The organism is Halomonas sp. GXIMD04776 (assembly GCF_049808615.1).
Lineage (GTDB): Bacteria > Pseudomonadota > Gammaproteobacteria > Pseudomonadales > Halomonadaceae > Modicisalibacter.
In genome coordinates this window covers 57,672-100,481 of the sequence record NZ_JBNCAN010000019.1, presented here as the reverse complement: position 1 = coordinate 100,481, position 42,810 = coordinate 57,672, and the positions used below count along the sequence as shown (strand labels likewise).

Annotated in this window: 33 protein-coding genes and 1 other RNA gene (1 of these 34 cut by a window edge); 18 read left to right on the top strand and 16 right to left on the bottom strand. The window is 58.8% G+C overall.

What is annotated here, in order from left to right:
* The 4 genes from ACPF7Z_RS13720 to brxL all read left to right on the top strand — a co-directional run.
* On the top strand, window positions 1-815 hold an 815-nt coding region (locus ACPF7Z_RS13720), incomplete at its 5' end, for a hypothetical protein (protein WP_425193810.1).
* A complete protein-coding gene (locus ACPF7Z_RS13715) occupies window positions 812-2,659 on the top strand; it encodes a GmrSD restriction endonuclease domain-containing protein (RefSeq protein WP_425193809.1) in 1,848 nt (615 codons plus the stop codon). The genes ACPF7Z_RS13720 and ACPF7Z_RS13715, both read left to right, overlap by 4 nt.
* A gap of 237 nt (window positions 2,660-2,896) precedes the next feature.
* Window positions 2,897-5,422 (top strand): PglZ domain-containing protein, encoded by a 2,526-nt coding sequence (locus tag ACPF7Z_RS13710; RefSeq protein ID WP_425193808.1) that lies wholly within the window; start codon window positions 2,897-2,899, stop codon window positions 5,420-5,422.
* Window positions 5,423-5,425: 3 nt separating this feature from the next.
* The gene (brxL, locus tag ACPF7Z_RS13705) at window positions 5,426-7,519 is read left to right on the top strand and encodes a BREX system Lon protease-like protein BrxL (protein WP_425193807.1); all 2,094 of its coding nucleotides are present in this window, start codon (window positions 5,426-5,428) and stop codon (window positions 7,517-7,519) included.
* Window positions 7,520-7,698: 179 nt separating this feature from the next.
* On the opposite strand, the gene ACPF7Z_RS13700 is transcribed toward brxL, so the two are convergent.
* Window positions 7,699-8,046: a hypothetical protein gene (locus ACPF7Z_RS13700; protein WP_425193806.1), complete on the bottom strand. Its 348-nt coding sequence runs from the start codon at window positions 8,044-8,046 to the stop codon at window positions 7,699-7,701.
* A gap of 76 nt (window positions 8,047-8,122) precedes the next feature.
* Entirely contained in the window at window positions 8,123-9,319 is a 1,197-nt protein-coding gene (locus ACPF7Z_RS13695; protein WP_425193805.1) for a tyrosine-type recombinase/integrase, read from the bottom strand.
* Between the two features lie 467 nt (window positions 9,320-9,786).
* Here ACPF7Z_RS13695 and ACPF7Z_RS13690 point away from each other — a divergent pair, with 467 nt between their 5' ends.
* The 5 genes from ACPF7Z_RS13690 to ACPF7Z_RS13670 all read left to right on the top strand — a co-directional run bounded on the left by ACPF7Z_RS13690 (window position 9,787) and on the right by ACPF7Z_RS13670 (window position 16,888).
* Window positions 9,787-10,068, top strand: a complete 282-nt coding sequence (locus ACPF7Z_RS13690; RefSeq protein WP_425193804.1) for a hypothetical protein — start codon at window positions 9,787-9,789, stop codon at window positions 10,066-10,068.
* 264 nt (window positions 10,069-10,332) lie between these two features.
* Entirely contained in the window at window positions 10,333-12,057 is a 1,725-nt protein-coding gene (locus ACPF7Z_RS13685) for a chloride channel protein (protein WP_425193803.1), read from the top strand.
* Complete coding sequence (locus ACPF7Z_RS13680) at window positions 12,047-13,219, top strand: extracellular solute-binding protein (RefSeq protein WP_425193802.1); 1,173 nt, start codon at window positions 12,047-12,049, stop codon at window positions 13,217-13,219. The genes ACPF7Z_RS13685 and ACPF7Z_RS13680 overlap by 11 nt, the downstream gene beginning before the upstream one ends.
* A gap of 84 nt (window positions 13,220-13,303) precedes the next feature.
* Window positions 13,304-13,873, top strand: a complete 570-nt coding sequence (locus ACPF7Z_RS13675) for a histidine phosphatase family protein (RefSeq protein WP_425193801.1) — start codon at window positions 13,304-13,306, stop codon at window positions 13,871-13,873.
* A 270-nt stretch (window positions 13,874-14,143) separates the two neighbouring features.
* Window positions 14,144-16,888, top strand: a complete 2,745-nt coding sequence (locus ACPF7Z_RS13670) for a cation-transporting P-type ATPase (RefSeq protein WP_425193800.1) — start codon at window positions 14,144-14,146, stop codon at window positions 16,886-16,888.
* A gap of 31 nt (window positions 16,889-16,919) precedes the next feature.
* On the opposite strand, the gene ACPF7Z_RS13665 is transcribed toward ACPF7Z_RS13670, so the two are convergent.
* Entirely contained in the window at window positions 16,920-17,339 is a 420-nt protein-coding gene (locus ACPF7Z_RS13665; RefSeq protein ID WP_425193799.1) for an STAS/SEC14 domain-containing protein, read from the bottom strand.
* A 110-nt stretch (window positions 17,340-17,449) separates the two neighbouring features.
* Here ACPF7Z_RS13665 and ACPF7Z_RS13660 point away from each other — a divergent pair, with 110 nt between their 5' ends.
* Window positions 17,450-18,631 carry an NAD(P)/FAD-dependent oxidoreductase gene (locus ACPF7Z_RS13660; RefSeq protein WP_425193798.1) on the top strand — a complete coding sequence of 394 codons (1,182 nt, stop codon included), beginning with the start codon at window positions 17,450-17,452 and terminating at the stop codon, window positions 18,629-18,631.
* A gap of 106 nt (window positions 18,632-18,737) precedes the next feature.
* On the opposite strand, the gene ACPF7Z_RS13655 is transcribed toward ACPF7Z_RS13660, so the two are convergent.
* The 4 genes from ACPF7Z_RS13655 to ACPF7Z_RS13640 are packed head-to-tail and all read right to left on the bottom strand — an operon-like array spanning window position 18,738 to window position 20,767.
* A complete protein-coding gene (locus tag ACPF7Z_RS13655; protein ID WP_425193797.1) occupies window positions 18,738-19,037 on the bottom strand; it encodes a YqjK-like family protein in 300 nt (99 codons plus the stop codon).
* Window positions 19,024-19,419, bottom strand: coding sequence for a phage holin family protein (locus tag ACPF7Z_RS13650; protein WP_425193796.1), 396 nt, complete (start codon window positions 19,417-19,419; stop codon window positions 19,024-19,026). Before ACPF7Z_RS13650 ends, ACPF7Z_RS13655 begins: the two co-directional genes overlap by 14 nt.
* Window positions 19,419-19,760 carry a DUF883 family protein gene (locus ACPF7Z_RS13645; protein WP_425193795.1) on the bottom strand — a complete coding sequence of 114 codons (342 nt, stop codon included), beginning with the start codon at window positions 19,758-19,760 and terminating at the stop codon, window positions 19,419-19,421. The genes ACPF7Z_RS13650 and ACPF7Z_RS13645 overlap by 1 nt, the downstream gene beginning before the upstream one ends.
* A 59-nt stretch (window positions 19,761-19,819) precedes the next feature.
* Window positions 19,820-20,767 (bottom strand): phospholipase A, encoded by a 948-nt coding sequence (locus ACPF7Z_RS13640; RefSeq protein WP_425193794.1) that lies wholly within the window; start codon window positions 20,765-20,767, stop codon window positions 19,820-19,822.
* A gap of 157 nt (window positions 20,768-20,924) precedes the next feature.
* Here ACPF7Z_RS13640 and mscK point away from each other — a divergent pair, with 157 nt between their 5' ends.
* Window positions 20,925-24,236, top strand: coding sequence for a mechanosensitive channel MscK (gene mscK / locus ACPF7Z_RS13635; protein ID WP_425193793.1), 3,312 nt, complete (start codon window positions 20,925-20,927; stop codon window positions 24,234-24,236).
* A 5-nt stretch (window positions 24,237-24,241) separates the two neighbouring features.
* On the opposite strand, the gene ACPF7Z_RS13630 is transcribed toward mscK, so the two are convergent.
* Genes ACPF7Z_RS13630 through ACPF7Z_RS13610 form a run of 5 tightly spaced genes read right to left on the bottom strand, consistent with a single transcriptional unit; the run spans window position 24,242 to window position 28,797 of the window.
* Entirely contained in the window at window positions 24,242-25,009 is a 768-nt protein-coding gene (locus ACPF7Z_RS13630; RefSeq protein ID WP_425193792.1) for a TlyA family RNA methyltransferase, read from the bottom strand.
* On the bottom strand, window positions 25,006-26,121 hold the full coding sequence (locus tag ACPF7Z_RS13625; RefSeq protein ID WP_425193791.1) for an ABC transporter substrate-binding protein: 1,116 nt from the start codon (window positions 26,119-26,121) through the stop codon (window positions 25,006-25,008). Before ACPF7Z_RS13625 ends, ACPF7Z_RS13630 begins: the two co-directional genes overlap by 4 nt.
* Window positions 26,118-27,515 (bottom strand): sensor histidine kinase, encoded by a 1,398-nt coding sequence (locus ACPF7Z_RS13620; protein WP_425193790.1) that lies wholly within the window; start codon window positions 27,513-27,515, stop codon window positions 26,118-26,120. The genes ACPF7Z_RS13625 and ACPF7Z_RS13620 overlap by 4 nt, the downstream gene beginning before the upstream one ends.
* Window positions 27,512-28,174 (bottom strand): response regulator transcription factor, encoded by a 663-nt coding sequence (locus ACPF7Z_RS13615; RefSeq protein WP_425193789.1) that lies wholly within the window; start codon window positions 28,172-28,174, stop codon window positions 27,512-27,514. Before ACPF7Z_RS13615 ends, ACPF7Z_RS13620 begins: the two co-directional genes overlap by 4 nt.
* Before the next feature lie 11 nt (window positions 28,175-28,185).
* Entirely contained in the window at window positions 28,186-28,797 is a 612-nt protein-coding gene (locus ACPF7Z_RS13610) for a helix-turn-helix domain-containing protein (protein WP_425193788.1), read from the bottom strand.
* Between the two features lie 234 nt (window positions 28,798-29,031).
* On the opposite strand from ACPF7Z_RS13610, the gene ACPF7Z_RS13605 reads away from it, so the two are divergent.
* Genes ACPF7Z_RS13605 through ACPF7Z_RS13595 form a run of 3 tightly spaced genes read left to right on the top strand, consistent with a single transcriptional unit; the run spans window position 29,032 to window position 31,984 of the window.
* A complete protein-coding gene (locus ACPF7Z_RS13605; protein WP_425193787.1) occupies window positions 29,032-30,018 on the top strand; it encodes a Bug family tripartite tricarboxylate transporter substrate binding protein in 987 nt (328 codons plus the stop codon).
* On the top strand, window positions 30,018-30,470 hold the full coding sequence (locus ACPF7Z_RS13600; protein WP_425193786.1) for a tripartite tricarboxylate transporter TctB family protein: 453 nt from the start codon (window positions 30,018-30,020) through the stop codon (window positions 30,468-30,470). The genes ACPF7Z_RS13605 and ACPF7Z_RS13600 overlap by 1 nt, the downstream gene beginning before the upstream one ends.
* Entirely contained in the window at window positions 30,470-31,984 is a 1,515-nt protein-coding gene (locus tag ACPF7Z_RS13595; RefSeq protein ID WP_425193785.1) for a tripartite tricarboxylate transporter permease, read from the top strand. Before ACPF7Z_RS13600 ends, ACPF7Z_RS13595 begins: the two co-directional genes overlap by 1 nt.
* Window positions 31,985-32,092: 108 nt before the next feature.
* Here ACPF7Z_RS13595 and ACPF7Z_RS13590 read toward each other — a convergent pair whose 3' ends face one another.
* Together ACPF7Z_RS13590 and ACPF7Z_RS13585 are read right to left on the bottom strand one after the other, a co-directional pair.
* The gene (locus tag ACPF7Z_RS13590) at window positions 32,093-34,105 is read right to left on the bottom strand and encodes a hypothetical protein (RefSeq protein ID WP_425193784.1); all 2,013 of its coding nucleotides are present in this window, start codon (window positions 34,103-34,105) and stop codon (window positions 32,093-32,095) included.
* Window positions 34,106-34,134: 29 nt separating this feature from the next.
* Window positions 34,135-35,358: an ATP-grasp domain-containing protein gene (locus tag ACPF7Z_RS13585; RefSeq protein WP_425193783.1), complete on the bottom strand. Its 1,224-nt coding sequence runs from the start codon at window positions 35,356-35,358 to the stop codon at window positions 34,135-34,137.
* Between the two features lie 290 nt (window positions 35,359-35,648).
* On the opposite strand from ACPF7Z_RS13585, the gene ffs reads away from it, so the two are divergent.
* From ffs to ACPF7Z_RS13570, 3 genes are all read left to right on the top strand, one after another.
* An RNA gene (gene ffs, locus ACPF7Z_RS13580) (signal recognition particle sRNA small type) lies at window positions 35,649-35,745 on the top strand.
* Between the two features lie 119 nt (window positions 35,746-35,864).
* Window positions 35,865-37,769 carry a DUF294 nucleotidyltransferase-like domain-containing protein gene (locus tag ACPF7Z_RS13575; protein WP_425193782.1) on the top strand — a complete coding sequence of 635 codons (1,905 nt, stop codon included), beginning with the start codon at window positions 35,865-35,867 and terminating at the stop codon, window positions 37,767-37,769.
* 62 nt (window positions 37,770-37,831) lie between these two features.
* Complete coding sequence (locus tag ACPF7Z_RS13570) at window positions 37,832-38,503, top strand: 3'-5' exonuclease (RefSeq protein ID WP_425193781.1); 672 nt, start codon at window positions 37,832-37,834, stop codon at window positions 38,501-38,503.
* A gap of 64 nt (window positions 38,504-38,567) precedes the next feature.
* On the opposite strand, the gene ACPF7Z_RS13565 is transcribed toward ACPF7Z_RS13570, so the two are convergent.
* Both ACPF7Z_RS13565 and ACPF7Z_RS13560 read right to left on the bottom strand, forming a co-directional pair.
* A complete protein-coding gene (locus ACPF7Z_RS13565; RefSeq protein WP_425193780.1) occupies window positions 38,568-40,229 on the bottom strand; it encodes a BCCT family transporter in 1,662 nt (553 codons plus the stop codon).
* Between the two features lie 100 nt (window positions 40,230-40,329).
* A complete protein-coding gene (locus tag ACPF7Z_RS13560) occupies window positions 40,330-41,970 on the bottom strand; it encodes a BCCT family transporter (protein WP_425193779.1) in 1,641 nt (546 codons plus the stop codon).
* A 375-nt stretch (window positions 41,971-42,345) separates the two neighbouring features.
* Here ACPF7Z_RS13560 and dnaX point away from each other — a divergent pair, with 375 nt between their 5' ends.
* Window positions 42,346-42,810 carry the beginning of a DNA polymerase III subunit gamma/tau gene (dnaX, locus tag ACPF7Z_RS13555; RefSeq protein ID WP_425193778.1) on the top strand. 1,581 nt of this gene lie beyond the right edge of the window, so 465 of the gene's 2,046 nt are visible here — the first part of the coding sequence; the start codon lies at window positions 42,346-42,348; the stop codon falls past the right edge of the window.

Sequence of the window (42,810 nt, the reverse complement as noted above, 5' to 3'; positions counted from 1 at the left end):
CTGGCGCGGAACTTGACGTTGGGCATGGCACTGTCTGGGTGAATGGCGATATTCGCTATATTGCCATGCAGTTCAGTAGGTTAGAAGCATTCCTGGGGGCCGGTCTCACGGATTCAGGGGGTCATGAGCATGATCTGCCGCGGCTGATGGTCGATGTGCTGGAGACGGTGAATGCCCAAGTCGATGAAGACTTGCGCCGCTGGCTGCGCCGCGACTTCTTCAAGTACCACCTGCAGCAGTACTCCAAGAGCCGCCGCAAGGCGCCGATCTACTGGCCGCTGGCGACGGCCTCAGGCAGCTACACCCTTTGGGTCTACTACCCGGCCCTGACCGACCAGACCCTCTTCACCGCGGTCAACGACTTCGTCGAGCCCAAGCTCAAGCAGGTCGACGGCGAGCTGGGCAACCTCCGCCTGGCGGGTGCCAGCCGAAGCCGCAAGGATGAGAAGCGCCTCGAGGAGTTGAGTGACTTCCGCGACGAGCTGGCGGACCTGTGCGATACGCTGCTCAGGATCGCCCCCGACTATAAGCCCAACCACGACGACGGCGTTCAGATCTCCGCCGCGCCGCTCTGGCCGCTGTTCCGCCATCGTCCCTGGCAGAACGTGCTGCGCGATACCTGGGAGAGGTTGGAGCAGGGCGACTACGACTGGGCCCACCTGGCCATGGCCTACTGGCCGGAGCGAGTGCGCGAAAAGTGCATCAGCGACAAGTCGCTGGCTATCGCCCACGACCTGGAGCACCTCTACGTCGAACCCGAGCCGGCACCCAAGAAGACGCGTGGCCGGAAGAAGAGCACAGGGAGCGGTGAATGAGCATCATGGTGCAGTCCAGCAAGGCGCACGATCGTAGCCTTGGCGAGTGGTTTTACGATATCCAGCGTGGCTCGATCAAGCTGCCGCGCTTCCAACGCATGGAGGCCTGGGACAGGAATCGGATCGCCAGCTTCCTGGATACCGTGATCAGCAACCTGCCGATGGGGGTGGTACTGATCCTTCAGGTCGATGGTAACGAGAACGAGAAGTTTGTATCTCGGCACATCAGCACTGCCGCGCCGGAAAAGGAAGGCACGGTGACCCAGCACTTGCTGGATGGCCAGCAGCGGCTGACGGCCTTCTGGCGCGCGATGTATAACAACTACGACTACGAAACTTTCTTCGTCTATCACCCGGAGTTTGATCCCCGCGCAGAGAAGGCCGGCGAGGAGGTGCAGGTCTTCATGAAGCCCAGGTGGTACGACAAGCACGGCAGGCGGATGCCGCTCTGGGCGGATGATCCCAGATCCACACTGGAACGAGGCCTGTTTCCCATGTCTCTTTTGCGACCTGGGGATTTGAGCTCGGAAGTAGACCATTGGCTTGAAAAGGCGACGCATCACCTGGAACCTGAAGATGGTGAAGAAGATGCGATGACCAAGTTCAAGGCCTATATGGTCCTTAAGGACAAGCTGAGAGCCCAGGTCAACCTGCTTAGAGAGCGGGTGACCCATTTCAATCTTCCTTATCTGGCGCTGCCGTCTTCAACCCCCAAAGAGGTGGCACTTCAGGTGTTCATCAATATGAACACCAACAGCAAGCCACTATCGCTCTACGACATCATCGTGGCGGAGGTCGAGAGCGTCGCCGGCAGCTCGTTGCATGACCTCGAGGCGCGACTTGATTCCCACTGCCCCTATTCCAAGCGCTACGCGGAACTCCGGGACCTGATCCTCTCAACCTCCGCGCTTCTGCAGGACAAGGTGCCGAACAACCGCGGCATGATCGAGATGAACAAGCAGGTGCTCGTCGATAACTGGCACCACCTGGAGCGTGGGCTGGAACGCATGGCGGCCTTCCTGGCCAGCCAGGGTATCCACGATGCTGCCAGGCTGCCCACCAATGCCGTGCTCCCGGTGATCGCGGCCTGCTACGAGCTGATTCCTGACGACGGCGACTATCGCGGCAAGGCCGAGACCCTGCTGCAGCGCTACCTCTGGTCGGCCTTCTTCACCGACCGCTATGAGAATTCCTCCTCGTCGCGGGCCTATGGAGACTTCAAGGCGCTGAAGACGGTGCTGAAGAACCAGCAGTTCGACGACACCCACATCGCGCAGATTCCGGTGATGGATCGCTCTCAGTACCCGTTGGCCACCATGGACGAGCTCAAGGCAGCTAAATGGCCGAAGGCCATGGGTATCGAAGCCCGGGGCATCATGGCAGTGACGACCTACCTGGAAGCCAGGGACTTCGCTGACAACCAACCGGCCAGCTATGACAACCTGCAGAAGCGGGAGTACCACCATGTGTTCCCCGATGCGCTGCTCCAGGAGGCCGAGATATCGAGCTTCCTGGCGCTCAACTGCGCCCTGATCACCTGGAAGACCAATCGGGTCATCGGCCGCAAGGATCCGGTCGCCTACCTGAAGGAGCGTGTGGACTGGGCCGGCGAGGACACGGTTCGCCAGCGCATGAAGACCCACCTGATCGATTACGACCTTCTGGCCAAGGGGGATTACGGCGACCTTCAACAGCCGGAAGCTCGCGAGAGGCTCAAGAAGGACTTCGAGCGCTTCCTCGACGACCGTGCGAGCCGGGTTGCCCAGGTGGTCGAGTGTCTCGCCGCGGGGCAGCAGCCTGACCTGCATCAGCTGTGGCAGGCGCCGGCAACCGCGGAGAGCTGATGGCCATGGCCATTAACTTTGCCTGTGTCCTTGACCAGCTCAGCAGTTTAATGGGCTTCTGCTCACCAGACTTTGGTAATAATGAGAGCTCAAGAGTGAGCCACAGCGACTCTAGATGTGCATTCGTGAACCATAAACTGCTGGTTGGTCTTTACTGATGGACATTAGCAGGCTTGAGAATTCAGCCGGACATGAGACTCGGCAGGCGATACGCCAGGGAACAGGAGTGTGATCTAGATGAGTATTGAGGCCTATATCCAGGAGCAGGTGCTGGCGGAGAGGCTACGCAAGAGTTCGGTCGTGGTGGTCTACGATGCCGAGCTCCGCTACCGCCGGCTCTGCCAGGGGTTGGCCAGTGATGGCACCGCGGTGGTAGACGCTACCGAGAGCAGCATTGAGAGTCGGGAGCATGCCATGCGTGCTTTGCAGCGTCTCGGCCGCAATGAGCTCCAAGAATTGCTGGTGTATGTGCCTTCTGAGGCACCCTTGGATGATGAGCACAAGCAGGTCGATCCCTTCTCTCCCTTTGCAGCCTGCGGCGCCGTGTTCCCGGCCGGCGACGGTGATAGCTTCCAATCGCTGTGTCTGAAGGCCAAGCCGGAGCATGCCGACGAGATCCGTCGGCTCTTCGTCGACGACGCTACCCCCGACTTTGCCGTGATCGACGCTGTAGGCGGCGGCGTGGGTTGGCCAAATCTGCGAGCGCAACTTGGGGCAGAGTCCAGCCGCGATATCCTATCGGGATTGATGGCGCCAGATACCCGCCAACAGCAAGCCCTGCAGGCCAATGACGCCTGGGTCAGCGAGGCCCGAGACCTATTCAAGAGAACATTGGGGATGAAGCTGCGGACCCGCGGCAAGACTTGGTCCTCCATCAGCGACGAGCTTTGGCGCTTCGTGCTGTTCAGCGAATTCGTCTTCGACCTGCCCGAGACATTGCCTGAAGCCTTGGCCGATATTCCCAGGGCGGAGGAGGGCGCACGGCCGATCATCGAGGGGCTATGCGATGCCCTGCGCAATGACCGACGTAGCCAGGATATCTATATCGAGAAGGCCGAGGAGATCGAGCACGAGCTGAACCTGCCCGGCTACTGTGAGGCGCTGACCGATCTGGGCATCCGCGATACCTTCCCCTTCGAGGAGCGTACCTTCCTGATCCAGGCGATGACGGCCTTCGACCAGGGGGATATCGAGCGCGTCCGAACCATCCTGGTTAGGCATGACCACTCGGTTTGGACGTCCCAGGGCGAGAGCCGGGAAAAGTGGTACTTGGTCGAGGCAGCGGCTTCACTGGCTCAGGTCTGTGAAGATCTCGAGCAGCATCTGGCGGAGCATACCGAGAGCCTGGAAGGCCTCGTCCAGTTCTATGTGGGCAGCCTGCGCGAAATTGATCGCCTGCATCGTGAGTTCGAGCAGGCAGTGAGCGACTATGAGTGGCAGGACACTCGGGGCGAGATGTCGTCGCTGATTCAGCGCGCCCGCAAGCGCTACGCTAAGGTGGCGGAGTCGGTCCAGCAGGGCTTCATGCGGTTGGTCAAGAAGACGGGCTGGCCGCTGCCCAGCATGCTGGCCAATACTCAGGTCTTCGACCGGCTCGTGGCGCCTCAGCTCAAGCAGAACGGTCACCGGGTGGCCTACTTCATGGTGGATGCCCTGCGCTATGAGTTGGGAGTAGCCCTCGAGAAGCAGTTGGCAGAAGACGGGGCAATCGAGATGCAGCCGGCGTTGGCTCAGCTGCCAAGCGTAACGCCGGTGGGTATGGCAAGTCTTCTGCCCGGGGCCAACGACCTGCTGGAGCTGGAGAAGGGCGAGGATGGGATGGTGCCGGTGCTGGATGGTAAGCCTGTGGCGACCGTCACTCAGCGCATGGACGCCTTCCGGCGCCGCTACGGGCAGCGCTTCGCCGAGATGCGCCTTGAGGACTTCGTTCGCAACAAGGGGCCCGAGATCGATACCGAGACGGACCTGCTGGTGCTTCGCTCCGTCGAGATCGACAGCTACTTCGAGAACCACCCCGAGACGGCGCCTGCGGAGATCACCAATGCCCTGAAGCGGATCCGTATGGCGGTGCATCGCTTGGTGGAGCACGGCTTCCATGAGGTAGTGATCGCCACCGACCACGGGTTCTTCATGAATAGCCACGCCGGGGCCGGAGACGTGGCGACCAAGCCGCATGGTGATTGGCTGATCGTCCATGATCGCTGTGCGCTCGGCGATGGCTCCGCGGATGATCACCATCTGTTGATGGAGGCCGAGCGTCTAGGGATACGCAGCAACGCGACCAGGCTGGCGGCCCCGCTAACCATGGCACCCTATCGGAGTGGACTAGAGTACTTCCATGGTGGCCTGTCGTTACAGGAGTGCGTGGTGCCGGTGATTTGCATGCAGCTCAAGAGCCATGAGCAGCCCAGTGTCCAGCGGGCCAGCGTCAGCATCGGCTACAAGCAGGGTGCGACCCGTATCACTACCCGAGTGCCGGTGATCGATGTGGCCGTTGAAGCGGCCGATATGTTCTCCAGCGAGGGTAGCTATGAGATCTTGCTGGAGGCGCATGACAAGAAGGGGGAGGTGGTCGGCGAGGCCAGAGCTACCGGTCCGGTGAACCCGGCAACCGGCACCCTTAGTCTGCAGCCAGGGGAGTCAGTGAAGGTGAACCTGAAGATGCAGATGGAGTTTGAGGGCAAGTTCAAGGTGAAGGCTCTTGATCCCCGGACGCATGCCATATACAGCCAGATCGATCTAGAAACGGATTATGCGGTGTAAGCCATGGATCAGTTTGACCAGGATGAACTCGACCAGCAGTTGACCTCGCTCTTCGATGGCAAGGTGGTGCGCAAGGACCTCCTGCACCGCATCAAGAAGGGTACCAACGTGCCCACCTTCGTGCTGGAGTTCCTGCTGGCGCGCTACTGCGCCAGTGATGAGCCGGAGGAGATTCAGGCTGGCATGGAAGCCGTGCTGGACACCCTCAACGACAACTACGTGCGGCCCAATGAGGCGAACGCCGCCCAGTCCCGGGTGGCGACTAAGGGAAAGCACCGCTTCATCGACAAGGTGCACGTCAACTATGTCGAGAAGGATCGGCGGCACTGGGCGGCCCTGGAGAACTTCGATTCCCGGCGCGTGGCGATCAGCGAAAAGTTCTATCGCGACAATGAGCGGCTGCTTCAGGGCGGGCTGTGGGCCGAGGTGACTATCGGCTACAACGAGATAGAGGATGACGACTACGCATTCTTCGTCGAGGACCTGCGCCCGATCCAGCTGAGCCGTTTCGATTTCGATCGCTACTGCGAGGGACGCAATGCCTTCAGCCGTGATGACTGGATGGATGTGATCCTGCGCTCCGTAGGCTTGGAGCCGACCAAGCTGTCGAAACGGGTGAAGTTTCATTTCATCGCCCGCCTGGCGCCGCTGATCGAACCCAACTTCAATTTCATCGAGCTGGGGCCCCGTGGCACCGGCAAGTCCTACTTCTACAGCGAGTTTTCTCCCTACTCGACGCTGATCAGTGGGGGGCAGGCCACCAAGGCGACGCTGTTCTACAACGTGCAGCGTCGCAAGATCGGCCTGGTGGGGTATTGGGACACGGTCGCTTTCGATGAGGTTGGGGGGATCAAGATCAAGGATCCCGATACCATCCAGATCATGAAGGACTTCATGGCCAACGGTCGCTTCTCCCGCGGCGTCGAGGTTATCGCCCAGGCCTCCATGACCTTCGTTGGCAACCTGGACCTATCCGTGGAGCAGATCGTCAACTCCGAGGTGTACGACCTCTTCCAGCCGTTACCCAAGGAATTCGACCTGGCTATTCAGGACCGCTTTGCCTGCTACCTGCCAGGCTGGGAGATGCCCAAGAATGGCAGCGAGTTCCTGACCGGCAACTACGGCTTCATCACCGACTACCTGGCAGAAGCGTTCCACTACCAGTTCAAGCAGACCAACCGCTATGAGGAGGTCTCTAGCCGAGTGAAGCTGGGTGATGCCGTGGAGGGCCGGGACGAGAAGGGCATCAAGAAGACGCTTTGCGCCTTCCTGAAGATCCTGCACCCCAATGGCAAGCCGACCGATGAAGAGTTCGAGGAGTATGTGGCCTATGCGGTGGAGACTCGCCGTAGAATCAAGGAGCAGATGAACAAGCGCAAGACCGACGACGAGTTCTCGCGCATCAATCTCTCCTACTTCACCGCCTCGGGTGAAGAGGTGGTGGTCTACTGCCCGGAATCGCAGAATGCCATGGCAACTCAGGAGCCGAGCCGACGCAACATTCATGTTGGTGATGAGGAGGGTCAGTCCACGCCTGTCCTTTCGGCCGTTCCCAGTGCTGAAGCAGAGCTGCAGCCAGAGGCGGCGGCTCCTGTGGCTGAGGGCATGCCTGATGCGGTGGTAGCCGAACCCCAGGAGCAGCACTTCACCATCCATTATGGGGATACGGGCCATAGCTACGAGTCGCTGTTGCTCCCGTACCTTCCGAGAGCCAAGCGGGTGGAGATTGATGACCCATACATCAGGGCTAACCATCAGGTGCACAACTTCGTTCGTTTCTGTGAGGCAGTGATCAAGTCGCCAACGGTACGCAAGATCGTGCTGACCACCAGCTATGACCAGGATACTGACCTCAAGGCTCTCAATGAGCGGTTCGAGGAGCTCAAGCAGAGCTTGTTGGAGCTGGACATCGAGCTCAAGATCCTGATCAACGAGAACCTGCATGATCGTGAGATCCGGATCGATAACGGTTGGGTGATCAAGATCGGCCGTGGCCTCGACTTCTACCAGAAGCCTGATCTGTGGTTCGGAGTAGGCGCGCATGATCTTAGCATGCGGCGTTGCCTTGAAACGAAGGTGGATATTTACCAAGTATAATTTCAGCTATGACGTTTTTGATTTTATGTGTTTTTCTTTGTAGCCATTTGGGGTTTGGTGTATGACTTTTTGAGAGTTTTTGTTTATTGGTGATAAAGCTTTTGGTAAATTCTCTTAGTTTGGATTGGGTGATAGACAACAACCCTAGGTTAGTCTTCTGGGTTGTTGTCCAGGAGAGGTTAAGTAATCTCTATGTTGTCTAGGTTGAAGTTTGAGTTGTGTGCGCAAAACATTATTTGATTTATGTATTTTTCGACGCTGTTTCTGATTGCGTAGATCTTGTCGGGATACTCCTCTAGTGGTACTTGAGCAACCATTTCTGTGCTAATTGGGACGTCATCTCTCAGTTTTTGATGGTCTAAATGAGCGCGTCCGAGAAGCACGATGGAAAGCAGCGCTTTCTGTTTTTCTATGGGATGGCGATTTAAAAACTCTTCAGCATGCTGTTTAGATTTGATGCTGGTATCCCTGAGCTCGATCATCGAATCATAAATTGACATTTGAGTCTCCGTTTCGACTTGTAGCATGCTGCTCCTTTGAGCAACTATTTCCACTCGAAATGGATGATTTGAGGGGTGAGGCCTTGATTTTCAACCCTAGCGCTCAAAAATCATAGATGAAATCGGCCCACTCCTGCATCATCGCTCGCCGCTTCTCGAACAGGTCGCCGCGCCGGTAGGCTGCCTCTACCTTATTCTCGATGGTGTGAGCAAGAGCCATCTCCGCGACGTCGCGGGGATAACTGGTGACTTCGCCCGTCCAGTCGCGAAAGCTCGAACGGAAGCCGTGGGGTACGTAGTCGCCACGCTCGCCACCGACGCCATATCCCATGCCGCGCATCAGCTGCAGCATGGCCATGTTGGATAGAGGGCGACCATAGCGAGCGCCGGGGAATACGTGTGTATTGCCCTGTACCTTCGGCAGCTGGGCCAACAGCTCCACTGCTTGCCGTGACAATGGCACACGGTGTTCGCGGCGTGCCTTCATCCGGTCAGCTGGGATCGTCCAGGTTTCATTGTCGAGGTCAATCTCCACCCAATCAGCTCGCAGGACCTCTGAAGTGCGTGTAGCTGTGAAGATCAGGAACTGCAGTGCCTTGGAGGAGATGCTGGTACAGCCCTGAAGCTCGGCCATGAAGCCAGCGACATCGTCGTAGGGCATGGCGGGATGGTGGGTCACTTTCTTGACCCTTGCAGGCTTGGCCAGCAGTTTGTCGAGGTGACCTCGCCAGCGGGCAGGATTTACGGGGTCCCGGTAGCTGTGCGCTGCGGCGTAGTCGAGAACGTTCTCAATACGGCCTTGCACACGCTTGGCCGTCTCGGTCTTGCTGGACCAGATCGGCGACAGGATCTTCAGGACGTCCTGGGTGGTGACCTCATCGACCGGCATGGAACCGATCACCGGGCGGGCATAAGCCTTGAGCGTGCTGACCCACTGCCGCGCGTGCTTGGCGTTCCGCCAGCTGCGGCGATGAGATTTGATGTAGCGCGCGGCACAGCTGGTGAAGGTGGGCGTCGTCTCGCCTGGTTGCTCCTGCTCGACGCTGACTTCCATGGGGTCTTGGCCGTTCTTGACCAGTTTGCGGTGATCCCCAGCACGCTCACGTGCCAAAGCCAGGCTGACGTCCGGATAGCTGCCGAGCCCCATGTAGCGCTGCTTGCCCTGTAGCTTGAATCGATATATCCAGCTGACCGACCCTCCGGCGGTGATCTGCAGGTATAGCCCCTGGCCATCGCCGGTCATGCCTTTCTTGCCTTCCTTTGCGAGCTTCTGAATCGCCTTGCTGGTGAGCTTGCCCATGCGCTGCCTCCTTGCCCTGCTGCGTGATACAAAGCAGCCTACCACAACATGACCCACACTTTGACCCACACTCATGGGCTGGTTTCAACGTGACAGAATTGGACGTTCCTGGACGGGAAGAAGGGATTAATGCAGCATAATCAGAGTTTTGTTGTATTCTTTTGGAGGTTGTTGGATGCGATGTATGCGGACTCCCCCTCCGCCACGAATATCGAATCAACCGGCTCCATGGCCGGTTTTTTCATGCCTGGATAAAGACGCGACGAAGGGGGAGGTCGATGAGAAACCTACGGTTCGCACCGAGGCGCTCGGGGGGTTGAGCGCCACAAACGGCCTCGTGAGGTGAGACGGTAATATCAATTACCATTACAGAATTTATATGAGCCGCTGATTTAATATGCTTGTTATTTTTCGGTTTCGACCAGCCACTCGTCAGCCGTGCACGCTGCTTCATGAATGATGGGAGCGTGCCAAAACCTATCTTCGAACAGCGTGGCGCTGATCGTCAGATTCTCAACGCGTCGCTTTTTGATGCTCTTGCCCATAGAGGCACAATCATGACTCAACTCGCACCTGATACCCAAGAGATGCTGGAACGCCTGCGATCTGCCTTAGCAGAAACGCTGGAGCGCAAGCGGCGCTTCGGCCAATACGCAGTCATCTGGCAGGATGGAAAGCCCGCGCTGGTCGGTGACGATGCGCCCGATGAGTTAGCTGATGCGCCATCCTACAGGCAGGATTCGGATTGATGGCGCGGCAGCCTGTGACGACACCACCATCGCTAGCTGTCAACGCCGACTGAAAAGTGACCCCCTTTGGCCTTGAATCGCCTAAGAAGGTTGAGTAAGGGGTGTCTTACTCTCCGTCACGTCAAGATCAGCGGGCGGCCCCATCACTAACATGCTTGCTCTCCGCCAGTAGGACGCCTACACCTGATAGAGGTTATCTGTCGGAGAAGTAGAGTGGCAGACGGGAACAGGGCGGGGCAGTCTTCGCAGCCGCAGGCGTCTCGATTGGCTACCCTGCAGGGTGTGATTCGCTTTCTGGGCCTTGTAACGTTGGGGGGACTGGTGGGCGGTATCTCCGCTCTCGCGGCGGTGAATTTTGTCGCGGCGGTTTTCTGGCTCAATGATCTGCTGCTGATGTCTCCCCGGGCTCGCATGATGTTCGAGCATCCGCAGTGGCTTGTCGCCACGACGCTGGCGGTGCCGGTTGCAGGAGGGCTGCTGGTGGGCCAGTTGCACCGGTTGCTACCCGAGCCGCGTTCTCACGGCCCCGCGGATGTGATCGCGGCGGTTCAGACTCGGCGTGGCCGACTGCCTGCCCGTGCAGGCGTGGTGTCGGCGCTCAGTGCGCTGCTGTCGCTGGGCAGTGGCGCCTCGGTAGGGCAGTACGGTCCCTTGGTTCATCTGGGTGCCAGTCTCGGCTCTGGGGGCGCACGTTGGCTGCGGCTGGGGCGTTCCGAAGACAGCATCACCATCGCCTGTGGTGTTGCGGCAGCCATCGCGACCGCCTTCAATGCGCCACTGGCCGGCATTGTCTTTGCCCATGAGGTCGTACTTCGGCACTACGCTCTGCGGGCCTTCGCGCCGGTGGCTGCGGCGTCACTCATCGGCCATGTCATCGCCATCAACGTGTTGGACCAGGGCGCGCTCTTCCATGTTGCGGACACAGCGCTGCCGCGATCATGGGAATTCGCCGTGTTTCTGGTCATCGGTGGCCTTGGTGCACTGCTGGCCGGTGCCTACATGCGGGCCATCCTGGCGGTTGGCGTGCAATCGGCTCGCCTACCGCTGCCTGACTCACTGCGCCCGGCACTGGCCGGCGCCATGCTCGGTGTGGCGGCGCTGTGGGTGCCGGACATCCTCGGCATGGGCCGGGAAACCCTGCGCTTTGCCACCATCGCGGGCGCCTTTTCCAGTCCTGAACTTCTGATCGTGATGTCACTCAAGCTAGCCGCCACGGCGTTGTGTCTGGGCATGGGGTTCGGCGGTGGGGTATTCAGCCCGGCACTGGTCATCGGGACACTATTTGGAGCACTGGCCGGCACGCTGGTGGCGTCGCTCACGGGAACCACGGATACCTTCGTGTTCTATGCCATCTGCGGCATGGTCGCCGTGACGGCGCCTGTCATCGGGGCCCCGCTGACCACGCTGCTGATCGTGTTCGAGCTGACGGGGAGCTATGCACTGATGACCGCGGCGCTGGCCAGCGTGACCCTTGCTTGTCCGATTGCGGCCCAGCTTTTTGGTCGTTCGCTCTTCGATATCCAACTGGCCCGCCGCGGTCTCGATCTTTCCGTCGGGCGTAGCCAGGCGATGCTGAGCGACACTCGACTAGCAGATCTGATCAGCAATGATTGCGTCACTCTCGTGCCCGATACCCGCGTCGCTCAGGCTGTTTCTGCGTTGACCCAGGCCGGCCACGGCGAAGCCCATCTGGTCGACGTCGAGGGGCGCTATTGCTGCAGCGTCACCCTGGTCGATCTCGAGGCCATGCGTGAGCGCGGCGATTCACCAGACGTGATCGGCAACTGCCCGCGAGCTCCGCGCCCGGTGCTGGGGCCGGATGCATCTTTGTGGACCGCCGTGCGCTACATGCAGCATGTATCGGGGGAGGCCATTGCGGTGGTGGATGACGATAATCGTTTTCTGGGGGTGGTCTTCGAAACGCGAATCGCCCAGGTCTATCTGCGCCATAGCGATGAACTGAACCGGGAGGAACACGGTGCAGGCTGAACGAATCAGCAGCAGGCGAGGGCGACTCTGCCGTGCCGCCGGAGTGTTTGCCCTGGTGGTGGCATCGACGGTACTGGCCTCGGTCCTAGCCTTGATACCGCTGGCGCTGGCGGACGAAGAGTCCACCGGAGCGAGCCTGACCGTGCTGAGCTGGGGTGGGGCCTATGAACACGCGCAGCAGCGCGCACTGTTCACTCCTTTCAGCGAGGCAACCGGCATCGCGGTCAACGTGAAGCGTTACGATGGGAGTCTGGCAGCATTGCGTAAGGCCGTGGCCGAAGGCCACGTTCCCTGGGACGTGATCGACATGACTCGTCGTTCCGCCCTGACCGCCTGTAACGAGGGTCTGTTGGTCAGGATGTCCCACGACTGGCTCGCGCCGGCACCGAACGGCACGTCGCCGCAGCGAGACTTCATCGAGGAGGCATTGGGAGAGTGCTATGTCACCCACTCGATCTTCGCCACGGTAGTGGCCTATCGCATCGACGCTTTCCCCGGACAGCGTCCCATCCGCATCAAGGATTTATTCGATCAAGAGCGTTTCCCCGGGCCTCGTGCCCTGCAGCGGACTCCCTCGGCCAATCTGGAGTGGGCACTGCTCTCCTATGGCGTGCCCCGGGAGGAGCTCTACGAGTTGTTGAGTACTCCACGGGGACTGTCACTGGCCCTGCGACGGCTCTCTTCGCTGAAAGATCTGCGCTGGTGGGAGGCCGGCGATGCGCCGCCGCGCATGCTGATGGACGGCGACGTGGTCATGGCGTCCGGCTACAACGGACGCTTCTTCGAGGCCATGGTGACGCGCAATGCCAGCATCGGCATTCTATGGGACGGTCAGGTACAGGAGCATGAAACCTGGGTCATACCGCGCGGCGTCCGTCATCCCGACGCCGCGCGGGCCTTCATCCGTTTCGCCACCAGCGCCGAGCGTCAGGCTGAGCTGACCCGCTATATTCCTTATGGTCCGTCACGACAGTCCGCCGTTGCGCTGATTCGCACCCACTACGACAGCGGCGTCGACATGCGCCTGTACCTGCCCACCCATCCGCTCAACGACGAAAACGCCGTGACGTTAGACGAGCGCTGGTACGCCAGCACGCTGCGCCGGGTCACCCAATATTTCGAGGATGCGTTGCTTGACGACAAGGCGTCCGAGTCTCCTTGAATGGATACCCGGCTCTCGGAAGGAGTGGATGACCGAATGATCGGATCTCATCGTCAATTTAACGACCGCAGCCCGAGGTGAATCATGAGCAAGGTCCTGACACTCTGTCTTTACATGCTTCTTGCCACGCACTCATTTGCGAACGCCCAGAACGAGATGGACGAGCAAGCCTTATGGGCGTTATTGGCAGACGGCAGCCACGTGGCGCTGATGCGTCATGCCATTGCTCCCGGCACCGGCGATCCCGCTAACTTCCGACTCGATGAGTGCTCGACCCAGCGTAATCTTTCGGCACAGGGAAGGGCCCAGGCGCGCGCCATCGGCGAGCGGTTTCGCGAGCAGGGCATTACCATGGCAAACGTCCATTCCAGCCAGTGGTGCCGCTGCCTGGAAACCGCGCGTCTACTCGACCTGGGCGAGGTGATTCCCACCCCCGCATTGAACTCCTTTTTCACCCGACGCGAGCGCGAGCCCCGGCAAAGCGAGGCGATTCGGCAACTACTTGCCGAGCAGGCAGAAGACAAGACAACGGTACTGGTTACCCATCAAGTCAACGTCACCGCTTTAACCGGCATCTTTCCTCGTTCCGGAGAAATCGTCGTGGTTCGACCCTCCGAAAGCTCCCTATCCGTGCTGGGCCGTATAGCGCCCTGAAATTTTATTCGTGAAAGGCGCTAACAAATTAGCGTCTTTTATGTCATGTTATTTATAGCACCTATGCTGCTTTGACGAAAGCCGAGCTATTGCGAGTGTCATCTCGCACGTTCGCCTTCCACAGGAGAAAACCGCTAATTTATACCGTTATCTAATAAGGTTGCCTCATAGACAAAAACGAACAGGGATCGTCATCGAAGACCGTCATCGAAGGTACGCCAAATTTCAGCGATTAGATTTCTATCTTACGCAAAATAAGGACGATAACCGATGAGTTCGTTACAGGAAGAACACTGGCATCATCTCACTCACGATGACGTCGTGAGCCAACTCGACACAGATCCGCATACAGGACTCGCCAGCGACACCGTAGACAGCCGACAGCAGCAATATGGCCCCAACGCGCTCACCCAGCGCAAAGGGCAGGGGCCACTGATACGATTCCTTCTGCAGTTCAATCAAGCACTGGTCTATATCCTTCTCGCAGCCGTCATCATCAAGTTGCTCCTGGGCGCCTGGGTAGACGCCAGCGTCATCTTCGGGGTGGTGCTGCTCAACTCAATCATTGGTTTCTTGCAGGAAAGCAAGGCGCTGAACGCGCTCGATGCACTTTCCCGCGCCATGGTGACGGAGACCACGGTACTGCGGGATGGTGAAAAACAGCGTATCGATGCCCGATCGCTGGTGCCGGGTGACGTGGTGCTTCTGGCCTCCGGAGACAAGGTGCCCGCGGACCTGCGGCTGCTTCAGAGTCGCAGCCTGCAGATCGATGAGTCGGCGCTGACCGGTGAGTCGGTGCCCGTCGAAAAACACATTGGTGAGCTCGAGACGGATACGTCCTTGGCGGATCGGGTCAATATGGCCTATTCGTCGTCCTTGGTGACCTATGGCACCGGAATGGGTGTGGTGACGAGCATTGGCGATCACACCGAGATCGGGCGCATCTCCGAGCTCATCGCCAGCGCCGAGGTGCTGGCGACACCCCTGACCCGCAAGATCGCACACTTCAGCAAGCTATTGCTCTACGCCATTCTGGGCTTGGCGGCCATTACCTTCCTGATTGGTCTGTGGCATGGCGATCCATGGATCGACCTGTTCATGGCGGCGGTGGCCCTGTCCGTGGCGATGATTCCGGAAGGGTTGCCAGCGGTGCTGACCATCACCCTGGCGCTGGGCGTGGCGCGTATGGCCAAACGCAGAGCCATCATTCGGCGCTTGCCAGCGGTGGAAACCCTGGGTAGCACCACGGTCATCTGTTCGGACAAGACCGGAACCCTGACGCGCAACGAGATGACGGTGCAAAAGCTATGGGCAGGGGGTGAAGACTACGAGGTCAGTGGTATTGGCTATGCGCCGGAGGGTGATGTCTGTCAATCGGAAAAGCCTGTGCTGGTCCAGGACAACAAGGCCCTGGATGAATTGCTGCGCGCGGGTTGGCTGTGCAACGACTCGCTGCTGAAACAGGACGAAGAGGGTTGGCGGATTCAAGGCGACCCTACCGAAGGGGCGCTACTAGTCGCGGCCCGCAAGGCCGGGGTGGATAGTGCTCAGGCGCTCGAGGCATACCCACGTCTGGACACCATTCCCTTCGAATCCCAGCATCAATACATGGCGACCTTGCATGGCGGCGAGAAGCCGTCGATCTACATGAAAGGGTCCGCTGAAAGCATCCTGGCCCGATGCGACCAGATCATGAACGCGGACGGTACGCGCAAGCCATTGAATGTCGATGCCGTCGAAGCGCAGGTGAAGGCAATCGCCAGCCAGGGTCAGCGCGTACTGGCCTTTGCCTGTCGGGATGCTGCCGCCGACAAGAGCGGTATCGAGCATGAAGATCTGGCCCAGGGGCTGACCTTTCTTGGTTTGCAGGGCATGATCGATCCCCCTCGGGAAGAGGCGGTGCAGGCTGTGCGCTCCTGTCAGGCGGCGGGCATCAGAGTCAAGATGATTACCGGCGACCACGCCCTGACTGCAGCGACCATCGCCGGCGAGATCGGACTGGATCAGACGATTGCGAAGGGGACGACGCCAAAGGTGCTGACCGGCCGCGAACTCGAATCCATGTCCGATGAAACGTTGAACAATGAGGTCGGCGATACGGCGGTATTTGCCCGGGTAACCCCAGAGCAGAAACTGCGCTTGGTAGAAGCGCTACAGGCGCGGGGTGAAGTCGCGGCCATGACCGGCGATGGCGTCAACGACGCTCCGGCGCTGCGTCGCGCCAATATTGGTGTGGCCATGGGCATCACCGGGACGGAAGTATCGAAAGAAGCCGCGGATATGGTGCTCACCGACGACAACTTCGCCACCATCCAGGCAGCCGTGGAAGAGGGTCGCGGCGTCTTCGACAACCTGATCAAGTTCATCACTTGGATATTGCCTACTAACGCGGGCCAGGGGCTGGTCATCATCGCCGCGATCGTGGCGTCCCAGCCCTTGCCGGTGCTGCCCCTGCAGGCCTTGTGGATCAACATGACCACTGCCATTCTGTTGGGGCTGACGCTGGCCTTCGAGCCTCGGGAGCCGGGTATCATGTCACGGCCACCGCGTACTCCGGGCGCGCCCATTCTCAGCAGCGAGATGATCTTTCGCATCGTGTTCGTGGGATTGTTGCTATTGATAGGGAGTTTTGGACTGTTCGAATTGGCCCTGTTCCAGGGAGCGAGTGAAGCCGAGGCGCGCACCATCGCCGTCAACGTCTTTGCCGTAGGCCAGTCCTTCTATCTGCTCAATTGTCGTTCGCTGCGGCTATCCATGTTCCGTCTTGGACTCATGAGCAACCCTTGGATCTGGGTCGGCATTGCCGCGATGATGGCGGCGCAGCTGCTATTCACCTATTTACCCTTGATGAATACCCTGTTCCATACCGCGCCGATCGGTCTGCTCGATTGGTTCTATATTGTTCTGGTCGGGCTGGCGATCTATCTGATCATCGGCGTCGAGAAATCGATTCGCATTCGTCGTGAAGCATCCAAAGGCAGCTCGATCAGAGGAGCCGGAGAAATAGCGAATTGAGAGGGCTGAAAGGGAATAGCCTCGGCGCGACCTAGCCGGTCTGTCCCGGGGCGTTCTCTTCCTGGGATGTGCCTTTATTCGGCAGCTCGCATACCCATTTCATTGCGGTCTCTCTCTCCGCAGGTGTAAACGGTCGTATCTCGAGCGACTTGAACAACTGGTTTTCGACAGTGGCAATGGTGCGCAGCCATTGCTGATCCGCAACGACCGCCGCACGATGAAAATGATGGAGACGGCCGAATTGCGTCAGTCCATAGCCGATATCCCGCACCAGGGCGGTGCCGGTCATCCAGCGCAGGTTATCGACTTCGGTATACAGGCTGATCTTGTCGTGAGTTTGCTTGGCCTGCTCGATGGCGTCGATCCCGTGCTGCAGTTCATCGGCGGTGATGCAGCCGGAAACGCGCATGGCAATGACATGAGGCGCTGGTGCGGTAATCAGTTCGAGCATGATGTAGGCTCCTTAAATGTCATGTTCTGAGCATAGCAGAAGGCACACGTCAGGCGGGATAGGCCTGTTAGAATGCCCGCTCGCGAAGTGATGGCTGGAGCATGCCTGGTATGACCCTCAATCCCGATGTCGTGGTAATCGGTGCCGGCGCCGCCGGATTGATGTGCGCCTTGACGGCCGGTTATGCCGGGCGACGGGTGCTGGTAATCGATCACGCCAACAAACCCGGCAAGAAGATCCTCATGTCCGGTGGCGGGCGCTGCAACTTCACCAATCTCGATACGCGTCCAGACAATTTCTTCTCGACTAATCCACATTTTTGCATCTCGGCGCTCAATCGGTATCGCCCGGAGCATTTTGTCGAACTGGTCGAGCGCCACGGCATCGATCCGGTAGAGAAGGCACCGGGCCAGCTCTTCTGCGCCGATTCGGCAAAACCGATACTCGATATGCTGCTCACCGAGTGCGATTGGGCGGGGGCGGAGATTCGTCTCAAAACGACGGTCGAGCGTATCGAGCGCCAGGGGGAAGGAATGCGCTTGACCACCACGGCCGGGCGCATCGATACCGGTGCGGTGGTCATTGCCAGTGGCGGGCTGTCGATTCCGACCCTGGGGGCATCGGGTTTCGGCTACGACATTGCCCGCCAGTTCGGTCTGGCCGTGACCGAGACCCGTGCCGCGCTGGTCCCGTTCACCTTGACCTCGCACTGGAAGGAGCGTGCCGCCGCACTCTCGGGAGTGTCCTGTGATGTGGCAGTCGAGTGTCGTGGAGGGCGCTACCGTGAGCCGCTGCTGTTTACCCATCGCGGACTCTCCGGTCCGGCGATGCTGCAGATCTCCAGTCATTGGCAGCCCGGCGATGACTTGCTGATGGATCTATTGCCGAATATCGATGCTTTCGAGGCGTTGTTGGCCGCTCGCAACGCGACACCCAAGCGACGGCTCTCGACCTGGCTCGGCGAGCATTTTCCCAAACGTTTAGCTCAGGCCTTGATCGAGTGGTATGGCAATGACGGCGTGCTTGCCGAGCAATCCAATGCCAGCCTGAAAGCCTGGGGCGAGCGACTCAGTCGCTGGCGGCTCAAGCCCGCCGGCACAGAAGGCTGGCGCACCGCCGAGGTGACCATGGGGGGCGTCGACACCGCGGCCTTGTCGTCGAAGACCTTCGAGGTAAAGGAATTGCCGCAGTTGCGCTTTATCGGCGAAGTGCTCGATGTCACCGGCGAATTAGGAGGCTACAACTTTCAATGGGCCTGGGCATCCGGCGTGGCTTGCGGACTGGCACTCTGAACATGGCGGAATCATCGATCCGCTCGCCAAGCACATGACGAAGTCGCACGGCATAGGGCACTGGGGCTCGGTCATGAGCAGCAGTGCCCTCGTTCGCTGTGGGAAATCAGGCGCGCCGATTGCGCAAAATGCGATAGGCAACACGGCCGCGGTTGATGAGCATCATGCCGGTGAGCAGCTTGCCCATCAGCTTGCCGGTAGAGCGGGGCTTGCGAATACCGCGTATTGCGGCCAGCCCGCCCAACGCATAAAAGGCGGTGCGCCATTGTGTCAGCCGCTGCCAACCACGATCGATAGGCGCAGTGGCTTCACGCCAATCGCGTAGCGCCATGGCCATGTCGATACGCTGTTGAAGGATTTGAGTCTCGAGCTCTTCCCGGCGTTGCAGGCGATCACGATGATTCACGCGAGGACTCCAGATAATGCCGATCCTGGGAAAGATTGCTCAGGGTCGATTCCATCAGCTTGCGCTGTTTGGCGATACGCTTGGCGCCCAATGCCAGTAAAGCGGATATCAACAATAGAACACCGCCACTCAGGCCAATAGCCAGAACGCGATGCTCTTCCCAGTAGGCCACGATCAGCATCAGCAGAAGCATACCGATACCGAAAGCGAACAGGATCAAACTGGCCCCTGCAAGCATCATTATCGTTAGCAGACGGTCGCGCTCCAGCTCCAGCTCCAGCACGGCGAGACGCAATCGCGTCTCGCCGGTGGCGATCAGGCTGTTCAGCATGCGCCGTCCTGCCTGGATCACGCGTTCCGCCGGTCCCTGGCCGCTGGACATTAGCGCCTTCCGACGATCATGCCGATCACGACACCGACTGCTGTACCGATACCGATACTGGTCCAGGGGTTCTGATGCACATAATGATCGACCATGTCGGCGCCATCGATCACGCCATCACGCGCATCGTGATAAGCCTTCTCGCCTCGTGCTTCGAGACGTGTGCGAGTATCGCGCAGACGCTTCTCGGCACGATTGCGTAATTCCTTGATGTTATTGCGTGAGTCATCGGCAGTTGCACTGACCAGCTCTTCAACGGTTTGAGAAAGGTGTCGCAGATCCTCTTTCAATTGCTCGGTGCTGGCGTCGCGATCGTGCTTTCCTACAGGAAACATAGCCATCTTACGGTCTTCCTTGAAAAGTGAATGACGGTACTATCATAGCAACATGACCTTGGTTATCAATCATTGCCTGGAATGCCCGCCAGGTAGGTGTTGAGACTGAAGCCCAGACCGAAGCGTTGTACATCCTCATCATAATCGACGAGGCTTTCACCGTAGCCGTCATAATACTGCACATGCCCGCGCACCTTGCCGATCAGTGGAAAGGTGTAGTCAAGTCGAGCGCCATAATGGTGTTTGCCGGGATTTCCCCTGACCATCAGCGATACTTCCTGATCGCCGAAGGTGTGTACCAGCGTGATATCGCCGTACCCGATGTAATTCTCCAGATCGGGGTTGTCGTCGTCTTCTTTATCTTCGGGAATTCGCCAGTGGGGTGCCACACTGACGGCCCAATCGCCGCGTTGAAAAAGAAGATCGGCATACAGGCGATTCCAGCTACGCGACAAGGGCTGAGATTGGCCGTTGGATTGGTGGGCGAAGCCGATGCGATTCTCGGTATTTACCCAGCCAAACCACGGAAAGTAATTGTCGAAACTGACGAATACTTCAGGCTCATGATTGGTTTCGCGAAACGGGGAGGACGCCTTGGAGTTATAGGCCTGCCACCAGCTGCGCTGGGTATAGGCGAAGTAAAGATCGCCATTGTCGTCGAACAAATTGTTCAGCACATTCACCTTGAGACTGATTTGAAACTTTACTTCTGTCTTGTCCGCATCGCCATTGCTGCTGATCGAGTCAAAATCATTTTGATTAGGACTGGTGTTGTAGGTCCAGGGCAATAAATAGTTGCGTCGATAGACGGTAATCGCCAACGGGTTCTGTTCCGAGTTGCGCTCCAGTTCGCGCCGTGCCTGCGCCTGTTCCAGCGTGCTGGCAACGGTATCTTCTGTCTTTGGGGAAGTATTTTCTTGGGTGGTTGATTGAGCGTTGGCGTGGGCGACAACGCCCAGCAGTGAACAAATAAGCAACCGCGTAATCACACGCAGCGGGGTGGGCAAAGCCATTATCAGCGTCCTGTGTGAGGCACCAAGCGTCCGTTTCTACCACGCTTTTCTGCCAAGTCAAACGCTTTGCGTGAGTAATTGCCAACGCCCTCGGGCAATCGCACAATTCGTCACTAATTTGAGTGCGATACGATCGCGCTGGAAATGAGGATTAATAATGGCAGCGCCACACAGAAGGGTTGGGTTCAGTTTGATGGCAAGTGTGCTGGTGGTATTGCTGCTGATATGGGGCCCTGCCTGGGGGCAGGAGGCGCCGCCCGAGCGGGATGTCGTCGCCCAGAACCTGGAAACCCTGACGGCGTTGGAGCAGCCGGATAGCAGTCAGCAGGAAGAGATCGAGACTCTGCGTGCCATCCTCGATGCCTTGGATGAGATAGAAGCGACCCGCCAGGAGCGCAACGAGCTCGAGCAGCAGATCAGCCGTGCCCCCGAGGAGATGCAGCGCCTGGAGCGAGCATTACGGGAGACATCGGAGAGCACCGCGCCGAGTGCCGACACATTCAAGCCGCTCGGTATATCCGAGTTGGAAACACGGGTAGCTGATACGCTCAATCGATTGCAGTCACTACAGGATGATCTGGCCAAGACCAACTCGCGCTTGATTGCCGCCCAGACATTACCCGAGCGCGCCCAGGCCACAATTTCTGCCGCTCTCGAAAAGATCGAGGAAAAACGCCTCATGCTCGATGACTTTGGGGGCGCCGAGGATTCATCCAAGGCGTGGTTGTCACGCAGCGAATTGGCACTGGCGGAAAGTGAACTGGCGCTCAAACGCCGCCAACTGGCCGTCAATACCCGTCTGCTTGAACTGGCCAGTCGGCGTCGTGAAGTCCTGGTCCGCGAGATCGACCAGGTCGAGGATCGTCTTACCTTGATGCAGGCCATCCTCGATCAGAAGCGACGGGATCAGCTCGTGGATACGCTGGGCCAGACATCGGGGACCGAGCCGTCCGTTGCCGATGACAATACCGCCGTGGTCGAGGCGCGGTCACGCAATCGCCAGATGAGTCTCGAGCTGTTGCAGGTGATCGATCGCTACAACGTTCTAAAGCGCGAAGCCATCAAGGTACGCACTCAACTCGATCGGGTACGGCAGGTACAACGGACTCTCAAACAGCAGATCGAAGCGGTGCGCGGCAGCCAATTGCTGTCGCGTATCCTACGCGAGCAGCGTAGCTCTCTGCCGCAGGTCGATGCGGTCAAGGGTATTCAGGAACAGATCGCGGACATTCGCCTCAAGCAATTTGAATTGAATCGTCAACGTGAGGCTCTACGCGACGCCGAACGGCTTGCGAAAGAGCAAGTCGATAAAACCGGGACAGAAATGTCATCCCAGGTGATCGCGACACTGACGAAGCTGTACCAGGGACGAGTCGAATTGGTCGATCAGCTTGAGCGGGAATATGGGGAGTTGTTGACCACCGCCATCGATCTGCAACTCAATCAGCAACAGCTGCTCGAAATCAGTGCCTCGTTGCGCTTGACCATCGAGGAGCAGCTCTTCTGGGTGGCAAGTCGTCACCCCCTCGATTTGGCCTGGCTCCGCCAATTGCCGCAATCGCTGATGGCTCAAGTGAGCGGTGAGGGCTGGCGACAAAAGTTGAATCACTTCTGGCGAGTCCCGGAACCGGTAGCGCTTTGGTCGCTTCCCTTATTACTGTCGGCCCTGGGGCTGTTGCTACGGCGCCGGCGGATCAAGGCACGTTTGCTGACGCTCCACGAACAGGTAGGCCGGCTCAAGCGCGATACCCAGATGCATACCCCTTGGGCAATCATACTCAATGCCTTGATCGCGGCTCCTGGACCGCTGGCCCTGGCTGGCGTCGGCATCGCTATGAAACTTGGCGGAATCGGCGTCGTTGTCGCCTGGGGTGAAGCGCTGCTGCAACTCTCGATGGCCTGGGGTGCCGTGGCGCTGGCACGTCGCCTGCTGGTATCCGATGGTGTGTCGGTGCGTCATTTTCATTGGCCGGCGGCTTACGCGACGCGTTTGCGGCGTTTGCTATGGTGGTTGGGTATCGCGCTCATCCCCGTGCTCTTGATCAGCTCTCTGGCGCAGGGTGACGGTCCTACGCTCACCGAGCGGCCACTCTTTCTGTTGCTGATGCTGGCGGGCCTGATTGCCATGAGCGTGCTGTTGGCGCGCCTCATCCTGGCCCATACGCCTTATTTCGGCGTCAAGCTATTTCGATTGGTCCTGGGGTTGGCATTGTCCGGCACCACGCTGGTGCTCGCCGGGCTGATCGTGCTGGGCTATGAGTACACCGCCTTGCAGCTGGTCAATCGGTTCGTCGGCAGCCTGTACATCTTCGGCCTGTGGATTCTGGTCGAGGCCTCGGTGGTCCGAGGTCTGGCCGTGGCGGCGAGGCGCCTGGCCTATCGACGCGCCGTGGCGCGTCGTCGTGCCCAGGTGCAGGAGGGCGCCGAGGGCGGGCTCGAGGTCGTCGAAGAACCGCCCCTGGATCTCGAGCAGGTCAATCAGCAGTCCCTGCGCCTTTCCAAGCTGATTCTGTTTCTCGGCTTTTCCCTGGTGCTGTACATCCTGTGGTCGGATCTGCTGGCGGTGCTGGCCTATCTCGACAATGTCGGCATCTGGTCGATTACCCAGGGCGTGGGCGAAAGCCTGAGCGAAACGCCCATTACCGTCGCTGACCTGCTCACGGCACTGGTCACCGTGATGCTGACATTCGTCATGGCACGTAACTTGCCCGGGTTGCTCGAGGTCATGGTGCTGTCGCGGCTGTCTCTCAAGCAGGGCAGTGCCTATGCGATTTCGTCGCTGCTCTCCTATACCATCGTTGGCGTCGGGATCGTGGCAGCCTTGGGCACGCTCGGGGTTTCCTGGAGCAAACTGCAGTGGCTAGTGGCCGCCTTGGGTGTGGGGCTCGGTTTCGGCCTTCAGGAAATATTTGCCAACTTCATCTCGGGACTGATCATCCTCTTCGAGCGGCCGATACGCATCGGTGACACCATTACCCTGGGCAATCTGCACGGAACGATCAGTCGCATCCGCATCCGGGCGACTACGATGACGGACTTCGATCGCAAGGAAATCATCATTCCCAACAAGACCTTCGTCACCGACCAGCTGATCAACTGGTCGCTGTCGGACAACGTCACCCGCGTGATTCTCAATTATGGCGTGGCCCACGGCTCGGACCTGGACAAGGTGCATCGGTTGCTGGCCGAGGCGGCTGCCGAGAATTCCCGAGTGCTCAAGGACCCGGAGCCTCAGGTGCTGTGCACCAGCTACGGCTCGACGGCCTTCAACTTCGAATTGCGCATCTTCGTCAACGATCTGCTCGATCGGCTGTTCGCCGCGGACGAGATCAATCGGCGGCTCGATACGCTGTTTCGTGACAACGACATTCGGGTTGCCTTCAACCAGATGGATGTCTGGCTGCACGATGCGGAAGGGCGGGCGAAGAACGTCATTTCCCAGACCCAGGACAAGACGTTGGGTGAATGAGAGGACTACGGGCGCCGTGCATGCAGCAGGAATTCACGATTGCCGTCGCCGCCGAGAATCGGGCTGTCGCGCCAGCTGAGTATCTCGAAACCGTGCTCGGCGCAGCAGGCGCGGATGCGCCGTTCGACCTCTGCGTAACAGGCGCTGTTCCGGACGATGCCTCGGTTATCGACCCGGCCCGGGCCGACTTCGAACTGCGGTTTGACCAGGGAGAGCAGCTCGGCGCCACGGTTTAGCATCCGGCCCAACTCCGGCAGGATCAGCGTCTGGGAAATGAAGGAAACATCCATGACCGCCACTGCTATCCCGAGAGGCGCATGTTGCTCGATGGCCGCTCGAAGGCGTGGTTCGTTGGACATGCCCCTGGCATTGAGGCCTTCGAGGCACGTCACGCGGGGATCATGGCGTAGTTCGGGAGCGAGTTGATCCTGGCCGACCTCGACACCGATGACATGGGCGGCGCCATGACGGAGGGCACAGTCGGTAAATCCGCCAGTAGACTGGCCGACATCCAGTACGTTTCTGCCATCCAAGCGCAACTTCACAGCAGCGAGCAGGGCTTCCAGCTTGAGGCCGGCGCGGGAGACATAGCGCTCTTCGTCGTCTTCGGCGAGTGTCAACCGCGTGTCTTCGGGGATCTTTTCGCCGGGCTTCGTCAGCACCTTGTCGGGGGCGCTTTCCAGCGCCACCCGACCATTGCGGATCAATCGCTGGGCTCGGGTGCGCGAACGTGCCAGGCCCCGGGCGACGAGTAGTTGATCAAGGCGCATCATGGCTGCTCTCTCGTGTAGGCATGGGGATCGCGGCCCACCTTAGCGCGTTGAAATTCCCGCTCCCATCGGTCCAGCAGCGCTTCGCGCTTGAGATGATCGAGCGTCGCCAATAAACCAGGCCCGAGTCGGATTGGCCGCAGCGCCTCGCCCAGGCGCTCGCGTAGCGCCACGGCACTGCCCGGGCCTTCGAAGGCCGGGTGCACGGTTCCCAGGGGCGTATTCTGGCCAATCACGCCTTGTCCCGTCTCGCTGAGTAGATAGCCGATAAAACGCTGTCCTGCCGCGGGATTGTTCGCCGAGCGTGACAGGAACACCAGCCGTTGCATGATCAGCGCGTAGTCGTTCGGCACAACGATTTCCAGTTCAGGATGCGTTCGGGTGAAGTCCTGGGCGTAGCTGCCGAGCAGGTTGTAGCCGATGAGATAACGCCCTGACGCCAATCCTTTCAGCATCTCACCGGTGGTGCCCACCAGGTCGGCTCGCACGCCGCCAAGGGCGGTGACCAGTTCCCAGTAGCGTGGCGATAGACGAGCCTCCTCGACGGCATAGGTATAACCGGCGCCGCTCTGGGCTGGATCGTAGGTCACCACACGCCCTCGTAGAGCGTCGCGTTCATCTTCGAGCAGTCGAAGCAGATCACCGTGATTGGCCACCTTGCCGAAATGCTCAACCAGCTCCCTGCGATAAACGATCACCACAGGTTCGAAGGTGATGCCAAACAACTCGCGCCGCCAGCGTGCCCACCTGGGCCACTCCCGGGCCGCCTTGTCGTCCAGGGCTCGGGCATAGCCGTGATTGGCCAGTTGGTACTGCCAGGGCATGGCCGAGGACATTACCACGTCGGCATTTTTTTCACCTTCGTCGGCCAGAAAGGCGCGATGGATCTCGAGGGTGGTGAGATTGCGATAGGTCAGGTCGATGTGTGGCTGACGGCGATGGAAGTCCTCCAGCACCGGCGCGATCAGCGGTGGGTCCAGGGCACCATGAATCAGCAGGCGTGGCGCGTCGGTTCGTTCTGGCTGAGCTGGGTAGTGCAGTATTTGCGCCTCGCTGACGCCCGACAGCAGCCATAGTCCCACCCATAACAGCACTACACGGCATCGAATATTCATGAATGGGCCTCGGGGAAGCGTAGGATCGCCTTTAGTCCATGACCTGAACCGGCCTCTTCGAGACTCAAGCACGCGCCGTGGCTGCGGGCGATACCATCGACGATGGCCAGGCCCAGGCCGGACCCCTCGCCGGATTGCTGACCACGGAAGAAAGGGCGCAGCACCCTCAGGCGTAGGTGGGACGGGATCCCGGGTCCGTCGTCCTCGACTTCGAGAGTCGGCGGCTTGGCCTGCACTCGAACGGTGATGCGTGGTTTATTCTGGTGCTGTCCTTCATCCTGGCGGCCATAACGTCGAGCGTTGTCGATGAGATTGCTCAGGGCCTCTTCCAGTTGCCAATCGATTCCCGAAACGATCACGGCATTTTCCGGCACTTCGACGCCAAGGTCGATGCCTGCCCGGTGACAGGCCGGGAGTGCGTTGCGCGTTGCCTTGAGCGCAACCTGATTCAGATCCAGCGGTTTGAGTTCCGGGGTGGCCTCGGGATTGTTGAGGCGAGTCAGCGATAATAGTTGTACTGCCAGGCGTGCGGCACTGCTGCTGGTGGCCTGCATCGCCTGCAGGGAATCTCGCCACACCGCCGGGTCGTTCTGGCGCAGGGCCATTTCGGCCCGCACCGATAAGCCTGCCAAGGGAGTGCGCAACTGATGGGACGCATCGCCAATGAAGCGTTCCTGGTTGGCACGCACGCGGCGCATGCGTGATAGCAGTTCGTTGAGTGCCTCGCGCAGTTCCGCGAGTTCTCGCGGTAACGACAGCTCCAGAGGCGCCAGAGTGCGTGGGTCCCGGGCACGAATGGCGCGGCGCAGGCGGGTGAGCGGCGCCAGGGCAAAACGAAGGGCGAGTACCAGGACGCCGGTGGCCAGTAGGGCCAACAAGGCGATGCGGGCAAGGCTCCCCTGAAACAGAGAGGAGGCCAGCCTTTCGCGGCCTTCACGAGTATGAGCGACCCTCACCTCGAAACGTTCACGCTGATCCCAGTCCTCGAGCCGGGCTTCGCGGATGCCCAGGCGCAGTGCCTGATCCTGCCAGTCCACATCTGCAAAGCGTAGAGGATCGTCATCACTTCCCTGGTTGACCAAGGTAGGGAGATGGGCGTTTCCGGTCACGAACTCGTCCTCGGCGGCATAGAGGGCATAGAACACCCGCTCCTCGGCATCCGTGGCGAGCATTTCCAGGGCCGCCGGCGGCAGGTCGAGCCAGAGGCGATCGTTTTGCCATTTGACCTGTTCGGCGATGGCCAGCGAAGCCGCCTCGAGCAATCGATCGAAGGCGCGGTCGGCAGTGTCCCGGGCGCCCAGATAGGCCTGCCACAAAATCAATGCCGCCAGACCCAGCAGAGGCAATAGCAACCAGGCCAGAAGACGCCGGTAGAGACTGTCTCGAGCCGTCACGGCGACACCAACTGATAGCCCAGGCCGCGCACGGTATATAAGGTGACATCGCTGTCGCTCAGACGTCGGCGTAGACGATGCACGTAGACCTCTATGGCGTTGTCGCCCAGAGATTCGCCGGCGAAGGCCTCAAGAGCCAGACGAGCCTTGTCTACCGGCTCGCCGGCGTGACGCATCAGGCAGGCCAGCAAGCGCTGCTCTCGGGGCGGAAGACTGAGATATTCACCTCGAAGCGTGAAGCGCTGGGCGAGACTGTCGAAGTTCAGTGTGCCTATCTGCAAGGTGGCATCGCGCGCCTGTCGACGCAACAGCGCACGTACCCGAGCTTCCAGTTCATCCAGGGCGAAAGGCTTGGCAAGATAATCGTCGGCGCCCAGGTCGAGCCCCTGCACGCGATCCTCGATGGCGCCACGCGCGGTGAGAATCAATACCGGCGTTTTCGTGTCGTGCTGGCGTAGAGCCGCCAGCACCTCCAGGCCACTGCAACTCGGCAGGTTGAGGTCGAGCAGGATCAAGTCATTACCGTGATTGGGGACGGATAGTCGCTGATGCGCCTCGCTGCCATCGCCGAGGGTCGTGACTCGGTGGCCTTCGAGCCGCAATACATCGGCAAGTGTCTCGGCGAGCAGCGCATCGTCTTCGATCAAGAGTAGATTCATGGCGGTCTCGTTCAAGGGTAGGTCGCTGGCTGGGTAATATCCTCCGGTTGCTGCTCCAACCTGGACTGTACCTCGTTCAATAGTGCGTTGGCGGCGGTCGGGTCGAGCCGCCCGCACGGCCCCGAAAGGGCAAGCCAGAATGCCCTCGAATCCGCTATCGTCAAGCGTTGACAGACCATGACACCGCCGGCGAAATCCAGTATGGGGTCGCCTTGGGGCGTGGGCCAGCGTTGTCCGGGGCGTAGCGCATGATGCAAGGCCGTATCTGGAGTCGCTACCAGGCAGCATTCGACGTTCTCGTCGTCGACTTCAATCAGGCTGGCGGTCTCGCCACTGGCGCTGGCCAGGCGGTCCAGGACCGGCTGGATTCTGACTTCGAGCTGACGACTGGGCAGATGTTGGCGTGCCAGGCGCAACGGTGTCGCCCCCAGCCGATAGCGTCCATCACTACCACGCTGAACGTAATCGAAGCGCTCGAGTGAACTCAACAGGCGCAACAGCGTGCTCTTGTAGAACCCGGTGACATTCGCCAGCTCGGCAAGAGTGAAGCTCTCCGTGGATGAGTCGAATGCTTCGAGTATGGTCAATGCCCGCTCCACGGCCTCTACGCGATCTTGTGCCATGCTTTCAGTACGCCTTTTGCAGGAGTGGGTAAATGCCGTCATGGGTGCTCTACTTTGGTCGTAGCGACGGCGATTGACGTTGACGGCGCTTTTCAGGATGCCTAACTTTCTATTCTAAGGAACGTTGTTCTGCCTTACAGAATTGTAAGGTGGTTGCGAAGCGAAGAGCAAGTCCGGCAATTCGACACTCGCTTCAAACCGATTCACTCACCTCGATACGAAAGGGAAATAACAATGACGATGAGAACACCGATCAAACTGCTAGCCGCGGTGACGCTGACGCTGAGCAGCAGTATGGCCATGGCGTTTGAGCCTTCCGGCAAGGTGGAGTGTCTGGCGCCTGCGGACCCGGGGGGCGGCTGGGACTTCACTTGCCGCAGTGTTGGCAAGGTGCTCGAGGACCTCGATCTGGTGCCGCGCAGCGTGCAGACCATCAACATGGCCGGTGCCGGGGGCGGTGTCGCCTATGCCCACACGGTGAGCAAACGCGCCGGTGACGAGCAGCTGCTGGTAGCGGCGTCGACGGCGACCACCACGCGTCTGGCCCAGGGACAGTTCCAGGGCCTGGACGCGGATATGGTCAACTGGATCGGGGCCCTGGGAGCGGATTACGGGATCATTGCCGTGTCCAAGGATTCCGAGTATCAGGATCTGCCGGCGTTGATGGATGCTCTCAAGAAAGACCCACGGGCGGTGAAGTTTGCTGGAGGGAGCGCCAAGGGTGGCTGGGACCATCTCAAGGTGCTGATCGCGGCCCAGGACGCCGGAGTCGAGAACCTGCCGCGTATTCCGTATCTTTCCTACAACAACGGTGGCGAAGCCATGACCCAGGTCGTGGGTGGTCACGTGGATGCCTTCACCGGCGATATCACCGAAGCTCAGGGCTTCATGGAATCCGGCGATCTAAAGGTACTGGCGGTACTCTCTGAAGAGCGACTGCCGGGTGAGTTCTCCGACATTCCTACCGCCAAGGAGCAGGGTATCGATGCGGTCGGCCCCAACTGGCGAGGCTTCTACATGCCGGCGGATATCTCCGACGATGCCAAGCAGTATTGGGTCGATGCCATGGACACTATCTACGAAAGCCAGGAATGGGAGCAGGTCATGAAGCAGAACGGCCTGATGCCTTTCCATAAGAGTGCCGGTGAATTCGAGAGCTTCGTCAAGCAGCAGATCGATGACATTGAGGCGCTCTCCAAGGATATCGGGTTGATCCAGTAATGGCCCTCAATGATCGTATCTTTGGCATACTGATGCTCGTCCTGGCCGTGGCCTACGGCTGGGGCGCCACCCAGTTTCCCGAACCCTTCGGCGGGGCCGAGTCTGTCGGCCCCGAAACCTTTCCAATGCTCTTGGCGGTAGTGCTGGCGCTGACCAGTCTCTACCTGATCGTGAGGCCCGATCCGGACAATGCCTGGCCACCCGGCCGTATCTGGCTGGAGCTGGTGATTGCCGTCGCCGTGCTGATCGCCTACACGCTGTTGTTGCAGCACTTGGGATTCATCATCGCCACGGCCCTGGCGGTGGGTACCCTGTGTTGGCGTATGGGTGCGACGCCTGTACGCGCCTATCTCACTGGGCTCATTGCCGGCATCGTCGTGTTCCTGTTGTTCACCTTCGCCCTCGACCTGCCGCTGCCCTGGGGTCTGCTAAGCGTGCTGGAGACAAGTTAATGGAAACCCTCAATTATCTGATCGATGGGTTCGGCGTCGCCCTGCAACCGCACAACCTGATGTTCGCGTTGCTAGGGGCGTTTCTCGGCACCTTGATCGGTGCGTTGCCCGGCCTGGGGCCTGCCAACGGGGTGGCAATCCTGATTCCGCTCGCGTTCTCTCTGGGGTTGCAGCCGGATACTGCGCTTATCATGCTCACCGCGGTCTATGCAGGTGCCATGTATGGCGGTCGTATCTCGTCGATTCTGCTGAATATTCCCGGAGACGAGCCGGCCATGATGACCTGTCTCGATGGCTATCCGATGGCCCAGAAGGGCAAGGCTGCGGAGGCGCTGGCCATTTCCGCCGTGGCTTCCTTCATCGGCAGCCTGGTAGCGACCATTGGACTGATTCTGCTGGCGCCACTGTTGGCCAAGTTCGCGCTGACCTTCGGCGCGGCGGAGTATTTCGCCCTGTTCGTGCTGGCCTTCGCGACGCTGGGTGGCATTACCGGCAAGAACCCGGTCAAGACGATCATGGCGGCGGCCATCGGGCTAATGATCGCGACCGTGGGCATCGACAATACCGGCACCCAGCGCTACACCTTCGGCATCCTCGAACTCTACGAGGGCATCGATTTCATCATTGCCATCGTCGGCTTGTTCGCCATTTCCGAGCTTTTGTTCTTCATCGAGGAGCGCGCTGGTGGTGGCAAGCCGGCCATGGTGGTCAACAAGCTCAAGCTGTCCTGGAGAGATATTGTCGCAGTGTTGCCGACCTCATTGCGTGGTGGGGTGTTGGGCTTCATTTCCGGTGTCTTGCCCGGCGCAGGTGCCTCGCTGGGCAGCTTCATCAGTTATACGCTCGAGAAGAAGATTCTGGGCAAGAAAGGCCATTTCGGTGAAGGTGATCCGCGCGGGGTTGCGGCGCCGGAGGCGGGTAACAACGGTGCCTCGTCCGGTGCCCTGGTGCCCATGCTGACGCTAGGCGTGCCGGGTAGTGGTACGACGGCGGTGCTGCTGGCCTTGTTGATCTCGTTGAATATTACGCCGGGGCCGCTGATGTTTACTCAGAACGCGGATATCGTCTGGGGCGTCATTGCGGCACTGCTGATCGGTAACTTCCTGCTATTGCTGTTGAACATCCCGCTGGTAGGGATCTTCGTCAAGCTGCTATCGGTGCCGCCGATGTATTTGCTGCCCATTGTTACCATGGTGGCGTTCGTGGGCATCTACTCAATCAGCAATTCCGCCTTCGATCTGTACTTCATGGTTGCTTTCGGGGTCGGCGGTTATTTCCTGCGCAAGCTGGATATTCCGCTGGTGCCGATCATTCTGGGGTTGTTGCTGGGACCCGAGATGGAGAAGAATCTGCGTCACGCTCTGGATATCTCCGATGGCGACTGGACGGTACTCTGGGGCAGCGGTCTGGCGATAGGGTTGTGGAGTGTCGCGATTGTCGGTTTGATTTTGCCCTATCTGGTCGGGCCAATCCTGCGTCAGCGCATGAAAGGAAAAGGCAGCGTCGGTGACTGAGCGTTCTAACACCGAAGCTCCGTGACAAGCGCCGGAGACTCGAAAATGCCCCCACCGGGATTCAGTTCATTCCAGTGGGGGCGTGCGTTTGAGAGGAGAACGGCCGGTTCAAACCGGGCCACTCGTGGCTTGCATGGGATCCGCGGGTATTCGATCCTTGGCCCAGGTGCGTTGGACCTTATCCATTACGTCAAGAATGTACTGTTCATCGACCGCGCTGGTGTTGCCTGGCTCCAGAGGGTCGTAATGAAAGATATAAAGGCGTGACAGAAAATCTTCGAAGGGTAGAGAAGCCTCCCCGTAACGTTCGCCGTTCCCGGCGGTACTGACCACCACGCCATCCCCCCAATCCTGGCCACTGTCGTTGTTGGGATTGAAGAAGTACATCCGCATGACCTGCTGTGGATCCAGGCTCACCCGAAGGAGCGAAATGGCATGCCAACCGATGAATCGGGCGGCGCTGTCAGTGACCGCAATGCCCGCCGGTTGGGGATGGATCAAGGGCTGATTGCCATTGTAGTAAGGGTGATAGCAGGCATAGAAGTGGCGCAGAAAACTTTCCAGCTGAAAAAGCTTGCCGGTGGCGATATCCACGGCAATGCGGAAACCACGCCCGGCCCACCAGCCATGAAATTCGGGATTGACCCAGCGGTGCGGATCCTCGCCTCGCGCCACACAGCGCCGACCCATTTCGTTATAGATACGATCCAGATGCGGCACCACCAACAGTGAGACCGGGTCGAGATCCATGGGCAGCGTCTTGGCGACACCCTCGAGGTTCTCCCGGGAAGAGACCGGCTGGCCTTCGAAGTGCATGATGATTTCGTCGTCCCGAGCAGCCCAAACGACCATTTGCAGCAGATAGTCCGGGTCGTTATAGGACCACATCGACAGCGCCCGTGCCGACTGGCAGGTGGGGTTGTTGCCCTGACCGACGCCCAGAGGCTGGCCAAGCATGCACAAGACGCCCTCCATCAGTCGTGCACTGGGGGAGGGCGTGGCGCCAAAAGCAAGAATCAAGCGTTGCTGGGAATAAGGCGACAGTGTCAGCGCCACCTGTCGCCACAGTGCCGGCGCCACCGGGGGTTGGTAGAGAATGCCTCGCTCGAGCAACAAAGCCAGTCCATAGATGGCCTGGCTTGTCTCCGGATGTACCGCCAGGTCGATCATGGCGTGTACCAGCGCGCGATAACACAGTAGACAGTCGCGACCGGTACTGGAGAGCCCGAGGGCTTCGGCCAGCGTATGATCGCCGTGAGTGAGCAGATGGCGCAGCAGCACCGCGTGATAGGGCGAGACCAGGCCGGTGTCGTGCATTGCCCGCGCAAAACCGGTGGCCTCGTAATGCAGCCCCGTCGAATCCATGCTTTCGAGGCGTTGCTGATACACCTCCAGGCCTGGATCTTCACGACAGCCATTGGTGGTGCCGAATAGACTGCTGATCAGGCGATCCGCCCCTTGGCCACTGATACCCAGTTCAATGTCAGGATTGATACGGCATGAGGCGATCTGCAGAATCATCTGCTTGACCGATTCGACCTGGATAGGGCGCTGTTGAAGAATACGCCAGATTTCATCGACAAGCCGGTCGACGATGTATTCATAGCCGATGCCAAGGGTAAGATACTTGAGCAGTCGGCGTGTCAAGAGCGCGAGATTGCCTTGTTGCGTGCGCTCGGCCTCACTGGGAGGCGTGAAGAGTAATTCGAGATTGAGCGCCAGTACCTGGGTCAGGTAGTGGTGAGCCTGCTCGGTGGAAATGGAGGGATGCCGATAATCGCCTTTGGCTACTGCCAATAAACGTATTTCGCTCAATGCTTCCATCAGCACGATATCGCTTGACGCCGAGCGCAGCGAATACTTGGTCAGCCCTGGTTGCAGTATTTGTGGCTGGGACCAGTCGGAGCCGTTGAAGATACCCGCCGACTCGAGCAGTGTCGCGCGCTGTTCGATGGCCTCAGGGCCACCTTCCATCATCATGATCCGGCGTAACGCTGTCAGCACGCGATTGGTTTTGGTGGCTTTGGCAAAGTCTCTTGTCCGGGCAAGGATTTCGATCGCCTCATCCAGATTGGCCAGTGACCTTTGCAGGTCACCGGCGCTTTCACCTTGATTAGTCAAACAAACTCCTTGTCATCCTGCCAGTATTGTCAGACATAGAAATCGAGTTCTTCCTGATGCTTCAACAGGTCGCGCATCGTATGCGGGTCCTCACCGAAGAAATAGATCAGGCCCCAGTGCGTGCCGAAGGCGGTGCGCTTGGTAACCGTCTCTTCCAAAGGTGCCGTCAACTCATGAGACTCGAAATATTCGTGCTGTTCCGTTTCTTCGGGAATCTCGAGCTTACTGACCACGCGTCGACGTGGATAGACCCCGAAGCAACCGGCATGGCCCTTGGCATCCACCACTTCACGGGGGAAGAAGTTCGTGATTTCTTCCTCGGTGGTCTTGGGATCGAAGGACAACACGAGACCTTGATAGGCATTGAAGCCATAGGCTCGTTCGAGCAGTTCGAAGACCTTGAAGCCCGGTGGGCGATAGGCGACTTCACCGAAGTACATTTCCCCGTCGCTGGTGACGAAGTACTCGGGATGGATGAAGCCGAATTCGATATCGAAGGTCTTGATCAGCTTTTCGATCTGGCGGGTGATCGCTTCCCGATACTTTTCAAGCTCTGGGGTCGCGGGAACGAAGACCGAATAGCCAAGGGTCACGTATTCCGAAATGTTCAAGAAACGGATCTTTCCATCGTGAATCCACGCCTCGACGGCGAACTCCCAGCCGTCCAGATGGCTTTCCATCAGTACCGGAAATTCTTCGTCGGGAATCGTATCGATCTCGTCCGGCGTGCGGATCACGCGATGGCCCAGGCAGCCCGCCTTGTCGAAGGCCTTCAGGTGAATGGGGTCGTTGGGGTCGCCATCGAGTTTGAGCAAGGTCTGATTGACGCGCTTGAGAAAGCGGATGACATCAGACTTGTCGTGAGCTTCCTCGAAGATGCCCACGCGAATGCCGCCAAGCTGCGCTCGTCGCTTCATCAACGCCTTGTCCCGCAGTAACAACGCCTGACCATACAGCCGTGGATTGTCCAGGAGCACCGAGTTGATGGCGCCGGCCCACTCCACCGTTTCCTCGAAAAGCGGAATGGCAACATCCACCCCCATGTCATTGAGGGTTTCAGCGATTTCCATGGAGCGATCGTTGAGACGTTCGAAATTCCAGGCAAGATAAGGAATATCGTGTTCCTTGCAGTAATCCTCCGCCCAGTCCGGCGCGACGATCACATAACGTCGATCGAAGCGATCCAGCGCCTCAATGGCATTCAGGCTCCAGCCCAGCATTGCGACATAACCCTTGTCAGGATTCTTTTCCATGAATCATCTCCCTGATCGTTGTCGTACATACGGCAGACAAGCCGTTGTACATTATAAAATTGAATCAGTGCCCCCTAAGCATAGCAGCCAACCGACCCAATAAAACCACGGATTTTTCACTTACCCGTTTAAACCCAAGCAATATGTTGCAGCACAGCTTTAGCCTATGAGGGTTTACGCTTGATGCCGAATCAGGTCGCTGATATAGTACGCGCTCGTTGAACAAGCCCTTGATGCTCAAGCGCTTGCATCTAGGTGCCGTCTGGCAAAAGGCGATTTATGGTGGCCCTCGTCGGTCCTCCCGCAATGCTAAACCGCGAACCCCGCCAGGCCCGGAAGGGAGCAACGGTAGTGGTGGCTGCGTGTGCCGGGATGCGGCTGACGAGGCGCCGCCTCCCAATTCAGGTCGTCCCCTCAGCGCTGTAATCGTTCTATTCTTCTGCTTGACCCCGCTCTCCATCCTTCTGACAATTCCCTCAATTCGTTTCTGATTCGGATGGGCGGCCATGAACACTGAACTGTTGGAAATTCGCGATCACCTCGGCCAGTTCGCGCCCTTCGATCGTCTATCCGATGCATTGCTCGATGAAGTGGCAAGCGTGGTTCAGGTCAGCTATTACCGCGCGGGCACCGAGATACTGACGCGAGACCAAGCTATTCATGAGTTCTGTTATATCCGTAGCGGTGCCGTCGAGATGTTTCGTCGTAGTGGCACCCTCTATAACCGTTTAAGCGAAGGTGACATCTTCGGTTACTCCGATTTGCTGCGTCATCGCGGCGTTCATTTTCCGGTCAAGGCGATCGAAGATACCCTCATTTATTTCATTCCCGAAGCTACCTTCGAGCAATTATGCGAAGAAAATGATGATTTCGCTGATTTTGTCGAGGACAGTGGAGCGCGTCTAAAAATTACCGTCGAGCAACAGCGCCGCAATAGCGACATGCTCACGACTCGAGTGCGCAAGCTGATTCGACGTTACCCCATCATGGTCGAACCCTCCGCTGCCTTGCAGGAAGTCGCTCGGCGCATGCATGACGAGAGATCGACGGCAGCGCTCGTATTGACCGAGCCGGACGAAGATCATTCCCGCGAATTCACCCTGGCGGATGGCCAGACCTGGAAACTGGCGGGAATTATCACCGATCGGGATTTTTGCACCCGGGTGCTGGCGGTGGGGGTGGCACCGGAGACAGCCGTCGTCGAGGTGATGTCGAAAAACCCGATGACGGTTCAATCCGAGGCGTCCCTGTACGAAGCCATGCTGTGCATGTTGCGCAACAACGTGCATCACCTGCCGGTGCTGCATCGTCGGCGCCCGATCGGTATATTGCACCTGTCCGATATCGTGCGCTACGAGACCCACAATAGCCTCTACCTGGTCAACAACATCTTTCATCAGTCCGATGTTGCCGGGCTCAAGCATTTAAGTGAAGAGGTCCGCTCAACCTTCGCGCAATTAGTGTCCGAAGGGGCCGATTCCCAGATGATCGGCAGGGCGATGTCCAGCATTGGGCGCAGCTTCACCCGGCGCCTGCTCGAACTCGCCGAGGCTGAACTTGGACCCCCGCCGGTGCCCTATTGCTTCATGGCGCTGGGTTCGATGGCCCGGGACGAACAGGCCATCATCACGGATCAGGATAATGCCCTGGTGCTGGATGATGATTTCGATCCGGCCCAGCATGATGACTACTTCCTGCGTCTGGCGACCATTGTCAGCGATGGATTGGCGGCCTGCGGTTACAGCTACTGCAAGGGCGATGTCATGGCGACCAATCGAGAGTGGCGGCAGCCGCTTCGAAAATGGAAAGAATACTTTTCCACCTGGATCGAAGACCCCAATCCCAAGCGCTTGCTCGACAGTTCGATTTTCTTCGATCTAGACGGGGTATACGGAGAGGAGGTGTTCGTCGAGCAGTTGCAGGATCTTGTAGCGGAGAAAGCCTCCCAGAGCCCCTTGTTTCTTGCTGCCATGGCGCGTAATGCCCGCAATCGAACACCGCCGTTGGGCTTTTTCCGGACCTTCGTGATGGAGAAGGACGGCAAGCATGATAATTCCATCAACCTGAAGCGGCGCGGCACAGCGCCTCTGATCGATCTGATTCGTGTGCATGCTCTGGCCTGTGGCTCGAGAGCGCAAAATAGTTTCAAACGTCTGGACGACATTGCCACCGCTCGGGTGTTGCCGGACGGGGTGAGTGAACGGCTCGGGCATGCTCTGGAGTTCATTTCCATGGTGCGTATTCACCACCAAGTGGCGGATATCGAGGCGCAGCGGGAACCGGACAATAATATCGAGCCGGAAAATATCTCCAGTCGCGATCGACATCATTTGAAGGCGGCCTTCGAAACCCTGAGTAACGCTCAGAAGTACGTCAAGTTTCGCTATCCGATGCCGTCGAAGGGACGTTGATCCGATAGTCTATGCCACTCCCTTTCTCAGACAAGCAGGATCAAACGAATTGGGCCGACTACATGGGGGCATGTGCTCAATTAGCATGCGATTCCAGGCTCGAGCGCTTTTACTCGATCGATATTCCAGCCCCGCAAACGCCCATCGCGGACGCACCGTTGGTAGCGCTTGATATGGAAACCACCGGGCTCAGTCCGGAACGGCACGGTATCGTCAGTATCGGGGTATTGCCCTTCACACTGCAGCGTATTCCACTTGCCAGCCGCCGTTATTGGGTGGTTCGTCCGCGTCAGCCATTGAGTGAAGAGTCCATTGCCTTTCACCATATCACCCACTCCGAGATTGCCACGGCGCCGGATCTCGATGACGTGCTTGCAGCCTTGCTGGAAACCCTCGCCGGCAGATTGGTGGTCGTGCACTACCGCAATATCGAACGTCCCTTTCTCGATCGGGCGGTGCGCACACGAATGGGCGAGCGTTTATTGTTTCCGATGATCGACACCATGCAGCTGGAAGCGAGTCTGCATCGCAAACGTCGCTGGGCCTGGTTGAAACGCCTAGCCCGGCGTCCTTCTACCTCCCTACGCCTGGCCGAGAGCCGACAGCGTTATCATCTGCCGTTCTACAGCGGGCATCATGCCCTGGGTGATGCCCTGGCCACGGCGGAGCTGTTCCAGGCGCAGATCGCCCGACACTATTCGCCGCAGACCCCGATAAGCGATCTGTGGTGCTGAGAGCAAACGCCGAGCATGAAAAAGGCGGCCATGCGGCCGCCTTGAGGCATGGGGGTGAATGTTTTTAGTCACGCGGCTCATTCATTAGCCCCTTGACGATGGCATAGCAGCAGGCGAGCAGCACCAGTGTAAAAGGCAGGCCGGTGGAAATGACTCCCGCTTGAAGCGCCGTCAAGCCGCCACCCAGCAGCAGGGCAATGGCAATGACGCCCTCGATGATGGCCCAGAAGACGCGCTGTATCCTGGGCGCGTTGACCTTGCCTCCGGCAGCGAGGGAGTCGATCACCAGAGAGCCGGAATCCGAGGTGGTGGTGAAGAATACGATGACCAGCACGATGCCCAGAAACGACGTGATCGACGAAAAGGGCAGTTGACTCAGCATGACGAAGAGCTGAAGTTCAAGAGCCGCGTTTTCGACGCCTTGAAACCCATCGGCGGCGACCTGATGGATGGCGGTATTGCCGAAAGCGGTCATCCAGATGATCGACACGACCGAAGGGATCAGCAGTACGGCAACCAGGAATTCCCTCACGCTGCGGCCCCGACTGATACGAGCGACGAACATGCCGACAAGTGGCGTGATGCTGATCCACCAGGCCCAGTAGAAGGCGGTCCAGCCCTCGACGAAACCGCTGTCGTCACGACCGAAGGGATTGGACAGGGCCGGTAGATAGGTCACGTAGGACGCCAGGTTCTTGAAGAAACCGCCAATAAGATACAGGGTCGGCCCCACTGCGATCACGAATATCAACAGCAGGAACGCCAGCACCATGTTGACCTGGGAAAGACGCTGCACTCCCTTGTCCATGCCTGCCAGGATGGAGAGCAGCGCGATGGCGGTGATGCCCATGATCAGTACCACCATGGTGATGTTGTTGTTTGGAATGCCGAACAGATGCTCCATGCCCGCGGTTGCCTGAGAAGCCCCGATCCCAAGGGACGTGGCCAGACCAAAGAGGGTGGCGAATACCGCCAGGATATCGATGATATGCCCTGGCCAGCCCCAGATACGCTCCCCCAGGATGGGATAGAAGATGGAGCGCATGGTCAACGGCAGACCCTTGTTGAAAGTAAAAAGCGCCAGCGCCAGGGCAACCACCGCATAGATGGCCCAGGGATGCAGGCCCCAGTGAAAGATGGTGGCGGCCATGGCAAGCTGTGTGGCCTTGGCTGAATCGCCGGACGCGGCGCCCAGCGGCGCCGCGTCCGTGCGCAAGCCGTTTTCGGTGACGATGCCAGCGGAGGCGTTACTGAAATGAGTGATCGGCTCGGCGACGCCATAGAATATCAAGCCGATCGCCATGCCCGCGGCAAACAGCATGGCGATCCAGCCGATGTAGCTGAAGTCCGGTTTCGCGTACTTGCCGCCAAGCCTGATCTTGCCATAGGGCGAAACGATCAGGCCGATGCACAGCAGTACGAAAATATCCGCTGACAGCATGAAGAACCAGGCCAGATTGCTGGTTAGCCAGGTGCGCATGCTGCTGAAAACCGGCTCGACCTCGTTCTGAAACGCCAGGGTGACGACGACGAAAAAGACCACCATCAAGGACGATACGAGAAAAACCTTGCCGTGCAGATCGACGTTCACGCCAAATTTGCGGGCCGTGATGTTGTCCTGCCCGATCACATAATCCGTATCGATGAGATTGGTGGGGCCTTCCGGGGTGGGGACGCCTTCGCTGGCGTCATCGTAGGTTGGAGAAGATGACGGTTGATCGCTCAAGAGTGCCTCCTTGGCGTTTGCATCAGATATATATAAATACAATCAAAAAGGGGCAAGGCTTCTTCCTGCAAAGCCTTGCCCCCCGCACACTGCAACCGTTTTAGCTGCGTGGCTCGCTCATCAGTCCTTTGATGATGGCGTAGCAGCCCACCAACAGGATCAGGGCAAAAGGCAGTCCTGTGGTCAGTACGGCCGCCTGCAGTGCCTCCAGGCCACCCCCCAGCAGCAGAGCGATGGCAATCGCCCCTTCGATCAGGGCCCAGAAGATGCGCTGTGGCTTGGGTGCGTCTACCTTGCCGCCGGACGTGATGGAGTCGATTACCAGGGAGCCGGAGTCGGAGGAGGTGATGAAGAACACCATCACCAGCACGATGCCAACGAAGGACGTGATGGCCGACAGCGGCAGCTGGCCGAGCATCTCGAACAGTTGCAGCTCAAGGGCCGCATTCGCGACACCTTCGAAGCCGGCCGTGTACTGCTCGATGGCGGCACCACCGAAAGCGGTCATCCACAGCACCGAGACCAGCATCGGTACTAGCAGCACGGCGATCAGGAATTCGCGCACCGTACGGCCGCGGCTGACACGGGCGATAAACATGCCGACGAACGGTGACCAGGAGATCCACCAGGCCCAGTAGAAGGCGGTCCAGCCCCCGACGAAGTCGCTATCCTCACGGCCGAACGGATTGGAGAGTGCGGGTAGATCCTTCGCATAGGAGAACAGGTTTTCAAAAAAGCCGGTCGCGATCATCAGGGTAGGGCCAACAATGATCACGAAAAGAAGCAGTAGAAACGCCAATGCCATGTTGAGCTGAGAAAGGCGCTGGACGCCCTTGTCCACGCCAGCGACCACCGACCCCAGAGCCACGAGAGTGATGCCCATGATCAATATCACCATGGTGACGTTGTTGTTGGGCGTATCGAACAGATAATTCAGCCCTGCCGATGCCTGGGTCGCCCCCAGACCCAAGGAGGTGGCCAGGCCGAACAGCGTGGCAAATACCGCCAGGATATCGATGATATGACCCGGCCAGCCCCAGACGCGCTCTCCCAGGATGGGATAGAAGATGGAGCGCATGGTCAGCGGCAGTCCCTTGTTGTAGGAAAATAGCGCCAGAGCGAGGGCGACCACGGCATAGGTGGCCCAGGGGTGCAGGCCCCAGTGGAAGATGGTGGCCGCCATCCCTAATGAAATAGCGCCCTGCTGATCACCCTGGGCACCGCCCAGCGGCGCCCAGGCACTACCTTCAAGTGCCGTGTTGAAGTGCGTCAATGGCTCGGACACGCCATAGAACATCAGTCCGATACCCATGCCCGCAGCGAACAGCATGGCAAACCAGCCGGCGTAGCTGAAGTCCGGCTTGGCCTCGGGGCCGCCCAGGCGTACCTTGCCCAGAGGGGTGAAAATCAATACCACCGTCAACAGCACGAAGATGTTGGCGGCAAAAAGAAATACCCAGCTGAGATTGCCGGTCAGCCAGGTTCTCGCGCCGTTGAACAGGGGCTCCATCTGATCCGGCAGGGCCAGGGTGATGATGACGAAAAACAGGATCAACAGCGAAGACACCATGAAGACCTTGCCGTGAAGGTCCAGGTCGATACCGAGCTTCGTGGTTTGGATGTTGTCCTGACCGATCACGTAATCGGTATCGATGAGATTGGTGGGGCCGTCCGGCGAGGGAATGCCTTCCATTCCCTCGTTTGTTCTTGATGCGTTGTCAGAATTGGAATTATTTCCCATCAGCATTCTCCATTGTCGTGAATTCGATTTTCATTTTTGAAATCGGTACTCAGGGCACATAATAAACCTGTAATCACCTGCATGACGTGCCGTCTTACCCCCGAAGGATAGAATGACAACAAGAGGCCATGGCAGGCGTATGCCCGTTAATGGATAGTCATGAACGACCGCTGAGTATGCAGGTTTTTCATAAATGGTTCAAAAAATGTTGGATACGGCGGCCTGTATTTCTGAATTATTTCGCGAAAAGAGAGACGCATGGTTGCTGCCAGACGTTACGCTTTGCGCCACTCTCTGCAACGGCTAGAATGTCCATTCAAGTCGTTTTTCTTATGGCAATCCGATCATCTTCTCTTGGCAAGGAATCCGCGCTGCATGAGCTATCAGGTACTGGCCCGCAAATGGCGTCCGCGCACCTTTCATGAGTTGGTGGGTCAAGAGCATGTGCAGCGTGCGCTGGTCAATGCCCTGGATCAAGGGCGCTTGCACCATGCGTACCTGTTTACCGGTACCCGGGGCGTGGGCAAGACCACTTTGGCACGCATTCTGGCCAAATGCCTGAATTGCACCGCAGGAGGGCGTGGCGATGAAGGCGTAACCTCACGTCCCTGTGGTGAGTGTGACAGCTGTCGGGCCATCGACGAGGGTCGCTTCGTCGATCTGATCGAGGTGGATGCCGCCTCGCGCACTAAGGTCGAGGATACGCGGGAACTGCTGGACAATGTGCAATATGCGCCCGCCCAGGGACGCTACAAGGTGTATCTCATTGACGAGGTGCACATGCTCTCCACCCATAGTTTCAATGCGTTGCTCAAGACACTGGAAGAGCCACCACCGCAC

Bases quoted from the DNA above. Each gene is read 5' to 3' on its own strand.
- ACPF7Z_RS13715 (WP_425193809.1), top strand. From the start codon at position 812: ATGAGCATCATGGTGCAGTCCAGCAAGGCGCACGATCGTAGCCTTGGC.
- ACPF7Z_RS13710 (WP_425193808.1), top strand. From the start codon at position 2,897: ATGAGTATTGAGGCCTATATCCAGGAGCAGGTGCTGGCGGAGAGGCTA.
- brxL (WP_425193807.1), top strand. From the start codon at position 5,426: ATGGATCAGTTTGACCAGGATGAACTCGACCAGCAGTTGACCTCGCTC.
- ACPF7Z_RS13700 (WP_425193806.1), bottom strand. From the start codon at position 8,046: ATGCTACAAGTCGAAACGGAGACTCAAATGTCAATTTATGATTCGATG.
- ACPF7Z_RS13695 (WP_425193805.1), bottom strand. From the start codon at position 9,319: ATGGGCAAGCTCACCAGCAAGGCGATTCAGAAGCTCGCAAAGGAAGGC.
- ACPF7Z_RS13675 (WP_425193801.1), top strand. From the start codon at position 13,304: ATGAGCAAGGTCCTGACACTCTGTCTTTACATGCTTCTTGCCACGCAC.
- ACPF7Z_RS13670 (WP_425193800.1), top strand. From the start codon at position 14,144: ATGAGTTCGTTACAGGAAGAACACTGGCATCATCTCACTCACGATGAC.
- ACPF7Z_RS13665 (WP_425193799.1), bottom strand. From the start codon at position 17,339: ATGCTCGAACTGATTACCGCACCAGCGCCTCATGTCATTGCCATGCGC.
- ACPF7Z_RS13660 (WP_425193798.1), top strand. From the start codon at position 17,450: ATGACCCTCAATCCCGATGTCGTGGTAATCGGTGCCGGCGCCGCCGGA.
- ACPF7Z_RS13650 (WP_425193796.1), bottom strand. From the start codon at position 19,419: ATGTCCAGCGGCCAGGGACCGGCGGAACGCGTGATCCAGGCAGGACGG.
- ACPF7Z_RS13645 (WP_425193795.1), bottom strand. From the start codon at position 19,760: ATGGCTATGTTTCCTGTAGGAAAGCACGATCGCGACGCCAGCACCGAG.
- ACPF7Z_RS13640 (WP_425193794.1), bottom strand. From the start codon at position 20,767: ATGGCTTTGCCCACCCCGCTGCGTGTGATTACGCGGTTGCTTATTTGT.
- mscK (WP_425193793.1), top strand. From the start codon at position 20,925: ATGGCAGCGCCACACAGAAGGGTTGGGTTCAGTTTGATGGCAAGTGTG.
- ACPF7Z_RS13630 (WP_425193792.1), bottom strand. From the start codon at position 25,009: ATGATGCGCCTTGATCAACTACTCGTCGCCCGGGGCCTGGCACGTTCG.
- ACPF7Z_RS13625 (WP_425193791.1), bottom strand. From the start codon at position 26,121: ATGAATATTCGATGCCGTGTAGTGCTGTTATGGGTGGGACTATGGCTG.
- ACPF7Z_RS13615 (WP_425193789.1), bottom strand. From the start codon at position 28,174: ATGAATCTACTCTTGATCGAAGACGATGCGCTGCTCGCCGAGACACTT.
- ACPF7Z_RS13610 (WP_425193788.1), bottom strand. From the start codon at position 28,797: ATGGCACAAGATCGCGTAGAGGCCGTGGAGCGGGCATTGACCATACTC.
- ACPF7Z_RS13605 (WP_425193787.1), top strand. From the start codon at position 29,032: ATGACGATGAGAACACCGATCAAACTGCTAGCCGCGGTGACGCTGACG.
- ACPF7Z_RS13600 (WP_425193786.1), top strand. From the start codon at position 30,018: ATGGCCCTCAATGATCGTATCTTTGGCATACTGATGCTCGTCCTGGCC.
- ACPF7Z_RS13595 (WP_425193785.1), top strand. From the start codon at position 30,470: ATGGAAACCCTCAATTATCTGATCGATGGGTTCGGCGTCGCCCTGCAA.
- ACPF7Z_RS13585 (WP_425193783.1), bottom strand. From the start codon at position 35,358: ATGGAAAAGAATCCTGACAAGGGTTATGTCGCAATGCTGGGCTGGAGC.
- ACPF7Z_RS13575 (WP_425193782.1), top strand. From the start codon at position 35,865: ATGAACACTGAACTGTTGGAAATTCGCGATCACCTCGGCCAGTTCGCG.
- ACPF7Z_RS13570 (WP_425193781.1), top strand. From the start codon at position 37,832: ATGGGGGCATGTGCTCAATTAGCATGCGATTCCAGGCTCGAGCGCTTT.
- ACPF7Z_RS13560 (WP_425193779.1), bottom strand. From the start codon at position 41,970: ATGGGAAATAATTCCAATTCTGACAACGCATCAAGAACAAACGAGGGA.